Here is a 57,671-nt window from a genome sequence, read left to right on the forward strand (position 1 = left end):
GAGAAATTACTACTACACGAACCACAGCCAAAAGAGATTAGCCAAGCTGGATTGGTATATTCTGCAGCGATTAACCCGGTGGTATGCAAAGAAGAGGCAGCGCAGGAGTTGGATGAGTTCAGGACCTGAAGTCAAGTATATTGCTAACATGTATGGACTAAAAACGTTATTGTGATCTGCATGCCCATGAAAGACGAACATCGGAAAGCCGTATGAGGGAAAACCTCATGTACGGTTTGATGAGGAGGGGCTGGTTTGAATCCAGCCCTTTACTCTAGAGGCAAGCGCCAAATGATTCGAAATACTGGTCATCCATCCACAAAAGTTGTATGATATATTTTTGGAAGCATCGTAATGAACGTGACTGAAGCAGGTAGGGAGGCACAAGCAATGCAGCGTTATTTCATCCCTCCGGCACACTTTCTGGAGGATCGCGTCGTTGTGGAAGGCGAGGATGCTCGTCATATCACCAGAGTGATGCGGAGCAGGCCTGGAGATCAATTTATCGTTAGTGACGGAATATCACGTGAAGCTCTGGTAGAGATTGAGGAAATCGGGGCAGAGAGTGTGACTGCTGTAATTATAGAGAAACTGGATATGACATCCGAGCCGCAGGTGCAGGTTACAGTTGCACAAAGTCTGCCAAAGGGTGACAAGATGGAGCTAGTCATTCAGAAATGCACGGAGCTTGGGGCCTATGCCTTTGTTCCGTTTCTGTCTGATCGGACGGTTGTGCAGTATGACGGGAAGAAGGAAGCAAAGCGTCTGGAGCGCTGGCGCAAGATTGCCAAGGAAGCAGCAGAGCAGAGTCACCGCAATCGGATCCCGGAGCTGACAGCATCGCTCTCATGGAAGCAATTACTGGCCTCTTTTACGGGGTATGATCTGGTATGCTATTGTTATGAAAAAGAAAGCGGACGCCAGCTGCGTGACGTGATTGCTCCCTTTATGCAGGAGAGAGATAACGGTGCACCGGCTCCGCATATTTTGCTCGTGATCGGACCAGAGGGCGGATTTACAGAGCAAGAGAGCGTAGAAGCAGAGACGGCAGGTGCGCAATCGACAGGGCTCGGACGGCGCATTTTGCGTGCTGAGACAGCAGGGATGACTGCACTTGCTTGTATACTTTATGAATCAGGAGAAATGGGAGGGATTTGACATGCCGGCCGTGGCATTTTATACATTGGGCTGTAAAGTCAACTTTTATGATACAGAAGCGATATGGCAGTTGTTCAAGCAAGAGGGGTATGATCAGGTTGATTTCGATGAGCAGACAGCTGATGTCTATCTGATTAACACCTGTACTGTAACCAATACCGGGGACAAGAAGAGTCGACAGATCATTCGTCGTGCCATTCGCCGTAACCCGGATGCGATCGTAGCAGTAACAGGATGCTATGCCCAGACCTCGCCAGCCGAAATTCTGGACATTCCAGGTGTTGATCTGGTTGTAGGTACACAGGATCGGGATAAGATTTTGCCTTATGTCAAGCAGATTCAGGAGTCCCGCCAGCCCGTAAATGCGGTACGCAACATTATGAAGACTCGTGTCTTCGAGGAAATGGATGTGCCGGATTTCGCAGACCGTACGCGTGCTTTTCTGAAAATTCAGGATGGTTGTAACAATTTCTGTACATTCTGCATTATTCCTTGGTCACGTGGGTTGTCCCGCAGCCGGGAGGCCAGTAGCATTATTGCCCAGGCTCATCAGCTTGTAGAAGCTGGATATAAGGAGATTGTGCTGACAGGCATTCACACGGGTGGCTATGGTGATGATTTGGAGAACTACGATCTGTCTGATCTGCTGTGGGATCTGGAAAAAGTAGATGGACTGGAGCGCATTCGGATTAGTTCGATTGAGGCCAGTCAGATTGACGAGAAAATGCTGGACGTTCTGAAGCGTTCCCGGAAGCTGGTGCGTCACTTCCATATTCCGCTGCAAGCCGGAGATGATACGGTGCTGAAGCGCATGCGCCGTAAATATACAACAGAAGAGTTCTACAACAAGATGCTAATGATCCATAAGGCGATGCCTGATGTAGCGATCACGACCGATGTCATTGTAGGCTTCCCGGGCGAGACGGACGAAATGTTCCGGAATGGTTATAACTTGATGAAGAAGATTGGTTTCTCCGAAATGCATGTCTTTCCATATTCCAAGCGTACAGGTACTCCTGCGGCTCGTATGGAGGATCAGGTTGACGAGGACGTCAAGAATGCTCGTGTGCATGAACTGATCGAACTGTCAGAGCAAATGCAATTGGCTTATGCCCAAAAATTCGTAGGACAGGTGCTGGAGGTCATTCCTGAGGGAGAACCGAAGGGCTTGAAGGATAGTGGCAGGGTACATGGTTATAGCGACAATTACATTGATATCGTGTTTGAGGGATCTACCGAGCTGAATGGTCAGGTATGTCAGGTTCTGCTTACAGAAGCTGGAGTGAATGAAAGCCAGGGCAAGCTCGTGCGTGTCGTGGACAGCAGTCTGCGTGCAGCGGCTTTGTAAAGGTATTATTGCTTGACAACATTAACGGACAAGGATTTTGTCTTCCACTGGAGGATAAAATCCTTGTTTGCACAAGGAGGGCATGATATGACAGCCGTAAAAAAGGAAATATCCGCAGGTGGTGTGGTCTATCGTCATGTGGATGGGAAGCTTGAGATTCAACTGATCACCGATCGTTACGGGAAAATGTCTTTGGCCAAAGGGAAAATGGAGGCCGGAGAGACCATCGAGGAGACTGCTCTTCGTGAAATTTTGGAGGAGACGGGCGTTACCGGGAAGATCATCAATCAGGTAGATATGATTGCTTATACGTATGAGCATCCTGATTATGGACAAGTCGATAAGGAAGTGCATTATTATCTCGTGGAGGCGCTGAGCGGTGAGTTGCAGGCTCAGGTTGAGGAGATTAAAGGCGTAGACTGGTACAGCCCTGAGCAGGCTTGGTCTCTGCAACGGAGCGGTGGCTATGATAATAACGATATTATTTTGCAAAAAGCACTGTCCCAACTGGATATTCATGTATCCTGATTAAGAGTCACATTAGAAATACAGTAGATCAAGGGTGCTTAATCTACTGTATTTCGCTGTATTTCTCCACTCGTCTGTTTGGATATCTTCTCAAAATAATCTACAACTACCTCATGGAATTCGAGAGCAGCCCGCGAAATGTATCGACTCTTGTGCCATAACAAAGCGATCTCCCGTACCAATTCCTGATTCTCTACACTGAGATATTTGATGTGCCCCCATGAATTCCTAGCCGTGCTTGGTATAAAGGCTATGCCAATTTCTGCTTCTACAAGAGAACTTAGCCTTGCAGGTTCGTCCCCCTCATATACATATTTAGGTGAAAATCCAACCGATTCACATATGGAATCTACCAGATCGCGAGTACCGTAACCTCTCTTAACACCAACAAACGATTCATCGCTTAGCTCACTCAAGGATACACTGCTTCGATCTGCCAGCCGATGGCTCTTTGGAACAGCCACAACGATAGGGTCGATGAACACGATTTGACATTCAATGTCTTCTCCTTGTATAGGAGGTGAGGCTAAGCAGAAATCGACCTCTCCTCTATGAAGGCGTGTAACCATCTCCTGCGTAGTCAGCATCTGAACATGAAATTGGATATGGGGCCGCTTTTTCCGAAACTCTCGCAGAATATGGGGTAACCTGCTTGCGGTGGTCACCGCCAATTCCAGTGTGCCATGTTCTGGGCTGGACAAATCGCTAATCTCCTGCTTACCCTGTTGCAATTCAAACAACGCTCTTTCTGCACGGAGAAGGAACCTACTACCGAACTCATTTAATCGCAACTTTCTCCCTATTCGATCGAATAAAGGGACGCCCAGATCCTCCTCCAATCGCTGAATCGTTTTGCTTAATGATGACTGAGTAACGTACAGACTGCGTGCAGCTTCAGTCATATGCTCCAGACGAGCTACTGCGATAAAATATTGCAGTTGAAGAAGTTCCATTTCGCACCCTCCATTCATTCCTTCAAATCAATGAAATCATAACATAAAATGCTTTGGAATGAATAATGAATCTCAAGTAAGATGAGATGAATAAGATATTGGAGGGAGTAAAATGACTGATCGCAGCAGGTGGTTGATGATTTCCGTTGGACTGGGGGTACTACTGAACCCCTTAAATTCTTCAATGGTCTCGGTTGCTATTGCAAGGATACAAAACGAGTTCCAGCTTGGATTTACAGTAGTTTCTTGGATTATTTTTTCTTTCTACATAGCAAGCGCAATAGCTCAACCAATCATGGGAAAAGCCAGTGATTTATTGGGTCGGAGGAGGATATTTCTTACTGGACTTGTTGTATCCTTCGTTGCATCTTTATTAGCTCCCATATCGCCGAATTTTGGATGGCTTATCGTGTTCCGCATAGTGCAAGCCATTGGCACAAGCATGATGGTTGCGGTCGGAATGGCCCTCGTGCGAATTCACATTACGGAGAAACAAGCAACTGCGCTGTCAGTGTTGTCCATATTCCTCTCTGGAGCGGCAGCAATCGGACCTTTTATAGGCGGGATCATCATTCACTGGTGGAGTTGGCCTGCCATCTTTTTCGTTAATATTCCGTTCGTGGTGACAAGCTTTCTATTGGCTTGGAGCCATATTCCAAAGGACGAACTGTCAGCCTCATCCGCTGCACGTAACATGTCCTTTCGTGAATGGTCTCAATGGATGGATGTGAAAGGGATTCTATTGTTCACGGTAGGGCTGATTGCCTTGCTTGTTGGATTGCTGTCAGCCAAGTCTTCTGCTCAAATTTCGTTAAGTAATGTTAGTGTCACGCTGATGGGCTTCGTTGTACTGGGAGCTTTTGTACGGCATGAGCTCAAGGCGAAGTCACCTTTTATTCCTTTACGTACATTTGCTAAATATCCTGCGATGACTTGGGTGAATGTCGAATTCCTGCTTGTGAATGCACTTTTTTACTCGCTTTTTTTCGGACTTCCTTCCTATCTACAAATGGTACGCCATGTCAGCGAGTTCCATACAGGCATTCTCATGCTAAGCTTAGGCTTGTGTTCACTCGTTACCTCTCCAATGGCAGGACGTTGGATTGATAAAGCAGGACCTCGACCAGCGTTGCTCGTGTCCGGCATACTGATGACATTTGGTTCAATATGGATCGTCACATTGAATGAAACTTCTCCGGTTATCAGTGTATGTGTGGCTTTAGCTGCGTTCGGTATTAGTAACGGGTTGAACAGTGTTGGTATGCAAGCGGCCTTGTTCAATAGCTCTCCAAAAGAAGTTATAGGGGTAGCATCTGGAATATTTAATACATCAAGATATCTGGGTACCATTCTCTCTTCATTATTGATTGGCAGCGTAATGGGGAGTAACTTCAGCTTCCAAGGATTCCGAGTGCTTGGGATGATCCTCACATTCATTGCATTGTCCTTGGTATTCATGAGTTGGCGGCGCCGGGAGTCAGGGCAATTGCAAGAGTCCTAGCCGATCATCAAAGATCGGGCATGATCTTGATGATGTTCACGACTACATGGACTACGATCTGATCACAGGTAGTGTATCCTTCGGCCCGCCAGCTTGGTCCAGTCGACTCCATATCGGGAGGTAGCATAGGGGGAGAGCCAATAATGAGCTAATCAGATTGAACAAGGTCTGAGCATGTGCGACCTGCGCTCCAGCCTCATTGGAGATCAGAGTTGCGGCTGTTTGTAGCCACGGGATTAAAGGCATGAAGATCAGCGCGCCAGCAACATTCAGCAGAATGTGGGTCCAGGCCACGAATTTGCCGGAGGTACTACCTCCGATTGAAGCCATCCACGCGGTAACGCAGGTACCGACATTCGAGCCGATGACGATTGCAATGGCTACATCCAGCGGTAACGCTCCCGTGGCCGCCAGACTCATAGCAATGCCAATAACGGCAACGCCGCTATGCATGATGGCCGTGAGACAGGCTCCTGCAATAAATGCCCACCACATATTTTGAGTGGCATGTGTCAGGAACCACTGGAACATCCCCGCTTCCTCGACCCATGGCCCGATGGCCTGCATGATGCGGATGCCTGTCATGATGAGTGCAAAGCCAGCGATAGCGAGACTGACAAACTGTAGGCCCAAGCCTCTGCCGGTATACTCGTACCATATCACAGCAAGTATCCAGCTTAGAATAGATAATAGCAGCAGAGGCAAAGCAATCGTGCCTAGCTGCAAACCCATCAGCTCTGTGGTAAGACACGTACCAATATTAGTGCCTAATATAATGCCAAGCGTACGGCCATATGTGAGTAAGCCAGCATTAACCATTCCTATGGTGATGACAGTCACGGCGCTACTACTCTGCAATAGAGCAGTTATACCTGTACTGACCAGCAGCCCTCTCAGCGGAGAAGCTGTAGCATGCTGGAGCCCTCGCTGGAGCATAGGGCCGGCAAGCTTTCGCAGCCCTGACTCCATGATCTTCATTCCTCCAAGGAATACGAACAGTCCCCAGCCCAGTGGCATGATGATTTGATAGAACAAGCGTGTCCACTCCTTCCCGATTCTGTTGACGAGGATCAGCCTGGTTACATGCCGATAGATGCTTTTCATACTACATATATGAATTACCGGACGGAGACATGACAAGCCCGGCTTGGCCATCACTGTATCCTGCAGATGAGCAGGTCACAAGCAGATGGAATGATATGCCGCAGCAAGTGAAAAGTAGATGCCTGTCTGTAATTGAGCTATAATGAATAAGTTAATTAGTCTGGTATTTGTAAAAAAGGAGCGAAATACATTTGCCTTCCGTAATATTAGAGCGCAGTCGCAAGAAACGGCTGGAACAAGCTCATCCATGGATTTTTAAAAATGAAATTGCCTCTGTCGACGGAAATCCGTCCCCTGGCGAGCTCGTGAGTGTAATGAATCATCAGGGGCGCTTTCTGGCTGCAGGCTATTATAATCCGGCATCCCAGATCACGGTCCGTGTAGTATCCTATCAACCACTTGAGGCGATGGATACATCCTTTTTTGTACGCAGATTTCGAGAGTGTCTGCAGCATCGTGAACGCTTCCTGAAGGATGGAGATGCCTATCGTCTGGTGTACGGCGAGGCTGACTTCCTACCAGGATTAATCGTGGATCGCTTTGGTGATGTGCTGGTAGTGCAGTTGCTGACCCTGGGCATGGACCAGCGTCGAAATGAGATTCGGGATGCACTGGCAGAGGTCATGCAGCCGACTGCCATCTACGAGCGCAGTGATGTGTCCATCCGTGAGCTGGAGGGTCTGGAGCAGGTGAAGGGCCCGCTGTTAGGGGATTGCCCGCGTTATGTGACCGTGACAGAGAATGGCCTGAAGATCAAGGTAGACATTGTGGAAGGTCAGAAGACCGGATATTTCTTCGATCAGCGCGAGAATCGTGCAGCCATCGCACCATTGATGACAGGCTGGGGCGCAAGAAGTGGCATTACTCTGCAGGATGTGGATGAGAACGGTCAGCTTGTAAAGCATCCGGTGAACAAGAGTGGCAAGCGTGTGGAATTTCCTTATTGGGATGGAGCGACTGTACTGGAATGCTTCTCACATACAGGAAGCTTTACGTTAAATGCTTGCCAGCATGGTGCCAAGAAGGTAACCTGCCTCGATATTTCCGAGCATGCGATCGAGAGTGCACGGGAAAATGTACGGCTGAATGGCTACGAGGACAGAGTCGAGTTTGTCGTGGAGGATGCATTCCAGTATCTGCGAGATCAAGTGAAAGGTACCGAGGAACGTGCAGCGCGCGCAAGCGGTCAAAAGGTTGATACGTCCAAGCCACTTACCGCAGGGGGAGGCAAGACCTTTGATGTGGTGATTCTGGACCCTCCTGCTTTTGCGAAGACACGCAATGCTGTCAAAGGCGCTTGTCGCGGCTATAAGGACATTAACCTGCACGGCATGAAGCTCGTGAACGAGGGAGGATATCTGGTGACAGCCAGCTGTTCTTTCCACATGAGACCTGACCTCTTTCTGAGTACGATCAAGGAAGCGGCTGAGGATGCAGGCAAAATTCTGAGATTGGTCGAGTGGCGTGCGGCAGGTAAGGACCATCCTCAGATTCTGGGTGTTGAGGAAGGTCATTATTTGAAATTCGCCATCTTCGAGGTTCGGAGCAAGCACCTTCTGTAGCTTTTGTTAGCTGTCGGAGCGGATTGACCTCAGATGTACCGTTTATCTCAGGGAAGCAGGAGGTTGAGCGTGCATGAAGACGTGGTTTTTATACAATTGGCAGGTGCGCAAGGAATGGTATCATTGGTGTGAAGCGTTAGATGAAGAAGAATTGCTCAGAGCTCGTACAGGCGGAGTGGGAGGGATTCTGAAGACGCTCTTCCACATCGTGGATGTAGAGTGGAGCTGGATCAGAGTCATGGAGGACAAGCCTGACACGGAAGAGGACTTTGAGGAGTATAGCACGTTGGCTAAGGTAATGGCGCTTGATGCCAGATACCATCAGGATGTCTCTACGTTCGTGGAACACTGGTACGATGGCCTTGAACACAAAATATTTGTTAACCGTCGTCATGATGGTAGTGTAGAGGAGCATATGTGGGGGGAGATTATGCGCCACATTGTTGCCCACGAGATACACCACATAGGGCAGCTTTCTGTTTGGTCACGGGAGTTAGGCTTGCAGCCGCCTTCGGCTAATCTGATCCGTAGAGGCCTGAGAGATAGTCTGCCGCCTGTAAATTAATGTTTTTCAATTGGTTAAAGCTGGAGAGGCTCATGCATGGTTGCATGGGCTTTTCCGTATTGGCATACAGGCTGGTCACGGAGCTGTGACAAACGTATGTTCTTTGTTTCGGGCGTATTGTGCTATACTGTGCACATGATTGATACTTGGATAGGGACGGACAATCCGTCTGAATATAGGATCAAGACGTAAATGGCTAGGAGGTACAGGAGCATGATCCGTTTGATGATAGGACGTGCCGGGACCGGAAAGAGTACCCGGATTCACCGCGAAATTGATGCACAGCTGCAGGATAGCCCTGTCGGCTCTCCCCTCATTCTGCTGGTGCCGGAGCAGATTACCTTCCATACGGAGTATGAACTGCTGTCCGGTGGTAGCGTACAGGGCAGCGTGCGTGCTCAGGTGCTCGGCTTTCGGAGACTTGCTCATCGGGTGCTTCAGGAGACAGGTGGCTCGGCCATTGCTTCGGTAAGCGAAGAGGGTAAGAAGATGCTTTTATATAAAATATTGCGCAGACACAAGGAAGAGCTGCGTGTCTTCCGTGATTCAGGAGACCAGCTCGGCTTCGTAGATCGACTGAACCGTCTCTTCACTGAGCACAAGCAATACAGTGCAGAGGGTGAATCGTTGACAGAGCAATTAGGGCGTGTCGGGGCGATGAAGGATATGCCTATTCTGGGTGATAAGCTCCAGGACGTCGCCTTGATCTATCGGGAGTTCGAGCAGGAGATGGCCCCGCTATATCTCGACGGTGAGGACACGATGTTACGGCTGGCCGGACAGGTCCAGCATTCACAGTGGCTAAAAGGCGCCCGCATCTGGCTGGATGGACACCGTACCTTTACTCCATTGGAGTATCAGGTCATTCGTGAACTGATGACTGTAGCAGAGGAATTTACGGTCTCCTTGACTTTAGACCCTACTTATGCGACAGGGCGTTCTCCGCATGAATTGGACATGTTCCACCCTACGGCGATGACGTACACCAAGTTGAGGGGGATGGCAGAGGAGCTGGGCATTGAACAGCATACAGAAGTGCTGCGTCCTGAGGTTCCGCCCCGCTATCTGCCTGGCTCAGGGCTGATGCGTCTCGAAGCAGCCTTTGAGCAGCCGAGAGCACGGTCATTTACAGACCCGATAGAGGATATTCGGCTGTATGCTGCCTCAGATCGGCGTGCAGAGCTGGAGGGTGCGATTCGGGAAATAAGACGTCTGGCTCGTGAGCATGGCGTCAGATATAAGGATATGGCTATCCTTGTGCGGAATCCTGCCGATTATGAGCATCTGGCACAGCCGCTGTTTGCTAAATATGAGGTTCCGGTGTTCGTCGATGAGAAGAGAGGAATATTGCATCATCCCCTCGTAGAGCTGGTGCGGGCTTCGCTGGATATCGTGCGGCGAGGCTGGCGCTATGAGGATGTGTTCCGTGCCATCAAGACAGAGCTGCTGCTGCCATCTGATGGCCCGGTGAATCGGGCTCTAATGGACGAGCTTGAGAATTATGTCCTAGCCTGCGGCATTCACGGTTCACGCTGGACGGACGGCAAGCCGTGGAAATCAGTTCCGAGCCTGTCGCTGGACATGGAGGAGCAGGAGCGAAGCCGTCATAAAGATGAGCTTCTGGAGCGAATGGAACTATGTCGACAGGCCATTGTGACCCCGCTGCATGCGTTTGAACGACGGATGAAGCGGGCGAAAAGTGTAATTGCACAATGTGAGGCGCTGTATCTGCTGTTGGAGGAAGCCGAGATGGGGCAGAAGCTGGATCTGCTGATTCAGCAGGCCGAAGTGGAAGGGGACCCTGAGGCGGCTCGGGAGCACCGTCAGATCTGGGATGCTGTGCTGGAGCTGCTGGATCAGGTAGCCCAGATGATGGGGGACGAGCAGTGGGACAAGGAGCTGTTCGCATCCATATTGGAGACGGGATTGGCCGAATACCGATTGGCCTTAATTCCGCCTGCGCTTGATCAGGTCATCTTAGGAAGTATGGACCGATCCAGAGTGAATCATATTCAGCATGTTTTTCTGCTGGGGATGAACGAAGGGATTATGCCTGCTGTTCCGCAGGAGGATGGAGTACTGTCTGAGCAGGAAAGGGCACGCCTGTCGCAGCTGGGTCTACAGCTAGCTCCCGAGGTGAATCGGCGCTTGCTGGATGAGAGGTTCCTGGCATACACGGCGATGACAGCTGCTGGGAGAGGACTCTGGCTTAGCTACCCTGTAGCTGATGATGAAGGCAAGCCTTTGCTACCCTCTGAATATATCAGGCAGCTGCGGAGCATGTTCCGTAGTCTGCGGGAGCAGCCGTTGGCTGCCGGACCGTTGCCTGGCAGCGAATGGGCGTTACAGGCCACATATGCGGCGCATCCGGCGGATGCACTACCTCAGCTTGTTATGCAGCTGCGTCAGTGGATGCGGGGAGAATCCATCGCAGATCTATGGTGGTCCGTATACAATTGGTTCGCGTCATCTGCTTCGGACGGGCCTTATTATTCACGCCTGCGCCAGCTGCTCACCTCGCTATTCTATGCGAACCACACAATTACGCTGCTTGAGGATACGAGTCGCCAGCTGTATGGAAATACGCTACGAACGAGCGTCTCTCGGATGGAACGTTTCGTCGCCTGTCCGTTCTCGCACTTTGCCTCGCACGGACTTAAGCTTAAGGAAAGACAGGTGTATCGACTGAAGGCGCCAGATATCGGTCAGCTCTTCCATGCCGCTCTTGGCATGATGGCTACAAGCTTGAAGGAGCGTAACCAGAGCTGGGGAAGCCTGAGTGCTGAGGAGTGCAGACAAGAGGCGGAGAATACGGTGGAGCAGCTGGCTCCCCGTCTGCAGGGCGAAATTCTGCTCAGCTCCAAGCGGTATGGCTATATTTTCCGCAAGCTAAAAGACATCGTAAGTCGTGCATCCGTAATTCTGGGGGAGCATGCCCGACAAGGAAGCTTTGAGCCGTTGGGACTAGAACTGGATTTTGGACCGGGCAAGGAGATTCCTCCTCTGCGCTTCGAGCTCGACAACGGGGTCGTGATGGAAGTGATTGGGCGTATTGACCGGGTCGATGTGGCTGAAGGAGAAGAGGGTCTTCTGCTGCGAGTGATTGACTACAAATCAAGTCAAAAAGATCTTCGTCTACATGAAGTGTATTACGGCCTGTCGTTGCAGATGCTGACCTATCTCGATGTGCTGCTGACGCACGCCGAGCAGTGGCTCGGAGAGCCTGCTTATCCTGCGGGCACATTATACTTCCATGTGCACAATCCGCTCTTGCAGGCAGCGAATGGGCTGCGTGAGGATCAGGCACAGCAGGAGATGCTGAAGAAATTCAAAATGAAAGGCCTGCTGATGGCTGATCCGGGCGTTATTCGCAAAATGGATATGCTACTCGACAAAGGTTATTCCTCCATTCTACCTGTAGCAATCAAAGCGGACGGAACCTTTTACAGCAGCTCCTCTGTAGCTGGTCCTGGACAATGGGATCGTCTGCTCTCCGCTGTGCGGCATAATATTCGCGATATCGGGAGCAGGATGACCAATGGGGAGACACGTATTGAGCCCTATCGGATTCAACAAGAGACCGCCTGCGATTTCTGCTCTTTCAAGCCTGTATGTCAATTCGATGATACGCTGGAGAGCAACGGCTACAAATGGCTGGGCAGACCGGGTAAGGAGCAGGCATGGAGCATGATCGAGCAGAAAGGAGGCGGGGACAAATGACGAAGCAATCTATACCTAAGCCGGAAGGCAGCATATGGAGTGATGATCAGTGGGAGGCCATCTCCCGTTCAGGGCAGGACATGCTGGTGGCGGCCGCTGCAGGCTCGGGCAAGACGGCAGTACTGGTGGAGCGGATTATTCGCAAAATAGCCGATCCAGAATCGGGCTATAGTGTAGATCGCCTGCTAGTAGCTACCTTTACGAAGGCCGCTGCAGCCGAGATGCGCCATCGTATTCGTGAAGCGCTGGAGCGATCGCTGGAAGAGAATTCGAATAGCGAGCATATCCGCCGTCAGCTTGCTTTGCTGGGCAGAGCCTCGATCACTACGCTTCATTCCTTTTGTATGGAAGTGATTCGGCGTCATTATCAATCCATCCCGCTGGACCCTGGCTTTCGCATCATGAACGAGCATGAGACCGAGATTATGCGTCAGGAGCTACTGGAGGAGATTTTCGAGGAGCAGTATGGATTACACCCGGAGGGCAGTGCCTTCCGGAGTATGGTCGACTGGTTCAGCGGTGAACGAACCGACGATGCCGTCTATGGCTTGGTGCAACGATTGTATGACTTTTCGCGAAGCCACCCATGGCCGGAATATTGGTTAAGGAGTATGGCTGCAGCATTCCGTACCGAAGATCTGGAGCAGCTTGGCAGATCCGCATGGGTAAGGAGCATCCAGCAGGATGCCATTCTGTCCTTGCGTGGGGCAGCTAATCTGCTGGAGCAAGCTAGGGAAACGGCGGTACAGCCCGGTGGACCCGCTCCCTATGCTGTGACAGTTGAGGAAGAGCTGCATATGGTGCGAGATTTGCTGCAGCAGGTAGAGCAGGAGCCTTGGGACTCTCTGTATGATGCGTTTCAGGAGATTGCTTTTGGCAAACTGAAGCCCGTAAAGAAGGACCAGACGGATCAGATGCTACAGGAGCGTGTAAAGGCTCTGCGCGATAGTGCCAAAAAAACAATAACTGAGCTCAAGAGCTCATTGTTCGGTCGCAGACCCGAGCAATTTTTGGCGGAGCTGCACGATGCGGCACCTTTGATGGAGGAGCTAACGAGAGTGATTCAGGCGTTCGCTGAGCGCTTCCGTCAGGAGAAGCAGTCCAGAGGACTAGTGGACTTTAATGACCTGGAGCATTATTGTCTGCACATTCTTCGACATCCCGATTCCACACCGGGACAGCTGCTGCCATCGGATGCGGCACTTGAGTATCGCGCTCTGTTCGATGAAGTCCTGCTGGATGAGTATCAGGATACGAATACTGTACAGGAGGATATCGTGCGTCTGCTTGCGCGGGAGCAGCCTGGGAACCGATTCATGGTAGGGGACGTCAAGCAGAGCATCTATCGCTTCCGACTTGCGGAGCCAGGCTTGTTTCTTGATAAATATCATCGCTTTGGCTTGGAGGAGAATGAGGGTCTGCTGATTGATCTGGCTCGTAATTTCCGCAGTCGCCGTGAGGTAGTGGATGCAGTCAATTTAATTTTCTCTCAGATTATGAGTGCAGAGGTCGCTGAGATTGTCTACGATGAACGGGCTATGCTGGTCCACGGTGCTTCGTTTCCCGAGGCTTCAGCTGTAGCTGGTTTAGCCGAAGATATGAGTGGACAAGAAAAGTACGAACAAGCAGAGCATGGTCAGGAAGAGGCAGTCACACAACTGATGTCGCTGGAGCAAAAGTATGAGCCAGAGCTGCTGCTGATTGAACGGACGAGTTCACAAGAGAGCTATGGTTCTGGCTCCAGCGGTCTTTCCTCATCTGGTGAGGAGGACGATGCAGAGACCAGGGACGAGGAGGAACTGGCTGAGCTGGAGACAGCTCGGCTGGAGGCCAGGCTAATTGTGCGGAGAATCAAGGAGCTGATCGGAGATACAGCTCCTGCTCTTCCGGTGTATGACAAGGCGTTGAAGGCCATGCGTCCTGCACGTTACGGTGACATAGTTATCCTGCTTCGCTCTGCTGCACTGTGGGCTCCGCTAATCATGGAGGAGCTTCGTCTAGCCAGCATTCCGGCCGCAGGCGAGCAGACGAAGGGGTATTTCAAGGCTACTGAAGTGGAGATTATATTGTCCTTGTTGCAGATTATAGATAATCCACGACAGGATATCCCATTGGCTGCTGTACTACGCTCGCCGATTGTGGGCTTATCAGAGGAAGAGCTGGCGCGCATTCGATTGCAGCAGCCTTCAGGCTCCTTCTACGATGCAGTCCAACTAGCTGTGTCCCCACTTGAGACACAGGGCATTGTGGAGGCTGCTGTTGGTCTGCAGGCAGATGCGCATAAGCAATCGATAGAGGAGTCCAGGCTTGGACACTTCATGCACCAGCTTGAAGAATGGAGACGAGCCTCAAGACTAGGGCGTCTCAGTGAGCTGATCTGGCGACTATATCAGGAGACAGGTTATCTGGACTGGGTTGGAGGGCTTCCCGGTGGTATGCAGCGTCAGAGCAATCTTAAGGCACTATACGATCGGGCTCGTCTATATGAGCAGTCCACGTCGAATCGAGGGTTGTTCCGGTTCCTCACCTTCCTGAACAGATTGCGTGAGCATGGCGGTGATCTGGGTGCGGTCGCTACGGAGACGGATACAGATCAGGCTGTACGCATCATGACGATACACAAAAGTAAGGGGCTAGAGTTCCCGATTGTCTTTGTGGCAGGAACCGCGAAGATGTTCAATCGGCAGGATCTGAACATGCCATTCCTGATGCATAAAGAGCTGGGGTTTGGTCCGAAATATGTAGCAGAGAAGGTGCGTGTAAGCTATCCTACACTGGCCCATCTGGCGATTCGGCGCCGCTTGCAGCTTGAACTGCTTGCCGAGGAGATTCGGGTGCTGTATGTAGCCCTGACTCGCCCGCGCGAGAAGCTGATTATGACAGGAACGGTGCGTGATCTCGCCGCGCGGGTGCTTGCATGGTCTGGTGTAAGCGGCCATGATTCCCCCGTATTACCTGACTATGTGCTCGCTTCTGCTCGCAGCTATCTTGATTGGCTGGGTCCAGCGTTAATTCGTCATCCGTCTGCCGCCGTGCTAAGAGAAGCGGTCGGCTTGGAGCATGAGGTACGAGGGGCGTCATCAATTCCATCAGCTCTGCTACAAGGAGATTGGCAGGTTCATGTACATCGTTCTGATGAGCTGCTTATGGATCAGGGTGTTAGCACAGACGCAGTAGCCGACAAGGTCGTGGATCTAGCGTTTGAGAGCAGAATAAGAGCGTTACGCGCTGGTCAGGTCATTGTAACAGGGAATATGGATAAACAAGAACATGGTGCTGTAACAGGAGATAAGACAGAAGAGTATCGAACAGTAGAGTACGGGGGAGAAGAGGAGGCTGTGCAAGAAAAGAGCACAGCAGCGGAAATACTGGAACAAGCCCAGATTGTTGATACGCTAGCAGCGCTAACCTGGACTTATCCGTATGCGCTGGCTGGGCAGATTGCAGCCAGTACCTCAGCTACGGAGATGAAGCGAACAGCCGATGTACAGGAGCAGCTATCTGTAACCTGGGAGGAATGGCAAGGTGCTGATCGACCTCAACCTACTGATTCACTAGGCAGGGTTGACACGCCCGCTGAGGATTCGCCTACAAATAAGCTGGCTCAGGAGAATCTGAGTCAGGGGGGGACGACTGAGGCTGGTAAATCCGTTCGTCAGGCTACTGTTCCTTTAAGTGCGGGAAAGACCTCATCACTGCAGCTTCGGAGGCCCCGATTTATGGAGAATAAAGCGCTTAGTCCTACGGAACGAGGCACAGTCTACCATACCATGCTGCTTCATCTTCCCTTGCAAGGGCCTATCACACAAGAAAGCATAGAGGCTACCCGGAGGCATCTTGTGGACGCGGAGATTTTGCTGGAGCAGCATGCAGCGGTGGTGGATGCTGTGGTGCTCGAACGTATTTTTGCAAGTCCGATTGGACAGCGAATGTTAACGGCGGAGCAGGTCTGGAGAGAACAACCGTTCAGCTACGCACTACCAGTAAACGAATATCTACGTATGTCCCGCTTCCGTGGGGATCAGGAGCCCTTATCCTCACGATCAACTGAGATCGCGAATGATAAGGTGATGGTAAAAGGGATCGTGGACTGTATGTTTGAGGATTCAGAGGGACTGGTCCTGATTGACTATAAGACCGATCAGATCTCTGAATATCGAACGATGGACAGGCTGGTTGAGCAGTATAGCTTTCAGCTAGAGCTGTATGCCAGAGTGATGAAGGGTATCCTGCATAAGCCTGTAGCTGAGTGCTGGCTGTGCTTCCTGGAGACAGGTGAATTCGTACGTGTAGAAGGCCGTTCAGATGCAAGTCATGAATAATAACAGTGAATAAGTACATGAACAAGCACAAGTGAATAAATACAGTGAATAAGTACAAGTGTGTGCGAAAGGAGGAACCCGCATGAGAATATTGCATACCGCAGATTGGCATCTAGGCCGGACACTGGAAGGACGGAGTCGTGTAAAGGAGCAGGAAGCCTTTCTGGAGGAGCTCGTTCGAATCGTTGATGACCAGCAGGTGGATTTGATTCTGATGGCTGGCGATGTATACGACTCCGTGAATCCGCCGGCAGTTGCCGAGCAGATGTTCTATGAAGCAGCGGCGCGTTTGACGGATCATGGTCGGCAGCTAGCGGTTATTGCCGGGAATCATGACCAGCCGGAGCGCGTGGCTTCCGTCAAGCCGCTTGTCCAACGCCGAGGCATTGAGCTAGTAGGTCTGCCTGGCTCGGAGGCCCTTCGAATCCATGTGCCCCGTACAGATGAGGTTGCTTGTCTGGCGGCCCTTCCTTACCCGTCAGAGGCTCGATTGAACGAGCTACTGACCGTGGAGGGGGATGAGGGAGTGCTGCGTGAGGCCTACAGTACACGAGTAGGTAAATTAATGTCTCACATGGCAGCGTCATTCCGACCAGACACCGTGAACTTGGCAATGAGCCATATTTATGTTCTAGGCGGGCTTGAGACGGATTCGGAAAGACCCATTCAGGTCGGAGGAGCCTATACGGTCGATCCCTCAGCCCTGGCCACTGGTGCCCAGTATACTGCGCTTGGGCATCTTCACAGACCCCAGCATGTAAAAGGTGAGGGAGTAATTCGTTATAGCGGATCTCCATTGGCCTACAGCTTCTCGGAGGCGGGGCAGGCGAAATCGGTCACGATTATTGATGCTTCTCCTGGAAAGGCTATACAGCTTGAGGAGCTGCATTTGACGAGCGGTCGTCCGCTAGTTCGTTGGCGGGCTAAGGGAGGTCTGGAGGAGGTATATCGGTGGCTTGATGAAGGGCTGGACAAGACGGCCTACATTGATCTGGAGGTTACCTTGACCGAAGCGATGTCTATGGGGGATATTCAGCGTCTACGCAAAAGCAGGGACGGCATTATCCATATTCGCCCGATTTATCCCGAGATGGTCACCTCTATGGTAGAGCAGCAGCGCTCCGAGTTACCCTTGCCTGAGCTGTTTCGCTCCTTTTACCAGCGACAGACTGGGGGGGCTGAAGCGGAAGACGCGCTTGTGAAGCTTTTTCTGGAACTGGTGGACGAGGATGCGGACCGTGAAGCCGTATTTTCAGAGGATTCAGCTCGTGAGAGCGGTGAGGGGATACCGTCATGAAGCCGATTCTATTAAAAGTTGGAGGTCTACAAAGCTACAGGGAGACGCAGGAGATTCAGTTCGAGCAGCTGACCGAGACAGGTCTGTTCGGGATTTTCGGGCCTACTGGCAGTGGGAAATCAACGCTACTGGATGCTATTACACTATCCTTGTACGGGAAGGTAGAGAGAGCAGTTAATGGAACACAGGGCATCATGAATCATGCCGAGGATTCGCTCTCGGTGCAGTTCACCTTTGAGCTGATGTCTGCTGACGGACCGCTGCGCTATCGGGTGGAACGGCGTTTTAAGCGGACATCTGGTGTATCGGTCAGCAATACACTGAGCCGAATTGTCTCCATTACGCCTGAGGGTGATCAGGTACTCGCAGACAAGCTCGCAGATGTTACACGGTGCGTTGAGGATATCATCGGTCTGAAGATGGATGATTTTACGAGAGCCGTAGTATTGCCGCAAGGAAAATTTGCCGAGTTCCTGTCCTTGAAGGGCAGTGAGCGCAGACAGATGCTTCAGAGGCTATTTCACCTGGAGCGCTATGGCGACCAGCTTGCCCAGAAGCTTAGCGCGCGCGTGAAGGCGAGTGAGGCGGCTTTGAGAACGCTGGAGGCTGAGCAGCAGGGGCTTGGGCAAGCGGGAGAGGAAGCGCTCAAGGAGACGGAGGGACGACTGAAGGAAGCTGTAGTTGCAGCTGTGAAGATCCGCTCTGAGCTGGAGCAGCTATCAGGTGAGGCAGAGACTATGCGCAAGCTGCGTGAACTGATTGTCGAACTGGACGGGCGCAAGGTCGAGCTTGAACGTCTTGCTTCCCGCGAGTCGGCGATTGCTGAGCTGGAGCAGCGGCTGGCCATGGCAGAAAGTGCGGCTTCGCTGCTGCCTGTGCTGCAGGAGTGGAGACGCTCGGTTGAGCACGCAGAGCAGCAGGAGCGAAGCGCCCGTGAAGCTCAGTTGGCGGCGCAGCAAGCTGAGGAGGCAGCAATTAAAGCTGCTGAATCTGATGAGCGTGCGCAAAGGGCGCTCACGGAGGAAGAACCGAAGCTACTCGTTCGCATAGATCAGTTGGAGCAGGCTCAGGCGCTTCAACGGGATGTCGAGGAGCTCTCGATCCGTTGTGACCAAGTAGTGCAGCAGTTAACCGCAGGCAGGCAACAAAGAGAGCAGCTTGAGAGCACGCTTACGCGTGAACGGGAGCTGTACGCTCGTGGAGCTGCCCGTCAGAAGGAGCTGCAGCAGGAGTTGGAGCAGGTTGAGGTAAAGTTCGAAGAGCGGCAGCTCCTTCAAACTGCCCTACAGCAGGTGCAGCAGTTACGGACATGGACAGAGCAGCTTCATGAAGCCGAAGGGGAACTGACAGCACAGGAGCAGCTTGTGGCGCGTGCTAGGGCCGTAGAGAAGCAGTTATCAGAGGAGGTTGCAGAGCTTGCATCCAGCCATCAACAGCTTGCTGAGCTTGCGTCCAGTCAAGTAGAACGTTGGCTTAGCCTGCAGGAGCGTATGAAGGATGAGGGAGTAGCCCTATCGGCAGCACTTGAGCACCAGCGTAGGGAGCGGCAGGAGGAGGAGCTCCATAGACTCGCTACCAGACTCGCGGCTGGCCTGCAGCAGGGTGAGGCTTGTCCAGTGTGCGGCTCATTGGATCATCCTGCACCAGCAGCTGTAATAACTGCTGAGCAGCAGGTAGCTTCTGAGCTAGAGCAGCTTCAGGAGCTTAGTAGCGAGCTGCAGGACCTGCGAATAGAGCTACGCCAGCGGCTTCAGGAGTATCGGAATATACAGCTGCAGCTACCGTCGTATACAGCAGAGGCTGCAGCAGCACTAGCAGAGCCCATGTCAGTGACCGATGTAGCTTCTGCACGGACAAATAGCCCAAGCGAAGTCGCTGACGCTATTCGTAGCGTCGAGGATTGCCAATCTGCACTGAGCGAGCTGAAGGAATCCTTGACGGAGCTTCAGAGCTATACCCAGACGCTTCAGGAGCAGTTCACAGCTCTTCAGCAGCGCGAGAAGTCTATTCACCAGAAGCACATACGAGCCGTTGCCGAGCGCGAAGCCGTCGAAGCGGCTTACATACAGGCTGAGCGCAAGCGCAATACCCTCTTCGAACGCCGGACGAATGCCGAATCCAGTTGGCAACAGGAGCATCCTGGAATGTCGATTCAGCAGACTGAGGAGCAATATCGTGTGCTGCAGGAGCGAGATGAACGAGCTGAGGATATTCGAAAACGGCTGAGTACCAGTGTGAGCTTCCTTGAAGAAAAACAGGCTGCTGTGCAGCAACTGGAGCAGGAAGTGGTCCAATTGGACAAGCAGATTATTACGATGGATGGGGAGCTTGGAGGCAAACAAGAGCTGCTGAAGGAGAAGTCCAGCCGCCTTCATTCCTGGATCGGTGATGGACATGCAGGACAGTTGTTGCAGGAGTCCCGCACCCGTCTTGAGGCACTCCGGGAGGAGTCTCGAAGCAATCGCGCTGTCAAGCTGCAATCCGAGGAGCGTAAGCACGATACCTCCAGAACACTGCTGCTGGCAAGGCAGACAGCAACAGCAGCTGTAGAACGGAGAACAAGTGCCGAGGAGCAATGGAATGAGCAGCTTGGGAGGTCTTCCTTTGCCACGGAGCAGCAGGTGCTATCCTCTATTCTGGATGAAGCAAGTGTGAACCAGCATCGTCAGGAGGTGCTGAATCATCGAGAGCTGGAGAAGGAGGTGCGTACACATGTACGACATCTTCAGGAGCGTCTGTCTGGTGCTGAACTGACCGAGGGGCAGTGGCAAGAACACCAGACCCGGCTGAGGGAAGCCCGTGAACGTGATGAAACAGCGATGAGCGAGAAGGCTAAGGCAGAGCGGGACTGGGAAGATATTCAGCTTCGCCATGTTCGATGGAAGGAGCTTGAGCATCAGCGGACGCAGCTTGTCGCTGAGAGCGAGCAGCTGTCCAAGCTGCAGAGCTGCCTGCGAGGCAATGCCTTTGTGGAATACATTGCCGAGGAGCAGCTTATTCAAGTGAGCCAGTCGGCTTCACAGCGGCTTCGGTTTCTGACGAGACAACGCTACGCGCTGGAAGTCGATTCAGGAGGCGGGTTCGTCATTGTGGATGATGCGAATGGGGGGATGAAGCGGCCTGTGTCCACACTATCGGGAGGTGAGACCTTCTTGACCTCGCTAGCCTTGGCATTGGCCCTTTCTGCCCAGATTCAATTGCGTGGTCAATATCCACTTCAGTTCTTCTTCCTCGATGAAGGGTTCGGGACACTGGACCCAGAGCTGCTTGATACGGTCATTTCATCACTGGAGAAGCTGCACCATGATCAGCTATCCGTCGGTGTCATCAGCCACGTCCCAGAGCTTCGTGCGCGCCTTCCACGCAAAATTGTAGTGCTTCCACCTGACCGAGAGGGTGGCGGCTCTAGAGTAGTGATGGAGACGCTGTAAGTAGCGATTCATTCGTAACGTCATTCGCAACGTGATATTCTTCACAGAGACAGATTCAAGGTGCTGTTATAATACAGCTAAGCCGACATACTATACTTTGCATTCCCTAGGGCAGATCAATCCGAATTGATGAGATGCTGCCCCGGTCTCCGAAGACCGAAAGGGGATGCCTTTTTTTATCCTAACCAATTTAACTGGCTGTGATTTCTTCATGTCCACATGCTTAATACGGTCTAAGTTAAGTCCTAAGTTAATGACCTAAGTTAATGACCTAAGTATGTTCGCAATACGACTCAATTAAGCATTCAATTTAGAATTCGACACGTTTAAGAACACTAATTACTACTCAGATAAGATCTCAGTTATTTTGACTCTCTATTTTTACTATTGCGTTTTATTTGTGATGTAACGTTTTCATCTCCTCGAAATAGCTAAGGAGTACAGCGCTGCGTATTAGCTTCCTCTGTGTCTATAGGTCAATGCTGAATTTCAAGTAGCAAAGAGCCTATTTCTGAATACTATACAGCAGAAGCTATGAGGAGGAATGCAGGATATGGAAAATAACAATCCAGTTGTAGTGAGCCCTGCCCAAGGCTCCATGCCAACTAACATTAATGCCCCGATGCCGGGAATGACATCTCCAGCTGCGGCTGAGAAGGATGATGCCAAGGGGCTGTGCAAGAAGCACATGCATCGCTATGTATGCGTGTGGACGAGAGATGGCGGGATTCATGACGGTATTGTCGAGCATGTTGACGACGAGAATCTCTATCTAGCCGTGCCCGTAGGTGGCGAAAATGCAAATATGCCCTATGAATCAACAAACATGGCGCCAGGCATGCACGGTGGCTGTGGCTGTGGATGCGGCGGTGGCATGCGTGCCTTCGGTTACCCGGGTTTTGGCTTTGGTGGATATCCGTACGGATATGGCAGACGCCGCTTCCAACAGCTTGTGTTGCCACTGTATGTGCTAACTGCTATTAGTCTGTTGCCTTACTATTGATGCTGGTATTTTAAGCGCAGCGATATCGTGGAAGCGTAAGCCCGCTCTGTATATACAGGCGGGTCCTTTACTTGGGTTTTATTGGACGGGCCTGCTCTATTTCCGGTATGATATCTATAGAATGATTTTGATATTAGGAGGCAGACGGATGGATTGCTTGTTTTGTAAAATTGTTGAAGGTACAATTCCGAGCAAAAAAGTAATGGAGACAGACAATGTGGTTGTATTTCATGACATTCAGCCAGCAGCTCCAGTGCACGTGTTGATTATTCCGAAGAAGCATATTGCTTCTATGAACGAGGTAACAAATGAAGATCTGGCGCTGATTGGCGACATGCACAGCGTAGCACAGCAGGTAGCGCGTGAGCTTGGTGTGGAGCAATCAGGATACCGCTTGATTAATAACTGTGGTCCGGACAGTGGACAGGCAGTACACCATATTCACTACCATCTTCTGGGTGGTGCAAAGCTTGGTGCACTGACGGGAATCTCGGATTCACACGCTTAGTTACGCCCTCCAAACGCTTAATAATTAGGCTTCAAAAGAAGGGTATGAATGCGTTCTTGAATGTGTTCTGGGGTACATTCAAAATCTATTTACAGTTAAGGTTGACACGGGACAAAATTTTCACCTATAATGAGGTGTGATGAACCGTGTTATTGCTCTTGGACGGTCTGGTCGGAGGGAGGGAAAACTGGTGTCTGAAACTAAAGTTCGCAAAAACGAGACAATTGATGCTGCACTTCGTCGCTTTAAACGTTCCATCGCTAAAGATGGCGTATTGGCTGAGGTGAAGAAACGCAAGCATTATGAAAAGCCAAGCGTAAAGCGCAAGAAAAAGTCCGAGGCTGCTCGTAAGAGAAAGTTCTAGGAGGAGCTAAATACCATGCATTTGAGCGAACGATTGAACGAAGATATGAAGCAGGCGATGAAGAGTAAGGACAAGTTCAAACTCTCCACCATTCGAATGGTTCGTTCTACGATCAAAAATCTTGAAATAGATTTGAAACGTGATCTGGATGACAACGAAGTGCTTGATATTCTGAGTCGTGAGATCAAACAACGGAAAGATGCCCTCCAAGAATTTGAAAAAGCTAACCGTGACGAGCTTGCGGAAAGTACCAAAGCAGAAATCGAGATTCTTGTTCAATATCTCCCTACGCAGCTTACCGAAGAAGAAATTAAAGTTATTGTACAGCAGACCATCCAGGAAACCGGTGCTTCTTCGAAAGCCGATATGGGTAAATTAATGGCCGCCTTGATGCCTAAGGTAAAGGGGCGCGCGGACGGTAAACTCGTGAACCAATCGGTTCAACAATTTCTGCAATAATTTAAAGAAGCTAAACACTCCCTCGAACCTGAGGGGGTGTTTTTTCTATGCGCACATACATGTATAAACCGATGAAGTGCACTTTATGACACAGACGTAATGCTGTTGCAGAACAAGTGCTAATCTGGCCTGCCCAGACAAGGTGTGACATGGTCGGTAGGTGAAGTGTCAACTTTTTGAAACCTGAATGCGTTTGCTGCGTAAAAATGTGCATGGCAGATCCCAAGAGTGTATGGTACTGGAGTGAAGCATAATTCAGTGAGATACATTTTGGGATTTGCGGAATGTTCAGGTGAAAAATCTGGTAAGCTGTATATACTAGGTGGGAAAGGAGGTAGAAAGAATGGCTAGGTTCAACCAACGAAAGCTATTCAGGCTGAGCTTGTCTTTTCTAATGCTAGGTATCCTGCTGATGTCCGCCTTCATGGTGCAGCCAGCGGCTGCTACAGAAGAACGCGCTGAGACGGGGGTAGTCTATGTACTCCCTGTAAAACAGACGATTGAGCAGGGGCTAGAGAACGTGTTGAAGCGTGGATTCAGTGAAGCTGTAGTATCCAAGGCTGGGTTGATTGTATTGGAGATAAATACGCCTGGCGGGCGGGTCGACACTGCAGAACGAATTAGTGAGCTGATTCAGGGCAGCGAGATTCCCGTGGTAGCCTATATACAGGGCAATGCCGCATCGGCAGGCAGTTACATAGCCCTTAGCGCAGACAAGATTGTCATGAAGCCGGGCAGTATGATTGGAGCGGCAGCGCTGGTCGATGGGCTGGGAAATCATATTGATGACCCTAAGCTGATTGCAGCGTGGAAGAGTGATATGGCCTCTGTAGCTGAAGCGAATGGACGCAACCCGCAGATAGCTGAGGGCATGGTCGATACCAAGATCGAAGTTCGTATGGATGAGATCGGCAAGGTCAAGCAACAAGGCGAGATTATTGCCTTGACCAGTGAAGAGGCCTTGAAGACTGGTTACGCGGATCACATTGCCTCGTCAAGACAGGAAGTTATTGAGTGGATGGGATACGGAACCGACGATGTCTTCGAGGTAAACAAGACTCCCTTGGAGCGGTTCGCAGAATTTTTGACCAATCCATGGGTACAAGTGCTGCTGTTGTTCCTTGGTATTGCTGGTGTGGTGATTGAACTGCTGGTACCAGGCTTTGGTGTGCCAGGAATTGTGGGCATCGTCGCCTTTGGCTTGTACTTCTTCGGTAATTACGCGGCTGGCTTTGCAGGCTACGAGACATGGCTGTTGTTCATTATTGGACTGGTGCTGCTGATGATTGAGATATTCGTGCCAAGCTACGGGATTCTCGGCTTGCTGGGCTCGATCAGCTTGATTACAGGAGTGGTACGCGCTGCCTATGATACATCGCATGCACTCTTATCATTAGGTATTGCAACAGCTGCTGCATCCGTAATTATTGTAATCGTGGCGATTGCCTTTAAGGACCGCGGGGTATGGAATAAATTTATACTTAGTGAGAACCTGACAGCCGATCGTGGTTATTCTTCTGTCACGAATCGTGACGCGCTTACGGGCAAGACAGGTAGCAGTCTTACTCCCCTGCGTCCATCAGGTACAGTGAGTCTTGATGGTGAGCGTTTTGATGTGGTGACTGAAGGTGGCTTTATTGAAGCGAACAAACCGATCGTCGTCATTAAAGTGGAGGGAGGCCGAGTTGTCGTCGCTGAGGTGACAGATTCGGTCTAGTCTAAGCAGGGCAGATGCTGGATGATTATATAGACTCTGGCTGAATTCCAAGCGGTGAGGCATCAAAAAATATGTATTTATACTTGGAGGATGATCGAATTGTTCGAAGGTGGATTCATCGGAATATTGCTGATCGCTGTGCTGGCGATTATTGTCCTTAGTGTCTTCTTTAGCTTTTTCCCGGTTATGCTGTGGATTTCCGCATTGGCTTCGGGTGTAAAGATAGGAATCATTACGCTGGTTGCGATGCGATTGCGCCGGGTTACGCCGAGCCGGATTGTTAATCCTTTGATCAAGGCAACTAAAGCAGGTCTTGGTCTCAATATTAATCAACTGGAGAGTCACTTTTTGGCGGGTGGTAATGTAGACCGTGTCGTAAATGCTCTAATTGCTGCACAGCGTGCTAACATTCCATTGGAATTCGAACGCGCAGCAGCTATCGATCTGGCTGGTCGTGACGTACTACAAGCTGTCCAGATGAGTGTTAACCCACGTGTTATCGAGACGCCTATTGTCTCTGCAGTTGCCAAGGATGGTATCGAGGTTAAGGTAAGAGCTCGTGTTACCGTGCGCGCGAATATTGATCGTCTCGTCGGTGGTGCGGGTGAAGAGACCATTATTGCCCGTGTAGGGGAAGGGATTGTAAGTACGAATGGTTCCTCTAACTCTCACAAGGACGTACTGGAGAATCCAGATCTGATTTCGCGGACGGTTCTCTCTAAAGGGCTTGATGCAGGTACAGCGTTCGAGATTCTGTCTATCGATATCGCGGATGTGGATGTAGGTAAAAACATTGGCGCCTTCCTGCAGACAGAGCAGGCAGAAGCCGACAAGCGAATTGCGCAAGCGAAGGCGGAAGAGCGCCGTGCGATGGCCGTAGCACAAGAGCAGGAAATGAAGGCCCGCGTCGTTGAGATGCGTGCGCGTGTCGTAGAATCCGAGTCCGAGGTGCCCCTTGCTATGGCTGAAGCACTACGTAGTGGAAATATCGGTGTTATGGATTATATCAATATGCAAAATCTTGAGGCAGATACGCAAATGCGTGAAGCCCTTGGTAAGCCTAATGAAGACTCCGACAGGGATTCCACGAACAATAACAGATAATTGAAGCGGATACCGTAAGTGAGGCGGTGAATCATGAACCTGATAGGCTGGATATTTGATAATTTTTATATTGTGGCAGCAATTCTTTTCGGATTGTTCTCGCTTCTTGGTCGAGCGACCAAATCTACACAGCAGCCAACTAGACCAACTCAGCCATCCCCTTCTCACGCCGATCCCAATGGGCCGCAGACAGGTCGAGGGTACGGGGAGGATCGCAAGTATGACCCGGATGAAGATGACGGGTATGATTCTTCCTGGGACGATGATGAAGGCTATGATGACTATGACTATGAGCGTGAGAATGATCAGAGGCGTAGAGACGTGAATGAACGTACGGACACGGGTTCTACTCAACGGGATACTTTATCCATGGGTCATCATAATGGCGAGGGTGACACTCTGGATGAGCGTTTGCGCAAAATGGAAGAAGAGCGAGCACGTTTGAATGAGCGATTGAATCGGATTTCAAGCACCAATCTCTTTGAACCGGCAGAGGAACTGTCGGAGTCTGCAAACAGTGGCAGCAAATTTCGTCGAATGTCTGCAGACGATGTCAGACAAGGGATCATTTGGTCCGAAATATTGTCACCTCCAAAGTCGAAGCGCAGATCTACGCGTTATCGTCGTAACATGCTCTAGATTAATCCTGTTCTAAAGCTGCAATTCCCATAAAATTGCGAACTCATGACGGCTACCGCTCATAAGCTAGTGCTCAAGCATGCTCTATTAAGCACGAGTGAAGCTGTTGGAGTTGATGTAAAATAGGGCGTTAAGCGGTGCATGGAACCGAGCTTCATTGAACTGCATTGAACTGCATACGATCGCATTGTGTTAGTATCTGAAAAGCTGTATGTCTCTTGAAGACATACAGCTTTTTTGCGTACACCTTACATAAAAAATACCGTCTGTGAATAGGGTGTATGGAAGGGGACTATACGTCTGGATTCCCTTCATAGCGCGATCAAGCAACTACAGCATCGTGCGGCAGTACAGGAAGGGGGAGGCTGCTTAATGGCCCGATTCAGCCGCAGGCTGCGGAAATGGACCAGTGAGGCTCTGGATTTGCCTCAGGACATTCTTTTGGATATGCCCCGCGTCATCTTAATTGGCAGCAGGCAGCTGTATATCGAGAATCACAAGGGCCTGATGGATTTCACATCTGAGCACCTTCTGCTGGCACATGCTTACGGGAAGCTGAGAATCGAGGGCAGGGAGCTTGTGATCACCTCTATTTTGCCAGAAGAGATAAGTATAGAGGGTGAGATTATCCATATACGCATGGAGAGAACGGGGGATGAACCTTGAAGAATTCAACCTTAACCTGGATTCAAGGCCATGTTCGACTTGTAGTCAAGGGAGAACGAATTGCTGAATTGGTGAATCTGTTGACCGTGCAGGGCATACATGTATGGGATGTAGTTTCCTTAGGTGAGCAAATGAGCAGCATGAGGGTACTTCTGCCGGATTTCTTTCGGCTTCGTCCCCTTTTGAGGCGGACAGGCTCCCGTATGCATGTATATGAACGCAGGGGGCTTCCGTTTCAACTGTCACGCCTGGGTAGGAGGGCTTTTTTTGCAGCCGGTGTGGGTATATTTATTCTGGTGCTGGTATTGATGAGCTCGTTAGTGTGGAATGTGGAGGTAAGGGGCAATGATCGGCTTACAGCGGACCGGGTGCTGCAGGCTGCCAAAAGCGAAGGTCTGTACCCTTATCAATGGAAATTCCGGCTCATGAGCCAGGACAAGCTGTCTCAGGCCCTCATGCGCAGACTACCGGACACCTCGTGGGTGGGTGTGGAAATTCGCGGTACGGAGGTCATTATTCAGATCGTGGAAGCCGAGAAGCCTGAACCGACGAAGCTTCTTAGTCCACGTCATTTAATTAGCAAGGCAGATGCAGTAATTACCGAGATTTATGCAGAGCAGGGCAGACCTGTGGTTAGTCGGAACACCCGTGTCAAGAAGGGCGACATTCTGATTTCGGGCATGATCGGAGACGAGCAGCACGCCCAGATGGTGGTAGCCAAGGGTGAGGTCAAGGGCATGGTATGGCATGAATATGAGATCGAGATTCCTCTGGTGCAGCATAGAAAGAGCTATACAGGGAACAGTTATGATAAACTGTATCTGGTGCTCGGGAATCGTGCCATCCAGATGTGGGGTTATGGCCAGAAGCCATATGCTGCTTATGAGACCGTAACGGAGCATAATCCGCTTACATGGAGAGATCTTCGCTTGCCCGTTGGATGGATGACTGAACGCGTTATGGAGTCGCAGAAGGCCACTCATGTAGTGAGTGAGACAGAGGCTAAGATTAGCGGTATAGAGCATGCCAAAAAGCAGATTATAGCCAAATATGGCAAAGGAACTGAAATTTTAGGACAAAAAATTTTGCATGAGAAGAGAGAGAATGGTAAAGTTTATATGAAAGTATTATTTGAAGTTGAGCAGTATATCACGGAAGAGCTTCCGATAGTTTATAACCAAGGAGATTGAGGATATTTGGCTGAACAACAAGGCAGCATACGCATTGCACTTCACAATGCGGGGGAGGGGCAGTCGCTCTTCGGACCGCAGGATTCGTTTCTGAAGATAATTGAAGGCGTTACGACAGCCAAGATTGATTCGCGCGAGCAGGAGATTGCGATTTATGGCGGTGTGCGTGAGGTTGAGATGCTGGGGCAGCTCTTTGATGTGCTGTTGCAGCTGATTCGTAACGGCTATGTACTGACTGAGCGTGACATGTTGTATGCAGTTGAACTGGCGAAGGATCATCGTGCCGATCAGTTGTTGGATTTGTTCAAGGGTGAGATTACGAGCACATTCCGTGGCAAGCCCATCCGCGTCAAGACCATCGGACAGAAGCATTATGTCACGACGATCAAGAAGCGTGATGTAGTATTTGGGATCGGCCCTGCTGGTACGGGCAAGACGTATCTGGCTGTAGTGCTCGCTGTGGCTGCCCTGAAGGAAGGCTCCGTCAAGAGAATCGTGCTTACACGGCCCGCTGTCGAGGCGGGAGAAAACCTAGGCTTCCTGCCAGGTGATCTGCAGGAGAAGGTCGATCCGTATCTGAGACCGCTATATGATGCACTATACGATGTGATGGGTCCTGATCAGACGGCAAAAGCACTGGAACGCGGCCTGATCGAGATTGCACCACTCGCCTATATGCGTGGTCGTACGCTGGATGATTCCTTTATCATTTTGGATGAAGCCCAGAATACAACTCCGGAGCAAATGAAGATGTTCCTGACCCGTCTCGGGTTCGGGTCCAAAATGGTCATAACCGGGGATGTAACGCAGATTGATTTGCCTCGGGGCAAAAAGTCAGGTCTGGTCGAGGCGAAGTCCATTCTTAGTGGAATCGAAGAGATTGGCTTCGTACAATTCGCCGAAGAAGATGTGGTCCGGCATTCTCTCGTGCAGAAAATCATTGTGGCCTATGACCGTGCTGTTGAAAATCAAGTATAGAGAGGGATTGTTTTAATGACCTCGAAAGAACCATTGAAGGACAGAGCGCTCCAGTATAGAACAAGCGGATGGAAGTATAGCGTGGCAACACGCTATCTTCTGTTTTTATTTTTGATGCTTCTTTTCTTCGTAAGTCTGTCTCCACGACTGTTACCGGAGCGTTACGATATTCAGGTGAACATGCCAAGCGAGAAAGAAATCGTAGCTCCGATGCAGCTGCCGAACAACAAGGCTACCCTGAAGGCGCAAGAAGAGGCTGCCGAGCGTGTGCAGTCGATCTATACGATTGTTCCGATGCGCAATGAGAATTTCGTGGTATCCATCCTGGATCGGATTGAACGGCTCAATCAGGACGACCAGGTATCACGTGAGGATAAAATCGGGATCTATAAGCAGGAGATTCCGCAGCGTGCCAGCGATTTTGTACAGAATTTTGTGAATAATAGCGCCAAATCAGATACCTATCCGCAAAAGCTACTGGACGAGGTATTGCAGAGGACGAAGGAGCAGACTTATCGCATCAGTGAGGAGACATTCATCAAGATTCCAAGGCTGACTTCCGAGCAAATTACCGCCATGAAGCCAGTTACCCGTGAAATTGTGATTCGGCTCATGAATGATCAGATTACCGATGCGCAAAGTGCGAGGGCGAAGGTAGCCGAGCTGGTAAGCACCAGTACGCTCAGCGACAGGACTTCGCGTGAGGTCGTGCAGGAGCTTGCCCGACTCGCCATCACAGCTAATAAGTTCTATGATGATGAAGCAACGAAGGAAGCCAAGGTGCAGGCCAGAGAGAATACACCTACGGTATTCATTAAACAAGGTGAGGTGCTTGTCCAAAAAGGAGAGCGAATTACGCCTGAGACCTATGCATTGCTAGATGAGAACAATCTGCTTAAGGACGAGATCAATTATTGGCCGCAGTTGGGGCTTTTGGTGCTATCGAGCCTGCTGGCAGGCGGTCTGCTCATGTATATACGCCAGTCAGACTCTCCCAAATTCAAGTATAATAACGCTCAACTTCTCATGCTGGTAATCATTTTCCTTATTACGATCGGCTCACTCTACCTAGTTAGCATTGTACAGAACAATGACCGGTCCTATTTGGGCTATTTTGCTCCTGTCGCTATTGGTGCCATGTTGATTACACTGCTGTTGGACCGTTCACTTGCCTTTGTGAGTGCTCTCATCTTCAGTGTATTATCCAGCATTATTCTCAATGTCCATCAAAATCAAATTTTCGATTATAACTTCGGCTTTTTTGCCATTGTTGTCTCCTTGACGGCCATCTTCACGATCCACCGGGTTAGTCAGCGATCAGCACTCTTCAAGGGAGCCATAATGTGCTGTATTTTCGGCAGTCTGACCGTGTTCGCTCTTGCATGGATTGATGAGGGAGGCTGGTCACAGACCACAACATTATACGCCGCAGCAGGCGCCTTCGCTGGTGGATTGGTTACAGCAGTGCTGGTCATTGGGCTGATGCCATTCTTCGAATCAACATTCGGCATTCTATCTGCGCTTAAGCTGGTAGAGCTGTCGAATCCGAACCATCCGCTACTGCGCAAGCTGCTTACCGAGACACCAGGTACGTACCATCATAGCGTTATGGTTGGTAATCTGTCGGAGGCGGCAGCCGAAGCGATTGGTGCGAATGGCCTACTGTGCCGTGTTGGCTCGTACTATCATGATATAGGAAAAACGAAGCGTCCTTCTTATTTCATAGAGAATCAGAATGGAATGGAGAATCCTCACGATTCCATGGACCCAAAGCTGAGCAAATCCATCATTATTGCTCATGCACGAGACGGTGTGGAGATGCAGAAGGATTACAAGCTTCCTAAGCCGATTCGTGACATTGCCGAGCAGCATCATGGGACCAGCTTCCTCCATTATTTCTATCACAAAGCTTTACGACAAGCTGAGGAACAGGGCATTCAGCCTGATTTCACGGAGGACGATTTCCGCTATCCGGGGCCGAAGGCACAATCCAAGGAAGCAGCGGTCGTTGGCATTTCTGATAGTGTAGAAGCGGCGGTTCGCTCCTTGCGCAAGCCGACAGTGGAGCAAGTAGAGTCGATGATTGAGAAGATTATCAAGAGTAAGCTGGATGACCATCAATTCAATGACTGTGATCTGACGATGCGAGAGTTAGATATCATAGCTCAGACATTGAAGGAGACGGTCATGGGAATATTTCATTCCAGAATTGAGTACCCGGAAGGTAAGCCGGTCCAGGCTAATGAGACCAAGCAGAGCTAGAAATCGAGCTGCGAGTAGAGTGTATATGTGAATGTAGCGGTAGCTAGCTGTAAGGTCTCAAGGATCTTACAAATCGTGCAAACCGGCCAGTCATAGAGTGTTACTCCTAGAAGCTGGATGGAAAGGGATGTGTACTCATTGACATGCCGGGGTCTGGATAGGATGATAGATACACCAAAGCGGCTTAGCCGCCAGGGTGAAATGATTGGCTTCAAATGAACGATAAAAGGAGCGTTATGTATGGGCCTGCAATTGGTATGGAATAGTGAACAGGATGATCTGGAAATAACAGATGCCCTGATCTCCACGCTGGAGACCCTCCTGGAGCGTGCTGGAGAGGCTGAAGGTGTAGCAGAAGGGGAAGTGGCCCTTACTTTTGTGACTGATGAACAAATTCACGAGCTGAATCAGCAATATCGGGGCATTGACCGGCCCACAGACGTGCTGTCCTTTGCCATGAATGAGGAGCTGGAAGAGGAGCCTGATATTATCTACAGCCTGGAACCTGAAGCGGAGCTGGAGTTGCCCGATATGCTGGGTGATATTATCATTTCGGTGCAGACGGCCAAGCGTCAAAGTGAAGAGTACGGTCATTCATTGGATCGAGAGCTTGGATTTTTATTCGTGCACGGTTTTCTCCATCTGCTCGGCTACGACCATCAGGATGAAGCGAGCGAGGCGGAGATGATGGGCAAGCAAGAGGCTGTGCTGGCTCAGGTGGGGCTGTTGAGATAATGAGAGAACGATCATGGAGGCTTACGTTTCGCCATGCCTGGGAAGGTATTGTGTACGCATTTCGCACCCAGATCAATATGAGAGTCCATGTGGCGGCTACGTTGCTGGTCGGCGTCATGGGCTACATTCTACATATTTCTGTAATAGATTGGCTCTTTGTCATCACGGCCATGGCGTTGGTACTGGTGGCGGAAATGATCAACACGGCCATTGAGACCACGGTGGATCTGATCAGCCCGGAGTTTCACCCTTTGGCCAAAATCGCCAAGGATACCGCTGCCGGGGCTGTGCTCATGGCTGCGGTATTTGCCGTTATTGTCGGCTGTATCGTGTTTTTTGAACCTGTAATGCACATTGCAGGTCAACTTGTATCTTTACGTTAATTTTTTTATAGTTGGAGGTTAGAATAATGATGGATTGGTCAGGGTTAATGCAAGAAGCGAGGGCTGCCCGTGAGAAGGCCTATGTGCCTTACTCCTCCTTCAAGGTAGGGGCTGCACTGCTGGATGCGGACGGAAATATTCATCATGGCTGCAACATTGAGAATGCTGCATATACGCCGAGCAACTGTGCCGAACGTACAGCCATGTTCAGCGCGATGGCTCAAGGGAAAAAGGCACGTAGCTTCAAGGCGATGGCTATAATTGGAGATACGGAGCAGCCTATTGCTCCATGTGGTGTATGCCGTCAGGTCATGGCAGAGCTATGTGCGCCGGATATGCCTGTTATTCTGGGTAATTTGAAGGGCGAGATGCGTGAGACCACGATGCAGGAGCTGCTTCCTTATGCATTCGGACCTTCTGATCTAGGCAAAGAGTAGACGAAGAGTTCAACGATTGAGTCTTTTGCCTGGAGCCAGTTTGCTTACAGGTATTAATTTAGAGCATGATCTTTCAGGAGGAAAATAAATGTCCAAGAAGCAATTCAAATCTGGATTCGTTGCCATTGTTGGTAGACCAAATGTGGGTAAATCAACGCTGATGAATCACGTCATTGGCCAAAAAATAGCGATCATGTCAGACAAGCCGCAGACGACACGTAATAAAATTCATGGGGTATACACGACAGAGAACAGTCAGGTCGTTTTTTTGGATACGCCAGGTATTCACAAGAGACAGTCCAAGCTTGGTGACTATATGAATCAGACAGCCTTTAATACACTAGGCGAGGTGGAAGCTGTCTTGTTCCTGGTCGATGCTGCGGAAGGCATGGGCGGAGGGGACCGCTTTATTGCAGAGCAGCTTAAGAAGGTGAACACACCTGTAATATTGGTACTCAACAAGATTGACCGGATTGAGCCGGAAGCTCTCTTGCCACTAATCGAAGAATATCGCAAGCTGTATGATTTTTCCGAGATTGTACCTGTATCTGCCAAGCTGGGAAATAACGTGGATCGTCTGCTGGAGCAAATTGCGAGATATCTCCCGGAAGGACCGCAATATTATCCTGATGATCAGGTGACTGACCACCCCGAGCAATTCGTAATTGCGGAGCTGGTTCGTGAGAAGATTCTGCATATGACCCGTGAGGAAATTCCCCATTCCATCGCTGTTATTATTGAGGATATGCGTAAGCAGGACAACGGGATCGTGCAAATCTCGGCCGTCATTTACGTGGAGCGGGATTCACAAAAAGGTATCATCATTGGCAAGCAGGGAGCCATGTTGAAGGAAGTGGGCAAGCAAGCGCGCAGGGATATCGAGAACTTACTCGGCTCCAAGATCTTTCTGGAGCTGTGGGTTAAGGTGAAGAAAGACTGGCGCAATCAGGAGCGTGTGCTGCGTGATCTTGGTTTTCACCGTGATGCCTAAGCTCATCCAATAATTGCAACACATACAACGACAGTCAGCGAACAATCCTATTTCGTAAATGCCATTCCGTTAATTCGGGCGCCATTTCCGAAAAGAGAGGATGAATACGAATGCGAGATTTTTCGTGGCAGTATTTTACGATGACTGGAGATGTCGATGCGTATTTATTGTACAAGCACGCTCAAGCAATTGAGCAGGGTGCGGTGGATGCAGAGTTGGACGAAGAGGACGAAGTCAATGAATGATTGGCTTGTTAGGCAATGGTTGGGGGAACAGTTATGCTCTACAGGTTGGAAGGAATCGTCATCCGTAGCATGGACTACGGTGAGGGAAATAAAATTATTACGCTTTGCACCGAGAACGGAGCCAAAGTTGGGGTACTCGTCCGTGGGGCCAAGAAGCCCAAAAGCCGCCATGGAGCGTTAACACAGCCCTTTACGTATGCCTCATATGTATTCTTCCGTAATACAGGACTGGGTACGCTGAATTCGGGAGAGATTCTGGAGTCCCATCATGAGCTTCGTGAGGACATTGTCAAGGCGGCTTATGCATCTTATGTATGTGAGTTGCTGGATCGTGTACTGCAGGAAGAAGAGACAGGCGCCTTCTGGTTCAGGCAGCTTAAGGCTTGTCTTTCAGCCATGTCTGAAGGAAAAGACCCGTTAACCGTGACGAATATGTACGAAATGAAAATCCTCCAGGCTGCCGGCTACGGTCCTCAATTGGATGCGTGTATCTCTTGCGGAAGAGCACTGGAGGAGGTACCCATCTACATTAGCCCCCGTCTTGGAGGTGTGCTCTGTCGGTCCTGTCGTCATTTTGATCCGGCTTCACTAGAGCTGTCACCCAAAGCGCTTAAGCTACTACGGTTGTATGCGCAATTGGATCTAACGAGATTGGGCAATGTAAATATCAGTGATTCCACCAAGCAAGAGATCAAACAGGTCATGAGACAATTTATGGATATGCAGCTAGGCTTACAGCTCAAAACTAGAAATTTTTTGGATCAGCTTGATAAATACGATATTCAGTAGTAATATGTTTCTATCTGGGTATCATGCAATGTGATATTGTGTGGTACTGTCTAGGAAACTCATTTCACTTTGAGTGAGATGGCTATGCTATGATCGAGAGGGTAGCAGAATGTGGCTTCTTATAGCGAGTCGGGGATGGTGAAAGCCCGGTGGGAGCAAGCTGTGATGGGCACTCGGGAGCGTGGATTTAACAATAACACCGAAAAGCGGATTGTCAGTAAGTGGACTGATAATCAAGTAGGGTGGAACCGCGGGAGCAATGCTCTCGTCCCTACGTCTGTGCAGACGTAGAGGGGCGGGGGCTTTTTCATGTCCGGCTTGCCATAGATGTCGTCTGTACATAAGGAAATACAATATACAGAAGAGAGGCGTGTACTATGAATTTTCAGCAGATGATCTTGACGCTCCAGGATTTCTGGGCAGCTGAGAACTGCATTATCGTTCAACCCTATGATACCGAGAAGGGTGCAGGCACGATGAACCCAATGACATTCCTTCGTTCGTTGGGACCGGAGCCATGGAAGGTGGCCTATGTGGAGCCTTCACGTCGCCCGTCAGACGGTCGTTATGGCGAGAATCCGAACCGCTTGTACCAGCATCATCAATTCCAGGTCATTATCAAGCCTTCACCGGATAACATTCAGGAGATGTATCTGGAGAGTCTGAAGCGCCTTGGAATTGATCCGCTGAAGCACGATATTCGATTTGTTGAGGACAACTGGGAGAATCCGTCGCTGGGCTGTGCTGGTCTTGGCTGGGAAGTATGGCTCGATGGGATGGAGATTACGCAGTTCACGTATTTCCAGCAGGTAGGGGGTATTGAGACAAGCCCAGTATCTGTAGAGATTACGTACGGTATGGAGCGTCTGGCTTCTTATATTCAAGAAAAAGAGAATGTATTCGAGCTAGAGTGGGTGGAAGGCGTAACTTATGGTGATGTATTCCATCAGCCTGAGTATGAGCATTCCAAATATACGTTCGAAGTATCTGATGTGAAGATGCTATTCACCCTGTTCAATATGTATGAGGAAGAAGCAAACAAGGCTATGGCACAGCATCTGGTGTTCCCGGCTTATGATTACGTACTGAAGTGCTCACATACCTTCAATCTGCTGGATGCCCGCGGAGCAATCAGCGTTACAGAGCGTACGGGCTACATTACACGTGTCCGTAATCTGGCACGGCAAATTGCCGCTACCTACATGGAGGAACGCGAGAAGCTGGGATTCCCGTTGTTGAAGAAAGGGGATGTAGAGCATGTCTAAGGATATTCTGTTTGAAATTGGTCTGGAGGAAGTACCTGCCCGCTTCCTGCCTGCAGCAACAGAGCAGCTGAAGGATCGCATGCTGCAATGGCTACAGGAATCTCGTCTGGAGCATGGTACCCTAGAGACATACGCTACTCCGCGCCGTCTGGCTGTGCTGGTGCATGATGTTGCCGAGAAGCAAGAAGACATTGAAGAAGAAGTCAAAGGACCTTCCCGAAAGATTGCGCTGGATGATCAGGGCAACTGGAGTAAAGCGGCGCTCGGGTTTGCCCGCAGTCAGGGAGTAGACCCGGAGCAGTTCACCTTTAAAGAGTTGAGCGGCGTAGAGTATATCTATGCGACCAAGAGCAGCAAGGGTGTTCACACTACCAAAATTCTTGCAGATGGACTGCGTCATATTGTGCAATCCATGACTTTCCCAAAATTCATGCGCTGGGCCAACTACGACTTCAAGTTCGTACGACCGATCCGCTGGATGGTGGCATTGTTCGGAGAGCAAGTGGTTCCTTTTGAGATTGCAGGTGTAACGGCTGGAAATGTAACGCGCGGACATCGTTTTCTGGGCACGGAAGTAACACTATCTGAGCCATCCGCTTATACAAAGGCGCTGAGTGCGCAGCATGTTGTAGCTGACGTTGATGTGCGCAAGAAAATGATCGTGGACCAGATCGAGGCGCTGGCCAAAGAGAAATCCTGGAATATCTCCATCAAAGAGGACCTGCTAGAGGAAGTGCTGTACCTGGTTGAGACACCGACCGTGCTATTTGGCACATTCGATCCGGCTTTCCTCAACATCCCGCGTGAGGTACTGATTACTTCCATGCGTGAACATCAGCGTTATTTCCCGGTATTTGATCAGCAAGGGGAGTTGCTTCCTTATTTTGTTACGGTACGTAATGGTGGAAACGAGTCACTTGATGTCATCGCTAAAGGGAATGAGAAAGTGCTTCGTGCCCGTCTCTCCGATGCCAAATTCTTCTATGAAGAAGATCAGAAGCTAGCTATCAAGGATGCGCTGTCCAAGCTTGAGAGCATTGTATTCCACGAGGAGCTTGGTACTGTCGGAGATAAGGTGCGCCGCGTTCGCAAGATTGCTGATACGTTGGCACAGAGCTTGAATGTGTCCTCCAATGACGCGGAATCCGTAAGCCGTACAGCTGATATTTGCAAATTCGACCTGGTCACTCAAATGGTCTATGAATTTCCTGAGCTGCAAGGCGTTATGGGACAGGATTATGCACTTAAGGCTGGCGAGAAGGCGGATGTTGCAAAAGGCATTTTCGAGCATTACCAACCAAGATTTGCTGGAGATGCGGTTCCAACAACAATGGCTGGCGCAATCGTCAGCATTGCAGACAAGATCGATACGATCACAGGTTGCTTCTCGCTCGGGATCATTCCTACAGGCTCACAGGACCCGTATGCATTGCGTCGTCAGGCTGCCGGGATTGTTCAGATTATTCTGAACTGTGAACTGGCTCTGAAGCTGAGCGATCTGTTCGAGGTAGCGTTGAACGTACATGTGGATTTCGGGCATATGAAACGCAGTAGCGATGAAATTCGTAAAGATCTCATGGATTTCTTTGGTATGCGTGTGAAAAAGCTGCTCTCCGAGACACTGCGTTACGACGTCGTGGATGCTGTGATCGCGGCTGGCTTCGACCAGATCGCGTCGGTCGTTGCTCGTGGACAAGCACTGATGTCTGCAGTTCAAGAGCAGGAGGACTTCAAGATTACTGTTGAGTCCTTCAATCGCTTGGCCAATCTTGCTGCCAAAGCATCACGCACGACGATCCAGCCTGAGCTGCTGACAGAGCAACAAGAGAAGGATCTATACGAAGTATGGGGCAAGCTGCATGTGCCTTATACGGCTGCGCTGGAAGTGCATGATGCAAGCAAGGCAATCTCGCTCGCAGCTGAGCTTACTCCAGCCGTTACTTCCTTCTTCGATGCTGTTATGGTCATGGCAGAGGATCAGGATATACGCGAGAATCGACTTGCACTACTGGCATCCATTCATGGAGACCTCAAGCAATTTGCAGATTTCTCCAAGTTAGTGTGGTAAGCCGTGTGTAATTGAAGAATTACTGGGTATAGATATAAGATACGGAACGATTGCGCATCATATAATGCAGCCGTTCCGTATTTTAAGATGATAGAATGTATAATTTGTCAATGTAGCTGAACCATTCGATCATTGCTAGACCACTTCAACTTGCGGTAGGTCTTCTGTGAAAGCATGTCGATAGTCGTTTTTCTTATGAAATTAATGCATCGTGTGACTTCATGTCTTAGAGGGGTGACGAGCTGCGTGAATCATAACACCCGAATCGTCGTTGACGGAGATGCTTGCCCGGTTAAGGCAGAGATTATATCCACGGCACGACATTATAATATTGAGGTCATCATGGTGTCTTCATATGATCATGTTCTGCAGGGTGGAGTTGGGGTGAGCATTGTCACGGTAGATCGTAGTGATCAAAGCGCGGATCTGTACATTGCCAACCATATCCACGAGGGGGATATGGTTATAACCAATGATTATGGTCTGGCAGCACTGGCTTTGGCTAAGCGCTGCTATGCTTTATCCTTTCGCGGAACATCCTATGAGAATGAGACCATTGAATTTATGCTGGATCGTCGTCATACGTCTGCTAAGGAACGGAAGCAAGGCCGTTTTGGCAAAGGCCCGCGACCATTCACTGTGGAGGACCGAAAGGCTTTTCAACATAAATTGACAAAACTTTTACAACTCTTGCAGGAGAATGAACAGGAATAGCGAATAATAATTTAGGTGCTATAGAGATGAAGGTGGTTGGAATGAGTGCCGGACATGGCAGTATACCGGAGCAGATTATTGAGGCGGTATTGCAGCAGCATGATATCGTAGATACGGTAAGCAAGTACGTGCATTTAACCAAGCAGGGGAAATACATGAAAGGTCTGTGCCCGTTTCATTCGGAGAAGACCCCTTCGTTCACGGTGACGCCTGATCGCCAAATTTTCTACTGTTATGGCTGTGGTATGGGAGGCAATGCCATCAAATTTACGATGGAAATCGAAGGACTATCCTTTCCCGAAGCGGTCAGATCCATGGCAGAGGAAAGTCATATCCCCCTGGGGGATTGGCAGGGGCGTGATACGTCACACCAACATCCTGAGGTAGAAAGACTATTGCAGGCTTATGAATTGACTGCGAAGCTGTACCATTTCTTATTGAAGAATACCGAACATGGCAAGGCGGCTATGGACTATCTTCGTTCAAGAGGCTTTACGGACAAGATCATTGATCAATTCCAGATAGGATATGCCCCCAACCGATGGGATACTGTAGTCCAGTTTCTTGAGAAGAGATCCTTTGATCTGGCGGAGATGGAAAGAGGAGGCCTGGTGTCTGCCCGTCATGAAGGAGATGGGTATGTTGATCGCTTTCGGGATCGTGTCATGTTCCCGATCTGGAACCGCAACGGCAAGACGGTTGCTTTTGCCGGACGGATTATGGGGGAGGGACAGCCGAAATATCTCAACTCACCCGAGAGTCGATTGTTTAACAAAAGCCGAACCCTTTACAATCTGCATCAAGCCAAGCCTGCTATCCGCAAGATGAGTCAGGCGGTACTATTCGAGGGCTACGGTGATGTGATTGCAGCTTGGGAGGCAGGTGTTCATCAGGGCACCGCGGCTATGGGCACAGCACTTACCGAACATCATGCTTTGATGCTAAAGGGTCTGTGTGAAGAGGTTATTTTGTGCTATGATGGAGATTCGGCTGGACAAGCAGCTGCCTTGAAGAACTTTCCGATCCTAGAGGAAGTCGGTTTGCGGGTGAAGGTGGCCCTGCTGAGTGATGGGTTGGACCCGGATGATTTCATCAGACGTTATGGAAGTGATCGCTTTAAGCGTCAGATTATTGATGGGGCCGTGTCAACCGTCAAATTTAAGCTTATATATCTGAAAAAAAACCATATACTCCTAGAAGAAGAGGGAAGAATCGCTTATTCCAAGGAGGCACTTCAGGTTATCGCCCCGTTATCTTCGCCTACGGAACGCGAGGTATACCTGCGAGAGGTGTCTGCTGAAGTGAATGTCGATTATGAGACTCTTAAGCAGGAGTGCAATTTGCTGAGGCAATCTCTGCAAAAAAAACAGTTGCCTGGGGATAATAACGCCAAAAGGTGGAATAATGGTAGGCATAAAAAAGCCCAAATACCAACCCCTCAAGTACTCCCTGCTTATCATGCAGCTGAGCGAAGATTGCTGTCCTGGATGATTCAGGATGCTGATGCCGCCCTGTATGTAGAAGAGAATCTGGGAGATGCTTTCAATATCGATGATTATGCAGCTATTGCTGCTTATCTGTATGCATATTATGCACAAGGTAAACCCCCTGACCCAAGCAGGTTCATGTCCTCGCTTCAAGATGATCGTCTGGAGAAGGCTGTAAGCTCGATTACGATGATGGACACACCAGGTCATTGGGAGCCATCCATGCTGGATGATTGTATCCGGGAGGTCAGGAAATATCCGCTGCAGCAGCAGTTGAATGAGAAAAGAGAGCAGATGATCGCCGCAGAGCGTTCTGGTGATTTTTTGCTGGCAGCACAAATAGCAAGTGATATTATAGCCCTAGAGAGACAATAAGGAGTAGGCCGGATGTTTCTAGGGAGGAGGGAGTCGAATTATGGCGAATGATCAACATACTGAACTAGAAACGGAACTAACGTTGGATCAGGTAAAGGATCAGCTAATTGAATTAGGTAAAAAGAGATCTTCCTTGAACTACAAGGATATCATGGAAAAATTATCGCCATTTGATCAAGACCCCGAACAGATGGATGAATTCTATGAGCAGCTAGGTGATATGGGGATTGATGTCGTGAATGACAACGACGAAGACATCGCCAGAATGCGTCCAAGTGATGATCCAGATTCCAATGATAATGATGACTTCAACTTTGATGATGATCTGAGCTTGCCTCCAGGTATCAAAATCAACGACCCTGTTCGTATGTACTTGAAGGAGATTGGACGCGTACCGCTCTTGTCAGCTGATGATGAGATCGAGCTTGCCAAACGAATCGAGAACGGGGATGAAGAAGCGAAGCGCAGGCTGGCTGAAGCCAATCTACGTCTCGTGGTCAGTATCGCCAAGCGTTATGTAGGACGTGGAATGCTCTTCCTTGATCTTATTCAGGAAGGTAACATGGGTCTGATCAAGGCTGTTGAGAAGTTCGATCATGGCAAAGGTTTCAAATTCAGTACGTATGCTACCTGGTGGATTCGTCAGGCCATTACCCGTGCTATTGCAGACCAAGCAAGAACGATTCGTATCCCTGTTCATATGGTGGAGACGATCAACAAGCTCATTCGTGTCTCTCGGCAGCTCTTGCAGGAGTTGGGGCGTGAACCGACACCTGAAGAAGTCGCAGCTGAGATGGAATTGAGTGTTGAGAAAGTACGAGAAATTATGAAAATCGCACAAGAGCCTGTATCGTTGGAGACACCGATTGGTGAGGAAGACGATTCCCATCTTGGAGACTTCATAGAGGATCAGGAGGCGCTTGCTCCTGCGGATGCTGCAGCCTATGAATTGCTCAAGGAGCAGCTGGAGGATGTGCTGGACACGTTGACGGAGCGTGAAGAGAATGTATTGCGTCTTCGTTTCGGATTGGATGACGGACGTACACGGACCCTGGAGGAAGTAGGCAAGGTGTTCGGCGTTACTCGTGAACGGATCCGCCAGATTGAAGCCAAAGCCCTTCGCAAGCTTCGCCATCCTAGCCGGAGTAAACGGCTTAAGGATTTTCTGGAATAGAGAACGTTGCGGACCTTCTGCGGGCTAGACTGCAGAGGGTCTTTTTTTCGGGCTATGGACGTGTGGCAGAAGCGGTTTCTTTTGTGAGAAAAAAATCTATCGACGTACTTTCACAGAAGCCAGACCGCCTTTAGTTGAAATATTTCTTGCGATAATCGAATTGTTCAGCTTCGCTGAAAGTAATAATTCTATTATCTAAAGAAATCCCTTGCTCTGCTTCGACTGTGTTTTTATTTTATCTTTTTTTTACAGGTATTGCAAATGATTGGGACCCCGAAAGGCAAGAATTAATAAACAAGAAGATGAGAATCAGTCAATAGTACATTCTAGAAGATGTAGGTGAACGGATGAAACTCTCGGATCGATTGCAGTATATTATGGAGCAAATACCACCACATTCCCGTATGGCAGATATCGGCTCGGATCATGCTCTGCTGCCGGTGGCTGCCGTACGGAGTGGTAGGGTAGTGAGCGCGGTGGCTGGTGAGGTCAATGCTGGCCCGCTTCAGGCAGCACGCAAGCAGGTGCTGGATGCAGGCCTCGGTAACCGTATAGATGTCAGGCAGGGAGATGGCTTGGCTGTGCTGCAGCTGGATGAAGTGGATGTTATTACAATCGCAGGCATGGGTGGTGCACTGATCGCGAATATCCTCGATAGTGGTAAGGAGAAGCTGGCAGGCGTTCAACGACTGGTTCTGCAGCCGAATGTAGGTGAGGATATTCTGCGCAAATGGCTCATTCGCCATAACTGGATTTTGGTGAATGAGCACATTTTGGAGGAAGACGGTAAAGTGTACGAAATCCTCACTGCGGTACCTGGCACCTCAATTAGCACAACACATTCTGACTTGTACAAGCCTTTCACGCTCGCTGGCTGCTCTGTTCGGGTAGATGAGGACCTCATGATTCGCATGGGGCCACTTCTGCTGCATAAGGTGAATGAGGTATTCATTCGCAAATGGCAGGGAGAGATTGCCAAGCTTCAGCATGTGACACAGCAATTGGAGCTCGCGGGCCAGGAAGCGGCTCAGGAGAAGAAGGAGCAGCTGCGATTATTGATTCAACAATTAGAGGAGGTGCTGGCATGTTTGCCAAGGGACAAACCGTAATCGGCCTCGTGGAGCAATTGGCTCCCAAATATCTGGCGGTTCCTGATGACCGGATTGGTCTTCAACTGGGCAGTCTGCAAAAAGAGATCAAGCGTGTACTGGTTGCGTTAGATGTCAATGATGAGGTTGTAGAGGAGGCTATCCGCGTTCAAGCGGACCTGATCGTTGCCCATCATGCGATTATTTTCAGACCACTCAAGTCGTTGAATACCGATCAGCCAGTCGGAAAGCTGTACGAGAAATTAATAAAGCATGACATTGCAGTCTATATCACCCATACCAATCTGGATGCGGCTGAGGGCGGAATCAATGATTGGATGGCTGAGGCTGTTGGCATTGAGAGTAGCTCTGCGCTGGAGGCTACGTATACCGAGCAGTTGTATAAATTGGTAGTATTCGTGCCCAAGACGCACCACCAGCAGGTGCTGGATGCTGTACTCAATGCAGGAGCCGGACATATTGGGAAGTATAGTCATTGTAGCTTCAATGTGGAAGGTACAGGCACATTCCTGCCTGGAGAGGGCACTAGTCCAGTTATCGGTCAGGTAGGCCGTGTGGAAAAGGTAGATGAGGTTCGGGTGGAGACCATTGTGCCAGCTCAAGCACGTAGTAAAGTCTTGCAAGCGATGATCAAGGCCCACCCTTATGAGGAAGTGGCATATGACCTGTATCATGTAGAGCTTCAGGGTAAAGCCTTTGGTCTGGGACGAGTCGGCAAGCTGAAGCAGAGCATGACGCTTCGTGAATATGTGGATGTAGTCAAACAGGGACTTGATGTAAATCAGGTTCGTGTGGTCGGTGATCTGGACAGGACGATCAAGAAGGCGGCTGTTCTTGGAGGCTCTGGCAGTCGTTATGTGGGCAAGGCGCAGTTCAAGGGAGCCGATGTCATTGTCACAGGAGATATTGATTACCATACGGCTCATGATGCACTCATGGCAGGAATGACTATTATCGATCCAGGACATAACACGGAGAAAATTATGAAGTCCAAGCTGGCAGAGTGGCTAGGAGAGAAGCTATCTGGTCAGCGCTATGAGACGGAGGTACTTGCATCGGAGATCAATACAGAGCCTTTTGTCTTTATGTAGCTCTCTGTTATCCCTTGATGTAAATACTGCTGGAATATCCAACAGAATTACTGTAACAGGACTTGTAACGAGGGGTGAATCCTTGTATACTATGTAATGTTGTACGGAAAGTTTGACAGACAATCGCTGGCGGCGGCAGCCGCGAGAGGAAAGTCCGGGCTCCACAGGGCAGGATGCTGGATAACGTCCAGTCGGCGCGAGTCGAAGGATAGTGCCACAGAAATGGACCGCCGATGGCCGCTTCATGGCGGCACAGGCAAGGATGGAACCGAGGTGTAAGAGACCCCGAGGAATGCTGGTGACTTCATTCCTGGTAAACCCCATCTGGAGCAAGACCTAATGGGACACAGCTTCTTCACGGAAGCAGCCTTAGCCCGAGGTGTGTCTGGGTTGGTCGCTGGAGCTGTTCAGTAATGGATGGCCTAGATAGATGATTGTCGCTTTATAGTGGAAGGGTAGTTCCCGTTAGGACCACAACGAGCACAGAACCCGGCTTACGGAAGACTTTCCTAACTGCAACCTTGCACGCTCTACGTGCTTTCATGAGAGATACTTCATACTGTATCTTTAATAGCCAAAAGCTTAAGAACCTTCGAACTTCGCAGCCGCTGAAGTCTGAAGGTTCTTTTTGGTATCTTGAAGCTTTTTGGTATCTTGAAGCTATGTGGTGTCCTGATGTTTTTAATTCTGCCGTAGTCGGTTGACTTCACATGCGCTGTTTAGGATTGCAGTACTTCTGCCGCAGCATATTGACGAAGCGCTCGGTCTAGTCTTTCGACTGCCTCAGGGAGCAATCCTGGGTCTGTATGGGTGAAATTCACGCGGATTCGGTTCGTGCCTGATCCATCGGGATAGAATACTTGTCCTGGTACAAAGGCCACTCCCGCCTCCACTGCATGACGCAGCAGGACATCAGATTGAATGTGCTCAGGGAGCTGCACCCACATGAACATCCCGCCTTGTGGCTCAACCCAGTTAATTCCCTCCCACTGACGAGACTTGATAAGGTCCGTAAGCTTAAGCAGACGCTTGTAGTACTCCGCGGATACCGTGGCTATGTGAGCCTTGAGATCAAAGGAAGCGAGCAGCTCGGACAGAGCGCGTTGGTCGATCAGACTGGAATGCAGATCAGCGGCTTGCTTGGCTTTGGCAATGACTTTGATAATCTCAAGATCACCAACGACCCAGCCAGAGCGCAGCGCCGGAGCCACCATCTTCGAGAAAGTGCTAGTATATAGCACATTACCTGACCCACCGTACTGCTGATCTAGCGCATACAGCGAAGGGTACTTTTGCTGATGGAAATTCAGTTTGCCGTATGGATCATCCTCTACGATCAGCACCCCATGCTTACGGCATAGCTCTACCACACTGGCTCGACGCTCAATACTCCACACCTGCCCGGAGGGATTGGAGAACGTTGGAATGACATAGATAAATTTTGGACGATGACGGATAATTTTCGCTTCAAGATCGTCAGGAAGCATTCCATCCTTGTCGGTATCTACCATGGTCGGACAGGCACGATAGGACTGAAATACCTGTAAGGCCGCCAAATAGGTCGGGGATTCCACTAAAATGTGGTCACCAGGATCAAGCAGAATTTTGGCAATCAGATCAATCGACTGTTGTGATCCGGTAGTCATGATGATCTGGTCCGCCTGAGCTTCAATTCCATCCTCGCTCATTTGACTCGCAAGCTGCTCGCGCAGACGCGTTAATCCTTCTGTTAGTCCATATTGCAGTGCAGCTCCGCCATGTTCGAACACTTTTGCGTAAGCTTCACGAAGCGCATCTACTGGGAAAAAGGACTCCGCTGGTAGTCCGCCAGCCAGTGATAGAATATCCTTCCCTTGCGTCAGCTTCAAGATGTCCCTTACAGCGGATGAGCCCAAGTTGTTGGCCAAAGCCGAAAATCTGTCCTTCACTGCTTTCATCTCCTATGGTTCCTATAACAGACAGCTATTCTATGCCGTGGTATACTACGCTCAAACCACATCAATTTTCGGCATACCCGCTCTGTATAGATTAAATTTGTAGTATCATACATGGAAAGTGGTATAACAGTAAAGCTAACAGTATAACAGTAAAGCTAACAGTATTCAGCTGGAGGAGAGATTCATGCATATTGAGCTTAACCGATCAGGTACATCAGTCAAGCTGTTCAAGCAAATTGCAGGCACGATCGCAGATCGCATCCGCTCGGGTCTGCTTGCGCCGGGTACACGCTTGCCCTCTGTCCGTCAGCTGTCTGCCAGCCTTGCTGTCAGTCAGGTGACCATCAGCAGGGCCTACGCTGAGCTGGAGTCAGGGCATCTGATCACCTGCAGTCAGGGAAAAGGCTGCTTTGTAGCAGCCTCAGCACCAGCAACCCCTGCTAAGGAGGAAGCAGACCAGACCTGGCAAATGACACTCGTTGATTATTTGCCCCGAGCACAGCTGTGGCGTAATTTCAATCATCAGCTTCATTCTCGCTATCCGTTCCATTTGGCGGCGCTTCATCCTTCGCTGTTGCCTGTACGGGATATTGTCGATAACGCCTACAAACATCTGTCGGACAATCCGGAGTTGATGGCTCATTATGGTGCCTTCGAGGGAGATCTCGAATTACGGGCTCAGTTTGCAGAAATTTTGCGGCAAAAGGGGATACAGGTGTCGGCAGATCAAGTGCTGATTACGAGCGGAGCGCAGCAAGGCATTGACCTGGTAGCACGAACATTTGTCGGGCCAGGGGATGTCGTCTATGTCGAGGCTCCAACGTATACGGGGGCTATTGATGTATTTACCAGTCGGGGCGCAAAAATTATCATGGTTCCTATGGATGAGCAGGGCATGAAGCTGGATATGCTGACACGTCTATGTGACCAGCATCCGCCCAAGCTGATCTACACGAATCCAACGTTCCATAATCCGACAGGTCTGAATCTGAGTCTGGCTCGTCGCAAGCAGCTGCTGGAGCTGGCTGCAAGCTATCATTGTCTGATCGTGGAGGATGATCCGTTCTCCGAGCTATACTTTGACTCTCCACCTCCACCTCCCATTAAGTCTTTTGATCAGGGGGGACATGTGGTCTACATTAAGAGCTTTAGCAAAATCCTCGCTCCAGGCTGCCGTATCGCCTGTATGGCGGCCCAAGGCAGTGTATTGTCACGACTCATTGCTGCGAAATCTACAGCCGATCTGGGCAGCCCGCTACTTACGCAAAAAGCGCTCTTGCCGTTCCTGACGAAGCAATGGGGCAACCATGTCTCGAATCTGAGGAAACTATTAAGCCGACGCCTACAGATTGCAGTCGCAGTTCTGGCTGCTCACGCTCCGCGACGTATTAGCTGGGTCACTCCCAAGGGAGGACTGAACCTCTGGATCAAGCTACCTGATGATACGGACCTTGGAAGGCTCAGTCGTGAGGCTGACAAGCGAGGAATTTCTTTTTTGCCAGGTGAGGTATGCTACGCTGGAGGGACGGGAATGAAGGAAATTCGGATATCTTATTCGTTTGCGGGCGAAGAGGAGCTGAAGGAGGGGCTGAAGCTGCTTTGCGAGCTACTGAATGAAGATCAACAGCCGCTTCCTCCCGAACAAATGCATGTGCTGTAGAAGATCTAGATAAATGATTAATGGATAAATGATAAGATAAACAAAAGGTGTGCAGTCCGCTATGTTAGTCATAAGCGATACTGCACACCTTTTGTGTACGTGTCATCCCTCTAATTACCTTCTATGTGCAGGTCTTCTAATAACGTCTCCGCAGGATGGCATTCAGCTTGTCCCGGAGCTGCTGTGGCCAGAATTGCAGTGCACTGCTCTTGGACTCTGCGGCTACAAGTGCTTTATAGACATCAATCTGTCCATAGCCAAAATATTTGTCATGCCCCGGCTCACCAAGATCAATGACATTCTGCCTCATCACATCCATGACCTCATGATTCTTAAGCTTAGGGTTGTGAGAGCGGATGAGCGCAGCCAATGCAGCTACATGAGGGCTAGCCATGGATGTCCCTGACAAGGCGGCGTATTGATTACCTGGATAGGTGCTGGCAATGCTTGCGCCAGGAGCCATGACATCGACATAATCGCCATAATTGGAGAAGGATGCACGCTCCTGATTGGCATCGGTAGCAGATACCGCAAATACTTCAGGATACGCCGCAGGATAGCCGGGCCGCTCCGTATTATCATTGCCTGTGGCGGCAATCAGCACAATGTCCTTGTCGTACGCGTATTTAACTGCATCATGCAGGAACTCGGAGTCGACATAATTGCCGAGGCTCATATTAATGACCTTTGCACCGTGATCTGCAGCCCAGATGATGCCTTCGGCGACCGAATAGGTCGTCCCGGAGCCAGATTGGTCAAGTGCTTTTACAGGGAGTACTTTATTGTACCAGGTCATTCCCGCCACACCTTCATTGTTGTTCACGAGAGCAGATATGATTCCTGCTACATGCGTACCATGTCCGACATCATCATATGGCTTCTGAGCGGAGTCAACGACATTATAGCCTTCCAGCAGTTGCCCTTGAAGATCTGGATGATCCAGATCCACACCGGTGTCTACTACCCCTACAATCACGTCCTTGCTGCCTCGCGACAGGTTCCACCCTTTGTTTGTCTCTGTGGCTGGCAGGTTCCATTGATATTCAGAAAAGAGCAGATCATTAGGAAAACCTGGGCGCTCGGTTACAGTTTCGTTCGTCATATAGAGGTAATGCGGCTCGGTGTACAGAGGGTCCCAGTTCACTGTGAAATAATGCTTTAATTCCTTGTAGTTATGGTGCTTGGATTTGAAGACATAATTGTTGCCCAGCTTGCGCCCCTTGTCACAGTTCAGCGCGGTCATAATCTTTTGCATATGTTCCTCGGTTGGGTCGGAGCGGAAGCGAACGACGATTTCATTTTCGTAAAAATGGCTCGCATTTGCATTATCGTGTCCTGTCTTGACGGTCATATTTTTCATCGTGTTGGGAAGAACAGACTCAACTTTGTACTCGCCCTCCTTGGGATATGGAATCATGCGCAGATTGTTGCGCTGATGATCCCTGACCTTGGCAAGAATTTTGTGGTCCATGACAGCTATGACTCCATGTGTGTGATCCCGATCTGGAACGGCCATAATGTAATAGTTCTTGTCGCCTGCAGCAAAGGTTGTTGATTCGTAGGTTCGGCCCTGGTGTAGTGCTTTCTTGGCAGCACTTAGTGCTTCTCTTGCTTCCTTACTGCTCGTTAGAGAGCTCAGCTTCCCACTGGATTCCGTGATATGGGATTCCTTGCCATGACGCAGATCCATCCAGATCAGGGTATGAAAATGATCATGTGTCTTGCGCAGCTTGCCAGCAACATCACGCATGTGCTTCGTGTTATGATCGTGTCTGGAGTTCAGTAGCTCCTTGAGATGGGCTTTGGTATCCTGTCGTGACAGTTGCTCGGTTGCTTGCAGATCCTGGCTTAGCGTCATTCTTTTCAGCTTCTGCTCCTGCTGAGGGCTTGCGGACAGCCCTGTAGCTTGCGGCTTTGCAGGTGTAGCGTGACGCTCCTTTGGACTCGTGTTCAAGGTGGTAATCAGTGCCGCACATATAGCGGCTGCCGCAGCGATTCCTGCCACTTTTCCCCATGTGGAACGGGCCATATGCAATGCCTCCTGTGCTTGAGTTATTTAGCTTTGCTTTAGCGTGGATTGGTTTGTAGTTTTTTATACCGTTTGTCCCTGATTTGTGGTAGGATTAGAACTGATTATAAGCAAGGCCTACAGAGCAAATTAAATGAATTAGGTTTGGCCATAGGTGTTAACGGGTAACCATTGAGTGGTAGCTAATGTATTGAATGCAATTAAGGAACTGATCAAAGGGGAGCTGTATCTATGTCAGCAGTCAATGTTCAAAAATTATGTGAGTCCTCTCAGGAGAAGCTTAAAACGGCAATTGCGCGTCTGGAATTATTCTTGAACGATAATGCGCTTCCGCAGCTGACTGTGAATCAGGACGAGGAAACAATTCATTATTACAAAGGGTTCTTGTCGGATCTCAGACATCTGCTCGTGTACTCTGAAGTGTCCTATGAGAAGCTGGGAGTCGTGCTTCGCCGCGCTAATTTTGATGTCGATTTTGCTGAGAAGGCTTTATATAATGTTTATCACGACTGTGTAAACAGCTTTTTCTATCCCAAGAATGAGACGTATGCAGAGGATGGAAGATATGCCTATACAGGGCAGGATGCCATTCGTTTCCGCAAAAAGCCGCTTGAAGAGGTGCGTTCCGTTGTAATGGACGTTACTAAGGTGTATGAAGAGCTTCGTGATGACCTGTCTTATTATGAAAGTGACTATTTGACTCAGCGTCGCATGCAGACTCGTCGCGCTTAGGACAACACTTGAAGCAAATGAATAAATTTGCATTATTGCCAAGAGACGCATATAAATAAATCCAATCATATATTGCATGAAAAAAGGACGTACAGCTCTCTGAGCATGTGCGTCTTTTTTGTGTTGTGTGTCGCTCTCCATCAACTGGCATACTGCAAGCAGGATAGCAGAGGAAAAGGGGGGGATACTTATTGATGAGGTGATCCTACAAATGAATCATGAAGCTCGCCCAACCGTACGCTGTAGTGTGTCGAACTGTAATTATTGGGGACAAGACAATGTTTGTAATGCCGAAGCGATCTTGATCAACATCGACGAGTATGCCAAGAGCAGACTCAAGGAAGAGTATGCAAGTGAAAGCTTTGGCACAGAACAGGAAGGTCATGCGGAGACTTCCGCAGCAACCTGCTGTCACACATTCAAGCCTAGAAAGTAATGCTGTTCCTGATCTAGCAGTAGCGGTCTAATTGCTGAGGAGGTGCTTGAAATGGAGTTCAAAGGAAAAAATTGTGATGATCCCAAGCCTGTGGAGCATACACACAAGCATGAGGACCGAAAACGAGTAGATTATCCTCGTATGGATCATCAAGAGGAGTATGCAGCAGAGGTAGCCCCGGTGTCTTCCAACAGAGTGTCAGATACCACGGATAGAACTTCTGATGCAGGACGAGTATCGGGTTATATTGGAGTTGCTCTGGGGATTCTTGCGATGTTCATGTGGTCCGTCATCCTGGGCCCTGTCGCAGTAATTCTGGGGTTCTATGCTTACTCGCAAGGACGCAAGGTGTCAGGTGGCTGGTCCATTGGCCTTGGTGTGTTAGCCACGATTGGTTATTTTGCTTTTCTTCCATTCATAAGGTAGTAATAACTCATTAGCTGTTGTAGAAAATTGGCGTGAGAGGCTCCGAAAGTTCATTTAATGAGCTTTCGAGCCTCTTTTTTCGACAAATACTTATGGCAGAGCTTAGTAAAACGGTGTATGATAGGCTATAATGCCATATAGAAAGTTGGGACAAGGGACATGCAAATAGACCCTCACGTGACGAAGACATTGTTGGAATCACAATATAACAATACTTCTACGGCTAATTCGGTATCTGACACCAGTACGGATTTCTCCAATATCCTTGCCGCTGCTGCAGCGCAGTCTTCGGAAGGTACGATTCAAGGAGATGTCACGGAAGAAGATGGCCTGCTTTGGCTTCATATTGGCCCATCCAAGGGAGCTTCAGCCTACAATCCTTTGTTATTCCAAGCTACTGGTGCAGAGGAAGGCGAGACGAAGCCAACTGCTTATGATGCGCTGATCTCCGATGCCAGTCGTAAATATGGAGTTGCAGAATCACTGATTAAGGCAGTCATTGATACAGAGTCCTCCTTTAACCCGTACGCTGTGTCATCGGCAGGGGCCAAGGGACTAATGCAATTGATGGATGCTACGGCACAGGGATTAGGCGTTAGCAATTCCTTCGATCCAGCGGAGAACATAGATGCAGGTACCAGGTACTTGTCTTATCAGCTCAAGCGCTTCAATGGGCAGGAGCAAATGGCTCTGGCTGCTTACAATGCAGGACCAACCCGGGTTAACCGCTTGGGAGTGTCCACAGATGCGGAACTGATGAGCGTGCTCGGTCAATTGCCACTAGAGACTCAGAAATACATTTCCAAGATACAGGATGCTCGTAGCAAGTATCTTCTTGGCTAATAATAGGGTGAATTCAATATCTGCCAGTATCTGACTAGGTAGAGCACAAGTAATCAGCCAAAGGATCAATATGGGGATATTTTCGCGCGGATACACTCCGTTGCCTGATTTCTCCTGTTGGTCTATTTGTGTTGGTTGGCGTAGAGAGGAGACAAAGCCTTTGCTTTATTTTGATCATGCAGCCTCGACACCTCCTGATGCATCAGTAATTCAGACCATTACGGAGGTCATGCTGCAGCAGTTCGGGAACCCGTCCTCCATCCATCAATATGGAGATCAAGCCCATAAATTGCTACAGCGGTCACGAGAGGTGTGCGCGCGTGCGCTTGGTGTAAAGCCTGAAGAAGTATTGTTCACCTCGGGAGCAACGGAGAGTAACAATATGGCCATTAAAGGAGCAGCACGGAGACATGCATCCCGGGGACGTCATATCCTCACATCTGCGACGGAGCATCCATCGGTATACGAAGCGTGTCTTCAACTGCAAAGCGAAGGATTCGAGGTCGAGGTGCTTGGTGTAGATAGTCAGGGGCATATTTCTCCAGAACAAGTACTGAATGCGGTCCGCAAGGATACCATACTCGTGAGCATTATGCAGGTGAATAATGAGACTGGCCGCGTAAACCCGGTAGAAGCGATCGGAGCGCTGTTAAAATCACATTTTCCCAGAGTACTATTCCATGTGGATGGTGTTCAAGCCTTCGGAAAGCTACCTGTGCAGCTTGGAAACAGCGGTATCGACTTATACAGCATATCCGCTCACAAGCTTCGTGGGCCAAAGGGAGCTGGGCTGTTGTACGTTCGTGAAGGAGTTCTGCTTACTCCATTGATCTCGGGAGGTGGGCAGGAACGTGGCTTGCGCGGCGGGACGGAGAATATTCCTTTAATTGTAGGTATGGCCAAGGCTGTTCGACTAGCGGGTGAAAGACAGGAAAGCTTTGCCAAGCGATGCTCAGACTACCGAGACCGGATTACGCAGTTGCTGGAGGGTATCCAGGGCATACACATCAACAGCGGGCAGGAAGCACCACATATCGTTCATTTCTCACATGAGCATATGAAGGCCGAGGTTATGCTGCACATGCTGGAGGAGCTTGGTGTGCTCGTGTCAACCAGATCAGCGTGTTCTTCACGTGCCACGGAGCCTAGTCGTGTGCTTCTGGCAATGGGACGAAGCGAGCAGCTTGCGTCGCAAGGCATTCGCATCAGCTTCGGGGAGGAGCATACGGAATCTGATATCGGAGAGCTGATTACAGCACTGAAGCAGATGTCGGAGAGAGTGAAGGGATGGGAAGGGTGGAACAAAAGAAGATGAATTATGATCTATTATTACTCAGATTCGGGGAATTCACATTAAAGGGAAAGAACAGAGCTCGTTTTGAGAAGGCTGTGCTGAAGCATGTCAGAGCATTGCTGCAGGCTTTTCCGCAGGCTGTCATCCAACGTGAATTCGGACGTCTCTATATCGTACTGAATGGTGAATCTGGAGAAGAGATGATCAAGGTGCTGCAAAAGGTATTCGGCATTACGTCGATCAGTCCGGTCAAGCTTGCGAAGCTTGACGTGGAGGATATTGCAAGCAAGGCCGTTGCACTTATGCAGGAGCTAAATCTGCCTGAAGAAGCCACCTTCAAGGTGAATGCTCGGCGCGTGTGGAAGGAGTTCCCTCATTCCTCTCATGAGCTTAACCACCTGATAGGTGCCCCGGTGCTTCGGTCTTGTCCAGGACTAAAGGTGAATGTCAGAGAGCCGGATGTAGAGCTTCGTCTTGAGGTGCGTGAGCAAGGAGCTTACCTGTTCTGTGAAGTCATCCCTGCGGCTGGTGGATATCCACTGGGAACGAACGGCAAGGCCATGCTGCTCTTGTCCGGCGGGATTGACAGTCCGGTAGCAGCATGGTCTGCTATGCGTCGTGGTCTGGAGGTGGAGTGTGTTCACTTTTACAGCTATCCTTATACAAGCGAGCGAGCCAAGGAAAAAGTCATTGATCTGGCCAAGGTGCTGTCAGGCTATGCCGGACACATCCGTCTGCATCTGGTACCATTTACAGAGGTGCAGACGGCATTCACGCAGACACGTCAGGAAAATCTGGTCATAACGCTGATGCGGAGAGCCATGCTGCGTATTGCTACTCGCTTGGCTGAGAAGGAAGGGGCTCTCGCCCTCGTAACTGGGGATAGCCTCGGACAAGTGGCAAGTCAGACGCTGCAGAGCATGAATGTTATTGGACGTGCGACGAATTTGCCGCTTTTGCGCCCCTTAGTGATGATGGACAAAAATGATATCATTGATAAAGCCAAAGATATTGGCACCTATGATTTGTCCATCTTGCCGTATGAGGATTGCTGCACATTGTTCATACCCAAATCTCCGGCAACGAACCCCAATCTGTGGGTGGTTGAGAAGATCGAAGCAAGCCTGCGGGAGCTACCAACCCTCATCGAGGAGGCTGTCGCCAAGACGGAAACGATCACACTGGAGGCAGGCAAAGATGTGAGAGGTCTGGATGACCAGGCCATCAACGAGGATTGGTTCTAGTACTTGACCAGAGCAAGTATGGGAGTGTAGAGCTGTTGAAAGTAGGAGTCCTGTCGAGTATGCTCTTCAGATCATTCATTTTGAGTGAATGCAAATAAGGCCGATAGCTCGCTATGCGAAACTTTCGGCCTTTTAGTTATACTTTCCGAATAAAACACCCATCTGTCCGAGGAGAGACTCCTAGTCTGCTCAAGAAAAGGAGCTGTTGTGCTGTCGTAATCGAAGTCTACGATTGCGCAAGTAGCCCGTAACGAGAATACCAACGACGATTAGTATGATGAACAGGTTCTGCCATACCGGGTGACCTGCGAACATAAAGGCGAGTCCTTGCTCCTGTGTAATCATATGCGCTGCAGTATATCCAAGTACGGTAGCTCCTAGATAGATAATCCAAGAGAATTTCTCGATCAGTCTGATAAAGAGGGTACTGCCCCATACGACGATGGGAACGCTAATCATGAGACCAAGCACTACAAGAATTAAATGCTGCTGCGCCGCTCCAGCAACAGCAATGACGTTGTCCAGTCCCATTGCGGCGTCAGCCACAACAATCGTCCGAACGGCTTGCCACAGTGTGGTACCTGCCTGTATATCCGCATGCTCCTCCTGATCATGCAACAGCTTGGTAGCGATCCAGATTAGCATGGCTCCACCCACGAGCAGCAACCACGGAATTTGCAAAAGCCATAGCACCACGATGGTGGCTAGAATTCGAATAAGTACAGCACCTGTTGTTCCGTAAATAATCGCTTTCTTCTGGCTATCTGCAGGAAGCTTGCGAGCAGCGAGCCCGATTACGATAGCGTTATCTCCAGCTAGTAACAGATCAATAAATACGACGTTTAGTAGCATAGCTAAAAACTGTAGCCAGGATAGCTCCACTTCATTCACTCCTTGATCTACTTTTTTAAAACCCTAATAAACCTATTTAATGCCTATTAAATGGACCAATTATAGTCCTCTACGTGTACCCAGTCAAGCATAGCTTGGCCCCCTTCCGCATAGAGCTAGGATGGGAGGGATTATACAATGGAGCATATACTGCTACTTGCCAAAATACTCATGATCAATTTAGTACTTAGCGGAGATAATGCCGTCGTCATTGCGATGGCAAGTAAGAACCTGCCAGCCGGGCAGCGTCGACAGGCCATCTGGTGGGGATCCATGGGGGCCGTGCTGCTACGCTGTATACTTACCTTTGCAGCCGTGCTGCTGCTAGGAATCCCTTATATTCAGGCTGCAGGCGGGCTACTATTGCTCTGGATCTCGTTCAAGCTGCTGTTTGATGATGGCGATGCCGAACAGGTGCGTGAGGCGGCGACCATCGGAAAAGCAATTCAGATTATTCTAGCAGCTGACTTTGTGATGAGCCTTGATAATGTGCTGGCTATTGCTGCGGTTGCCCGTGGAGACCTCTCCATAATAGTTATCGGGATTGCCCTCAGTATCCCAATTGTTGTATGGGGCAGTACCCTGATTGCGGATCTGCTACATCGCTATCCAGCGCTCGTCATGGCCGGCTCAGCCATCCTTGCCTATACATCCGGCGAGATGATACTTCAGGATCCCAAGTTGGGCTCCTGGCTCTCGCAGCTTGCCTACGCGTCCCATCCACTTTTACCGTTGGTGCTGGCATGCCTGCTAGTATTTGTAGGTATATATTACCAATACCGTAAAAGAACAGGCATGACCTCATAATAGTCTAATGATTCTGAGTGAAATTATTCATGAGCAGATCGTACGTCGAACCGGAGCCCTGGCAGGGGATAGCACGTTAACATAAAACCGCAGAAAATGGCTATGAAGAAAAAAGCCGGATGAAGTAGTT

General features: G+C 49.8%; 48 protein-coding genes and 1 other RNA gene. 44 read left to right on the forward strand and 5 right to left on the reverse strand.

Annotated features, from left to right (window positions below):
• Positions 1–390 precede the first annotated feature (390 nt).
• From D328_RS0119455 to D328_RS0119465, 3 genes are all read left to right on the forward strand, one after another.
• A complete protein-coding gene (locus D328_RS0119455; protein WP_026281275.1) occupies positions 391–1,158 on the forward strand; it encodes a 16S rRNA (uracil(1498)-N(3))-methyltransferase in 768 nt (255 codons plus the stop codon).
• Position 1,159: 1 nt separating this feature from the next.
• On the forward strand, positions 1,160–2,506 hold the full coding sequence (gene mtaB, locus D328_RS0119460) for a tRNA (N(6)-L-threonylcarbamoyladenosine(37)-C(2))-methylthiotransferase MtaB (RefSeq protein WP_018886711.1): 1,347 nt from the start codon (positions 1,160–1,162) through the stop codon (positions 2,504–2,506).
• Positions 2,507–2,593: 87 nt separating this feature from the next.
• Entirely contained in the window at positions 2,594–3,034 is a 441-nt protein-coding gene (locus D328_RS0119465) for an NUDIX hydrolase (RefSeq protein WP_018886712.1), read from the forward strand.
• 38 nt (positions 3,035–3,072) lie between these two features.
• Here D328_RS0119465 and D328_RS0119470 read toward each other — a convergent pair whose 3' ends face one another.
• Entirely contained in the window at positions 3,073–3,987 is a 915-nt protein-coding gene (locus tag D328_RS0119470) for a LysR family transcriptional regulator (RefSeq protein ID WP_018886713.1), read from the reverse strand.
• 112 nt (positions 3,988–4,099) lie between these two features.
• On the opposite strand from D328_RS0119470, the gene D328_RS0119475 reads away from it, so the two are divergent.
• Positions 4,100–5,488, forward strand: coding sequence for an MFS transporter (locus tag D328_RS0119475; protein WP_026281276.1), 1,389 nt, complete (start codon positions 4,100–4,102; stop codon positions 5,486–5,488).
• Positions 5,489–5,539: 51 nt separating this feature from the next.
• Here the strand turns inward: D328_RS0119475 and D328_RS29430 are convergent, their stop codons facing one another.
• A complete protein-coding gene (locus tag D328_RS29430) occupies positions 5,540–6,523 on the reverse strand; it encodes a Na/Pi cotransporter family protein (RefSeq protein WP_051091173.1) in 984 nt (327 codons plus the stop codon).
• Positions 6,524–6,783: 260 nt separating this feature from the next.
• Here D328_RS29430 and D328_RS0119485 point away from each other — a divergent pair, with 260 nt between their 5' ends.
• From D328_RS0119485 to rnpB, 32 genes are all read left to right on the forward strand, one after another.
• Complete coding sequence (locus tag D328_RS0119485; RefSeq protein WP_018886716.1) at positions 6,784–8,154, forward strand: class I SAM-dependent rRNA methyltransferase; 1,371 nt, start codon at positions 6,784–6,786, stop codon at positions 8,152–8,154.
• 73 nt (positions 8,155–8,227) lie between these two features.
• Positions 8,228–8,719, forward strand: a complete 492-nt coding sequence (locus D328_RS0119490; protein WP_018886717.1) for a DinB family protein — start codon at positions 8,228–8,230, stop codon at positions 8,717–8,719.
• A 213-nt stretch (positions 8,720–8,932) separates the two neighbouring features.
• Positions 8,933–12,439 carry a helicase-exonuclease AddAB subunit AddB gene (gene addB / locus D328_RS0119495; RefSeq protein ID WP_018886718.1) on the forward strand — a complete coding sequence of 1,169 codons (3,507 nt, stop codon included), beginning with the start codon at positions 8,933–8,935 and terminating at the stop codon, positions 12,437–12,439.
• The gene (locus D328_RS0119500) at positions 12,436–16,761 is read left to right on the forward strand and encodes a UvrD-helicase domain-containing protein (protein WP_018886719.1); all 4,326 of its coding nucleotides are present in this window, start codon (positions 12,436–12,438) and stop codon (positions 16,759–16,761) included. Before addB ends, D328_RS0119500 begins: the two co-directional genes overlap by 4 nt.
• A gap of 82 nt (positions 16,762–16,843) precedes the next feature.
• Entirely contained in the window at positions 16,844–18,058 is a 1,215-nt protein-coding gene (locus tag D328_RS0119505) for an exonuclease SbcCD subunit D (protein WP_018886720.1), read from the forward strand.
• Positions 18,055–21,489 carry an SbcC/MukB-like Walker B domain-containing protein gene (locus D328_RS0119510; protein ID WP_018886721.1) on the forward strand — a complete coding sequence of 1,145 codons (3,435 nt, stop codon included), beginning with the start codon at positions 18,055–18,057 and terminating at the stop codon, positions 21,487–21,489. The genes D328_RS0119505 and D328_RS0119510 overlap by 4 nt, the downstream gene beginning before the upstream one ends.
• Before the next feature lie 598 nt (positions 21,490–22,087).
• Positions 22,088–22,492: a hypothetical protein gene (locus tag D328_RS0119515; RefSeq protein ID WP_081625317.1), complete on the forward strand. Its 405-nt coding sequence runs from the start codon at positions 22,088–22,090 to the stop codon at positions 22,490–22,492.
• A 148-nt stretch (positions 22,493–22,640) separates the two neighbouring features.
• Positions 22,641–23,000 (forward strand): histidine triad nucleotide-binding protein, encoded by a 360-nt coding sequence (locus tag D328_RS0119520; protein WP_018886723.1) that lies wholly within the window; start codon positions 22,641–22,643, stop codon positions 22,998–23,000.
• Positions 23,001–23,190: 190 nt separating this feature from the next.
• Entirely contained in the window at positions 23,191–23,364 is a 174-nt protein-coding gene (rpsU, locus tag D328_RS0119525; RefSeq protein WP_005547957.1) for a 30S ribosomal protein S21, read from the forward strand.
• Between the two features lie 15 nt (positions 23,365–23,379).
• Positions 23,380–23,823 carry a GatB/YqeY domain-containing protein gene (locus D328_RS0119530; protein ID WP_018886724.1) on the forward strand — a complete coding sequence of 148 codons (444 nt, stop codon included), beginning with the start codon at positions 23,380–23,382 and terminating at the stop codon, positions 23,821–23,823.
• Positions 23,824–24,166: 343 nt separating this feature from the next.
• Positions 24,167–25,540 (forward strand): NfeD family protein, encoded by a 1,374-nt coding sequence (locus D328_RS0119535; protein ID WP_018886725.1) that lies wholly within the window; start codon positions 24,167–24,169, stop codon positions 25,538–25,540.
• A 90-nt stretch (positions 25,541–25,630) separates the two neighbouring features.
• Positions 25,631–26,644, forward strand: a complete 1,014-nt coding sequence (floA, locus tag D328_RS0119540; RefSeq protein WP_169445809.1) for a flotillin-like protein FloA — start codon at positions 25,631–25,633, stop codon at positions 26,642–26,644.
• Positions 26,645–26,677: 33 nt separating this feature from the next.
• A complete protein-coding gene (locus tag D328_RS0119545; protein WP_018886727.1) occupies positions 26,678–27,283 on the forward strand; it encodes a hypothetical protein in 606 nt (201 codons plus the stop codon).
• Positions 27,284–27,655: 372 nt separating this feature from the next.
• Positions 27,656–27,949, forward strand: coding sequence for a sporulation protein YqfC (gene yqfC / locus D328_RS0119550; protein ID WP_018886728.1), 294 nt, complete (start codon positions 27,656–27,658; stop codon positions 27,947–27,949).
• Positions 27,946–29,139: a sporulation protein YqfD gene (yqfD, locus tag D328_RS0119555; protein ID WP_018886729.1), complete on the forward strand. Its 1,194-nt coding sequence runs from the start codon at positions 27,946–27,948 to the stop codon at positions 29,137–29,139. The genes yqfC and yqfD overlap by 4 nt, the downstream gene beginning before the upstream one ends.
• Positions 29,140–29,145: 6 nt before the next feature.
• A complete protein-coding gene (locus tag D328_RS0119560) occupies positions 29,146–30,117 on the forward strand; it encodes a PhoH family protein (RefSeq protein ID WP_018886730.1) in 972 nt (323 codons plus the stop codon).
• Between the two features lie 15 nt (positions 30,118–30,132).
• Complete coding sequence (locus tag D328_RS0119565) at positions 30,133–32,379, forward strand: HD family phosphohydrolase (RefSeq protein WP_018886731.1); 2,247 nt, start codon at positions 30,133–30,135, stop codon at positions 32,377–32,379.
• 240 nt (positions 32,380–32,619) lie between these two features.
• Positions 32,620–33,114 carry an rRNA maturation RNase YbeY gene (ybeY, locus tag D328_RS0119570; RefSeq protein WP_018886732.1) on the forward strand — a complete coding sequence of 165 codons (495 nt, stop codon included), beginning with the start codon at positions 32,620–32,622 and terminating at the stop codon, positions 33,112–33,114.
• Positions 33,114–33,497, forward strand: a complete 384-nt coding sequence (locus tag D328_RS0119575; RefSeq protein WP_018886733.1) for a diacylglycerol kinase family protein — start codon at positions 33,114–33,116, stop codon at positions 33,495–33,497. Before ybeY ends, D328_RS0119575 begins: the two co-directional genes overlap by 1 nt.
• Positions 33,498–33,526: 29 nt before the next feature.
• On the forward strand, positions 33,527–33,934 hold the full coding sequence (locus tag D328_RS0119580) for a cytidine deaminase (protein WP_025679302.1): 408 nt from the start codon (positions 33,527–33,529) through the stop codon (positions 33,932–33,934).
• A gap of 88 nt (positions 33,935–34,022) precedes the next feature.
• The gene (era, locus tag D328_RS0119585) at positions 34,023–34,925 is read left to right on the forward strand and encodes a GTPase Era (RefSeq protein WP_018886735.1); all 903 of its coding nucleotides are present in this window, start codon (positions 34,023–34,025) and stop codon (positions 34,923–34,925) included.
• A gap of 110 nt (positions 34,926–35,035) precedes the next feature.
• Positions 35,036–35,170 carry a YqzL family protein gene (locus D328_RS30780; protein WP_018886736.1) on the forward strand — a complete coding sequence of 45 codons (135 nt, stop codon included), beginning with the start codon at positions 35,036–35,038 and terminating at the stop codon, positions 35,168–35,170.
• A gap of 33 nt (positions 35,171–35,203) precedes the next feature.
• Positions 35,204–35,959, forward strand: a complete 756-nt coding sequence (recO, locus tag D328_RS0119595) for a DNA repair protein RecO (RefSeq protein WP_018886737.1) — start codon at positions 35,204–35,206, stop codon at positions 35,957–35,959.
• A gap of 111 nt (positions 35,960–36,070) precedes the next feature.
• Positions 36,071–36,250, forward strand: a complete 180-nt coding sequence (locus tag D328_RS0119600) for a hypothetical protein (protein WP_018886738.1) — start codon at positions 36,071–36,073, stop codon at positions 36,248–36,250.
• An 86-nt stretch (positions 36,251–36,336) separates the two neighbouring features.
• Positions 36,337–37,224, forward strand: coding sequence for a glycine--tRNA ligase subunit alpha (glyQ, locus tag D328_RS0119605; RefSeq protein ID WP_018886739.1), 888 nt, complete (start codon positions 36,337–36,339; stop codon positions 37,222–37,224).
• The gene (glyS, locus tag D328_RS0119610; protein ID WP_018886740.1) at positions 37,217–39,292 is read left to right on the forward strand and encodes a glycine--tRNA ligase subunit beta; all 2,076 of its coding nucleotides are present in this window, start codon (positions 37,217–37,219) and stop codon (positions 39,290–39,292) included. The genes glyQ and glyS overlap by 8 nt, the downstream gene beginning before the upstream one ends.
• A gap of 204 nt (positions 39,293–39,496) precedes the next feature.
• A complete protein-coding gene (locus D328_RS0119615; RefSeq protein WP_051091172.1) occupies positions 39,497–40,006 on the forward strand; it encodes a YaiI/YqxD family protein in 510 nt (169 codons plus the stop codon).
• 41 nt (positions 40,007–40,047) lie between these two features.
• Positions 40,048–41,868, forward strand: a complete 1,821-nt coding sequence (dnaG, locus tag D328_RS0119620) for a DNA primase (protein ID WP_025679310.1) — start codon at positions 40,048–40,050, stop codon at positions 41,866–41,868.
• Between the two features lie 40 nt (positions 41,869–41,908).
• The gene (rpoD, locus tag D328_RS0119625) at positions 41,909–43,042 is read left to right on the forward strand and encodes an RNA polymerase sigma factor RpoD (protein ID WP_018886743.1); all 1,134 of its coding nucleotides are present in this window, start codon (positions 41,909–41,911) and stop codon (positions 43,040–43,042) included.
• Positions 43,043–43,389: 347 nt separating this feature from the next.
• Positions 43,390–44,151 (forward strand): tRNA (adenine(22)-N(1))-methyltransferase, encoded by a 762-nt coding sequence (locus D328_RS0119630; protein WP_018886744.1) that lies wholly within the window; start codon positions 43,390–43,392, stop codon positions 44,149–44,151.
• On the forward strand, positions 44,127–45,242 hold the full coding sequence (locus D328_RS0119635) for a Nif3-like dinuclear metal center hexameric protein (protein WP_018886745.1): 1,116 nt from the start codon (positions 44,127–44,129) through the stop codon (positions 45,240–45,242). Before D328_RS0119630 ends, D328_RS0119635 begins: the two co-directional genes overlap by 25 nt.
• 107 nt (positions 45,243–45,349) lie before the next feature.
• Positions 45,350–45,754, forward strand: an RNA gene (gene rnpB, locus D328_RS30395) — RNase P RNA component class A.
• Between the two features lie 207 nt (positions 45,755–45,961).
• Here the strand turns inward: rnpB and D328_RS0119640 are convergent.
• Complete coding sequence (locus tag D328_RS0119640; RefSeq protein ID WP_018886746.1) at positions 45,962–47,170, reverse strand: aminotransferase-like domain-containing protein; 1,209 nt, start codon at positions 47,168–47,170, stop codon at positions 45,962–45,964.
• A 193-nt stretch (positions 47,171–47,363) separates the two neighbouring features.
• On the opposite strand from D328_RS0119640, the gene pdxR reads away from it, so the two are divergent.
• A complete protein-coding gene (gene pdxR / locus D328_RS0119645; protein WP_018886747.1) occupies positions 47,364–48,839 on the forward strand; it encodes a MocR-like pyridoxine biosynthesis transcription factor PdxR in 1,476 nt (491 codons plus the stop codon).
• Positions 48,840–48,975: 136 nt separating this feature from the next.
• On the opposite strand, the gene D328_RS0119650 is transcribed toward pdxR, so the two are convergent.
• Complete coding sequence (locus tag D328_RS0119650; RefSeq protein WP_018886748.1) at positions 48,976–50,868, reverse strand: S8 family peptidase; 1,893 nt, start codon at positions 50,866–50,868, stop codon at positions 48,976–48,978.
• A gap of 231 nt (positions 50,869–51,099) precedes the next feature.
• Between D328_RS0119650 and D328_RS0119655 the strand changes: the two genes are divergently transcribed.
• From D328_RS0119655 to thiI, 6 genes are all read left to right on the forward strand, one after another.
• Positions 51,100–51,600, forward strand: a complete 501-nt coding sequence (locus D328_RS0119655; RefSeq protein ID WP_018886749.1) for a YpuI family protein — start codon at positions 51,100–51,102, stop codon at positions 51,598–51,600.
• A gap of 211 nt (positions 51,601–51,811) precedes the next feature.
• Complete coding sequence (locus D328_RS0119660) at positions 51,812–52,036, forward strand: DUF1540 domain-containing protein (RefSeq protein ID WP_018886750.1); 225 nt, start codon at positions 51,812–51,814, stop codon at positions 52,034–52,036.
• 51 nt (positions 52,037–52,087) lie between these two features.
• Positions 52,088–52,462, forward strand: coding sequence for a hypothetical protein (locus D328_RS0119665; protein WP_018886751.1), 375 nt, complete (start codon positions 52,088–52,090; stop codon positions 52,460–52,462).
• A 159-nt stretch (positions 52,463–52,621) separates the two neighbouring features.
• Positions 52,622–53,305, forward strand: a complete 684-nt coding sequence (locus D328_RS0119670) for a lytic transglycosylase domain-containing protein (RefSeq protein ID WP_018886752.1) — start codon at positions 52,622–52,624, stop codon at positions 53,303–53,305.
• 160 nt (positions 53,306–53,465) lie between these two features.
• On the forward strand, positions 53,466–54,620 hold the full coding sequence (locus tag D328_RS0119675) for a cysteine desulfurase family protein (protein WP_018886753.1): 1,155 nt from the start codon (positions 53,466–53,468) through the stop codon (positions 54,618–54,620).
• Positions 54,617–55,843, forward strand: a complete 1,227-nt coding sequence (gene thiI / locus D328_RS0119680) for a tRNA uracil 4-sulfurtransferase ThiI (protein WP_026281279.1) — start codon at positions 54,617–54,619, stop codon at positions 55,841–55,843. Before D328_RS0119675 ends, thiI begins: the two co-directional genes overlap by 4 nt.
• A gap of 189 nt (positions 55,844–56,032) precedes the next feature.
• Here thiI and D328_RS0119685 read toward each other — a convergent pair whose 3' ends face one another.
• Entirely contained in the window at positions 56,033–56,695 is a 663-nt protein-coding gene (locus D328_RS0119685; protein WP_051091174.1) for a TerC family protein, read from the reverse strand.
• A 177-nt stretch (positions 56,696–56,872) separates the two neighbouring features.
• On the opposite strand from D328_RS0119685, the gene D328_RS0119690 reads away from it, so the two are divergent.
• Positions 56,873–57,541 (forward strand): TerC family protein, encoded by a 669-nt coding sequence (locus D328_RS0119690; RefSeq protein WP_018886756.1) that lies wholly within the window; start codon positions 56,873–56,875, stop codon positions 57,539–57,541.
• Positions 57,542–57,671: the final 130 nt, after the last annotated feature.

The organism is Paenibacillus massiliensis 2301065 = DSM 16942, from assembly GCF_000377505.1.
Taxonomy (GTDB): Bacteria; Bacillota; Bacilli; order Paenibacillales; family Paenibacillaceae; genus Paenibacillus; species Paenibacillus massiliensis.

Bases quoted from the DNA above. Each gene is read 5' to 3' on its own strand.
- D328_RS0119565 (WP_018886731.1), top strand. From the start codon at position 30,133: ATGACCTCGAAAGAACCATTGAAGGACAGAGCGCTCCAGTATAGAACA.
- glyQ (WP_018886739.1), top strand. From the start codon at position 36,337: ATGAATTTTCAGCAGATGATCTTGACGCTCCAGGATTTCTGGGCAGCT.
- D328_RS0119685 (WP_051091174.1), bottom strand. From the start codon at position 56,695: ATGCTACTAAACGTCGTATTTATTGATCTGTTACTAGCTGGAGATAAC.
- D328_RS0119510 (WP_018886721.1), top strand. From the start codon at position 18,055: ATGAAGCCGATTCTATTAAAAGTTGGAGGTCTACAAAGCTACAGGGAG.
- D328_RS0119660 (WP_018886750.1), top strand. From the start codon at position 51,812: ATGAATCATGAAGCTCGCCCAACCGTACGCTGTAGTGTGTCGAACTGT.
- D328_RS0119505 (WP_018886720.1), top strand. From the start codon at position 16,844: ATGAGAATATTGCATACCGCAGATTGGCATCTAGGCCGGACACTGGAA.
- recO (WP_018886737.1), top strand. From the start codon at position 35,204: ATGCTCTACAGGTTGGAAGGAATCGTCATCCGTAGCATGGACTACGGT.
- D328_RS0119665 (WP_018886751.1), top strand. From the start codon at position 52,088: ATGGAGTTCAAAGGAAAAAATTGTGATGATCCCAAGCCTGTGGAGCAT.
- era (WP_018886735.1), top strand. From the start codon at position 34,023: ATGTCCAAGAAGCAATTCAAATCTGGATTCGTTGCCATTGTTGGTAGA.
- D328_RS30780 (WP_018886736.1), top strand. From the start codon at position 35,036: ATGCGAGATTTTTCGTGGCAGTATTTTACGATGACTGGAGATGTCGAT.
- D328_RS0119515 (WP_081625317.1), top strand. From the start codon at position 22,088: ATGCCAACTAACATTAATGCCCCGATGCCGGGAATGACATCTCCAGCT.
- addB (WP_018886718.1), top strand. From the start codon at position 8,933: ATGATCCGTTTGATGATAGGACGTGCCGGGACCGGAAAGAGTACCCGG.
- pdxR (WP_018886747.1), top strand. From the start codon at position 47,364: ATGCATATTGAGCTTAACCGATCAGGTACATCAGTCAAGCTGTTCAAG.
- D328_RS0119500 (WP_018886719.1), top strand. From the start codon at position 12,436: ATGACGAAGCAATCTATACCTAAGCCGGAAGGCAGCATATGGAGTGAT.
- D328_RS0119520 (WP_018886723.1), top strand. From the start codon at position 22,641: ATGGATTGCTTGTTTTGTAAAATTGTTGAAGGTACAATTCCGAGCAAA.
- floA (WP_169445809.1), top strand. From the start codon at position 25,631: ATGATCGAATTGTTCGAAGGTGGATTCATCGGAATATTGCTGATCGCT.
- D328_RS0119475 (WP_026281276.1), top strand. From the start codon at position 4,100: ATGACTGATCGCAGCAGGTGGTTGATGATTTCCGTTGGACTGGGGGTA.
- D328_RS0119670 (WP_018886752.1), top strand. From the start codon at position 52,622: ATGCAAATAGACCCTCACGTGACGAAGACATTGTTGGAATCACAATAT.
- glyS (WP_018886740.1), top strand. From the start codon at position 37,217: ATGTCTAAGGATATTCTGTTTGAAATTGGTCTGGAGGAAGTACCTGCC.
- D328_RS0119635 (WP_018886745.1), top strand. From the start codon at position 44,127: ATGTTTGCCAAGGGACAAACCGTAATCGGCCTCGTGGAGCAATTGGCT.
- D328_RS0119630 (WP_018886744.1), top strand. From the start codon at position 43,390: ATGAAACTCTCGGATCGATTGCAGTATATTATGGAGCAAATACCACCA.
- D328_RS0119490 (WP_018886717.1), top strand. From the start codon at position 8,228: ATGAAGACGTGGTTTTTATACAATTGGCAGGTGCGCAAGGAATGGTAT.
- D328_RS0119650 (WP_018886748.1), bottom strand. From the start codon at position 50,868: ATGGCCCGTTCCACATGGGGAAAAGTGGCAGGAATCGCTGCGGCAGCC.
- D328_RS0119615 (WP_051091172.1), top strand. From the start codon at position 39,497: ATGCATCGTGTGACTTCATGTCTTAGAGGGGTGACGAGCTGCGTGAAT.
- D328_RS0119465 (WP_018886712.1), top strand. From the start codon at position 2,594: ATGACAGCCGTAAAAAAGGAAATATCCGCAGGTGGTGTGGTCTATCGT.
- D328_RS0119470 (WP_018886713.1), bottom strand. From the start codon at position 3,987: ATGGAACTTCTTCAACTGCAATATTTTATCGCAGTAGCTCGTCTGGAG.
- yqfC (WP_018886728.1), top strand. From the start codon at position 27,656: ATGGCCCGATTCAGCCGCAGGCTGCGGAAATGGACCAGTGAGGCTCTG.
- dnaG (WP_025679310.1), top strand. From the start codon at position 40,048: ATGAGTGCCGGACATGGCAGTATACCGGAGCAGATTATTGAGGCGGTA.
- rpoD (WP_018886743.1), top strand. From the start codon at position 41,909: ATGGCGAATGATCAACATACTGAACTAGAAACGGAACTAACGTTGGAT.
- mtaB (WP_018886711.1), top strand. From the start codon at position 1,160: ATGCCGGCCGTGGCATTTTATACATTGGGCTGTAAAGTCAACTTTTAT.
- D328_RS0119535 (WP_018886725.1), top strand. From the start codon at position 24,167: ATGGCTAGGTTCAACCAACGAAAGCTATTCAGGCTGAGCTTGTCTTTT.
- D328_RS0119545 (WP_018886727.1), top strand. From the start codon at position 26,678: ATGAACCTGATAGGCTGGATATTTGATAATTTTTATATTGTGGCAGCA.
- D328_RS0119580 (WP_025679302.1), top strand. From the start codon at position 33,527: ATGGATTGGTCAGGGTTAATGCAAGAAGCGAGGGCTGCCCGTGAGAAG.
- D328_RS0119690 (WP_018886756.1), top strand. From the start codon at position 56,873: ATGGAGCATATACTGCTACTTGCCAAAATACTCATGATCAATTTAGTA.
- D328_RS0119530 (WP_018886724.1), top strand. From the start codon at position 23,380: ATGCATTTGAGCGAACGATTGAACGAAGATATGAAGCAGGCGATGAAG.
- D328_RS0119655 (WP_018886749.1), top strand. From the start codon at position 51,100: ATGTCAGCAGTCAATGTTCAAAAATTATGTGAGTCCTCTCAGGAGAAG.
- D328_RS0119575 (WP_018886733.1), top strand. From the start codon at position 33,114: ATGAGAGAACGATCATGGAGGCTTACGTTTCGCCATGCCTGGGAAGGT.
- D328_RS0119455 (WP_026281275.1), top strand. From the start codon at position 391: ATGCAGCGTTATTTCATCCCTCCGGCACACTTTCTGGAGGATCGCGTC.
- thiI (WP_026281279.1), top strand. From the start codon at position 54,617: ATGAATTATGATCTATTATTACTCAGATTCGGGGAATTCACATTAAAG.
- ybeY (WP_018886732.1), top strand. From the start codon at position 32,620: ATGGGCCTGCAATTGGTATGGAATAGTGAACAGGATGATCTGGAAATA.